Annotated in this window: 61 protein-coding genes (2 of these 61 only partly in view); 32 read left to right on the top strand and 29 right to left on the bottom strand. The window is 58.1% G+C overall.

Features of this window, described 5'->3' with window-relative positions:
• The 4 genes from AC2FIB_RS18015 to AC2FIB_RS18000 form a co-directional block, all read left to right on the top strand.
• Positions 1 to 223: the end of a M20 aminoacylase family protein gene (locus AC2FIB_RS18015; RefSeq protein ID WP_496842543.1), read on the top strand. It extends 941 nt beyond the left edge of the window; the window shows 223 of its 1,164 coding nt (coding positions 942-1,164); the start codon falls outside the window, past its left edge; the stop codon is at positions 221 to 223.
• A 12-nt stretch (positions 224 to 235) separates the two neighbouring features.
• Entirely contained in the window at positions 236 to 1,204 is a 969-nt protein-coding gene (gene speB, locus AC2FIB_RS18010; protein WP_496733542.1) for an agmatinase, read from the top strand.
• Between the two features lie 62 nt (positions 1,205 to 1,266).
• Positions 1,267 to 2,214: an agmatinase gene (speB, locus tag AC2FIB_RS18005; RefSeq protein ID WP_496733540.1), complete on the top strand. Its 948-nt coding sequence runs from the start codon at positions 1,267 to 1,269 to the stop codon at positions 2,212 to 2,214.
• 319 nt (positions 2,215 to 2,533) lie between these two features.
• Complete coding sequence (locus tag AC2FIB_RS18000) at positions 2,534 to 2,932, top strand: DUF1499 domain-containing protein (protein ID WP_496733539.1); 399 nt, start codon at positions 2,534 to 2,536, stop codon at positions 2,930 to 2,932.
• Here AC2FIB_RS18000 and AC2FIB_RS17995 read toward each other — a convergent pair.
• Positions 2,873 to 3,160, bottom strand: a complete 288-nt coding sequence (locus AC2FIB_RS17995; RefSeq protein ID WP_496733537.1) for a hypothetical protein — start codon at positions 3,158 to 3,160, stop codon at positions 2,873 to 2,875. The two genes, AC2FIB_RS18000 and AC2FIB_RS17995, sit on opposite strands and share 60 nt — an antisense overlap.
• Positions 3,161 to 3,223: 63 nt before the next feature.
• Here AC2FIB_RS17995 and prfA point away from each other — a divergent pair, with 63 nt between their 5' ends.
• The 3 genes from prfA to AC2FIB_RS17980 all read left to right on the top strand — a co-directional run bounded on the left by prfA (position 3,224) and on the right by AC2FIB_RS17980 (position 5,955).
• Positions 3,224 to 4,279 carry a peptide chain release factor 1 gene (prfA, locus tag AC2FIB_RS17990; RefSeq protein WP_496733591.1) on the top strand — a complete coding sequence of 352 codons (1,056 nt, stop codon included), beginning with the start codon at positions 3,224 to 3,226 and terminating at the stop codon, positions 4,277 to 4,279.
• Positions 4,276 to 5,121, top strand: a complete 846-nt coding sequence (prmC, locus tag AC2FIB_RS17985) for a peptide chain release factor N(5)-glutamine methyltransferase (RefSeq protein WP_496733535.1) — start codon at positions 4,276 to 4,278, stop codon at positions 5,119 to 5,121. Before prfA ends, prmC begins: the two co-directional genes overlap by 4 nt.
• Positions 5,122 to 5,358: 237 nt before the next feature.
• Positions 5,359 to 5,955: a DUF4167 domain-containing protein gene (locus tag AC2FIB_RS17980; protein ID WP_108858419.1), complete on the top strand. Its 597-nt coding sequence runs from the start codon at positions 5,359 to 5,361 to the stop codon at positions 5,953 to 5,955.
• Between the two features lie 61 nt (positions 5,956 to 6,016).
• On the opposite strand, the gene rsmA is transcribed toward AC2FIB_RS17980, so the two are convergent.
• The 5 genes from rsmA to lptG form a co-directional block, all read right to left on the bottom strand.
• Entirely contained in the window at positions 6,017 to 6,859 is an 843-nt protein-coding gene (gene rsmA, locus AC2FIB_RS17975; protein ID WP_496733533.1) for a 16S rRNA (adenine(1518)-N(6)/adenine(1519)-N(6))-dimethyltransferase RsmA, read from the bottom strand.
• An 84-nt stretch (positions 6,860 to 6,943) separates the two neighbouring features.
• Complete coding sequence (pdxA, locus tag AC2FIB_RS17970; RefSeq protein ID WP_496733531.1) at positions 6,944 to 7,909, bottom strand: 4-hydroxythreonine-4-phosphate dehydrogenase PdxA; 966 nt, start codon at positions 7,907 to 7,909, stop codon at positions 6,944 to 6,946.
• Complete coding sequence (locus AC2FIB_RS17965; protein ID WP_496733529.1) at positions 7,906 to 9,159, bottom strand: peptidylprolyl isomerase; 1,254 nt, start codon at positions 9,157 to 9,159, stop codon at positions 7,906 to 7,908. The genes pdxA and AC2FIB_RS17965 overlap by 4 nt, the downstream gene beginning before the upstream one ends.
• Positions 9,150 to 11,312, bottom strand: a complete 2,163-nt coding sequence (locus tag AC2FIB_RS17960) for an LPS-assembly protein LptD (RefSeq protein ID WP_496733527.1) — start codon at positions 11,310 to 11,312, stop codon at positions 9,150 to 9,152. The genes AC2FIB_RS17965 and AC2FIB_RS17960 overlap by 10 nt, the downstream gene beginning before the upstream one ends.
• Positions 11,312 to 12,412 carry an LPS export ABC transporter permease LptG gene (gene lptG / locus AC2FIB_RS17955; protein ID WP_496842541.1) on the bottom strand — a complete coding sequence of 367 codons (1,101 nt, stop codon included), beginning with the start codon at positions 12,410 to 12,412 and terminating at the stop codon, positions 11,312 to 11,314. Before lptG ends, AC2FIB_RS17960 begins: the two co-directional genes overlap by 1 nt.
• 240 nt (positions 12,413 to 12,652) lie before the next feature.
• On the opposite strand from lptG, the gene AC2FIB_RS17950 reads away from it, so the two are divergent.
• The 3 genes from AC2FIB_RS17950 to AC2FIB_RS17940 all read left to right on the top strand — a co-directional run bounded on the left by AC2FIB_RS17950 (position 12,653) and on the right by AC2FIB_RS17940 (position 15,930).
• A complete protein-coding gene (locus tag AC2FIB_RS17950; protein WP_496723139.1) occupies positions 12,653 to 14,119 on the top strand; it encodes a leucyl aminopeptidase in 1,467 nt (488 codons plus the stop codon).
• 4 nt (positions 14,120 to 14,123) lie between these two features.
• Positions 14,124 to 14,582 carry a DNA polymerase III subunit chi gene (locus AC2FIB_RS17945; protein ID WP_496733524.1) on the top strand — a complete coding sequence of 153 codons (459 nt, stop codon included), beginning with the start codon at positions 14,124 to 14,126 and terminating at the stop codon, positions 14,580 to 14,582.
• A 154-nt stretch (positions 14,583 to 14,736) separates the two neighbouring features.
• Positions 14,737 to 15,930, top strand: coding sequence for an NADH:flavin oxidoreductase/NADH oxidase family protein (locus AC2FIB_RS17940; RefSeq protein WP_496733522.1), 1,194 nt, complete (start codon positions 14,737 to 14,739; stop codon positions 15,928 to 15,930).
• Positions 15,931 to 15,945: 15 nt separating this feature from the next.
• Here AC2FIB_RS17940 and AC2FIB_RS17935 read toward each other — a convergent pair whose 3' ends face one another.
• Positions 15,946 to 16,119 (bottom strand): hypothetical protein, encoded by a 174-nt coding sequence (locus tag AC2FIB_RS17935; RefSeq protein WP_496733520.1) that lies wholly within the window; start codon positions 16,117 to 16,119, stop codon positions 15,946 to 15,948.
• A 100-nt stretch (positions 16,120 to 16,219) separates the two neighbouring features.
• Between AC2FIB_RS17935 and AC2FIB_RS17930 the strand changes: the two genes are divergently transcribed.
• A complete protein-coding gene (locus AC2FIB_RS17930) occupies positions 16,220 to 17,266 on the top strand; it encodes an aldo/keto reductase (protein WP_496842539.1) in 1,047 nt (348 codons plus the stop codon).
• Between the two features lie 70 nt (positions 17,267 to 17,336).
• Here the strand turns inward: AC2FIB_RS17930 and AC2FIB_RS17925 are convergent, their stop codons facing one another.
• Positions 17,337 to 18,323 (bottom strand): GlxA family transcriptional regulator, encoded by a 987-nt coding sequence (locus tag AC2FIB_RS17925; RefSeq protein ID WP_496781265.1) that lies wholly within the window; start codon positions 18,321 to 18,323, stop codon positions 17,337 to 17,339.
• A 133-nt stretch (positions 18,324 to 18,456) separates the two neighbouring features.
• Between AC2FIB_RS17925 and bcoG the strand changes: the two genes are divergently transcribed.
• The 4 genes from bcoG to AC2FIB_RS17905 all read left to right on the top strand — a co-directional run bounded on the left by bcoG (position 18,457) and on the right by AC2FIB_RS17905 (position 22,013).
• Positions 18,457 to 19,374: a 3-dehydrocarnitine:acetyl-CoA trimethylamine transferase BcoG gene (gene bcoG / locus AC2FIB_RS17920; RefSeq protein WP_496842538.1), complete on the top strand. Its 918-nt coding sequence runs from the start codon at positions 18,457 to 18,459 to the stop codon at positions 19,372 to 19,374.
• Positions 19,375 to 19,532: 158 nt separating this feature from the next.
• Positions 19,533 to 19,775, top strand: a complete 243-nt coding sequence (locus AC2FIB_RS17915) for a hypothetical protein (protein WP_496733514.1) — start codon at positions 19,533 to 19,535, stop codon at positions 19,773 to 19,775.
• 13 nt (positions 19,776 to 19,788) lie between these two features.
• Positions 19,789 to 21,255 (top strand): carnitine 3-dehydrogenase, encoded by a 1,467-nt coding sequence (locus AC2FIB_RS17910; RefSeq protein ID WP_496733512.1) that lies wholly within the window; start codon positions 19,789 to 19,791, stop codon positions 21,253 to 21,255.
• Positions 21,252 to 22,013, top strand: coding sequence for an SDR family oxidoreductase (locus tag AC2FIB_RS17905; RefSeq protein WP_496733510.1), 762 nt, complete (start codon positions 21,252 to 21,254; stop codon positions 22,011 to 22,013). The genes AC2FIB_RS17910 and AC2FIB_RS17905 overlap by 4 nt, the downstream gene beginning before the upstream one ends.
• Here AC2FIB_RS17905 and AC2FIB_RS17900 read toward each other — a convergent pair.
• Both AC2FIB_RS17900 and AC2FIB_RS17895 read right to left on the bottom strand, forming a co-directional pair.
• Positions 22,010 to 22,192 carry a hypothetical protein gene (locus tag AC2FIB_RS17900; protein WP_496733509.1) on the bottom strand — a complete coding sequence of 61 codons (183 nt, stop codon included), beginning with the start codon at positions 22,190 to 22,192 and terminating at the stop codon, positions 22,010 to 22,012. The genes AC2FIB_RS17905 and AC2FIB_RS17900 overlap by 4 nt on opposite strands.
• A 94-nt stretch (positions 22,193 to 22,286) precedes the next feature.
• Positions 22,287 to 23,150 (bottom strand): helix-turn-helix domain-containing protein, encoded by an 864-nt coding sequence (locus AC2FIB_RS17895; protein WP_496733507.1) that lies wholly within the window; start codon positions 23,148 to 23,150, stop codon positions 22,287 to 22,289.
• 106 nt (positions 23,151 to 23,256) lie between these two features.
• Here AC2FIB_RS17895 and AC2FIB_RS17890 point away from each other — a divergent pair, with 106 nt between their 5' ends.
• From AC2FIB_RS17890 to AC2FIB_RS17880, 3 genes are read left to right on the top strand one after another with little or no spacing between them, the layout of a single operon-like run.
• Positions 23,257 to 23,460, top strand: a complete 204-nt coding sequence (locus tag AC2FIB_RS17890; protein WP_058278218.1) for a DUF2061 domain-containing protein — start codon at positions 23,257 to 23,259, stop codon at positions 23,458 to 23,460.
• Positions 23,453 to 24,337 carry a fatty acid desaturase gene (locus AC2FIB_RS17885; RefSeq protein WP_496733505.1) on the top strand — a complete coding sequence of 295 codons (885 nt, stop codon included), beginning with the start codon at positions 23,453 to 23,455 and terminating at the stop codon, positions 24,335 to 24,337. The genes AC2FIB_RS17890 and AC2FIB_RS17885 overlap by 8 nt, the downstream gene beginning before the upstream one ends.
• A gap of 21 nt (positions 24,338 to 24,358) precedes the next feature.
• Positions 24,359 to 25,261 (top strand): EamA family transporter, encoded by a 903-nt coding sequence (locus AC2FIB_RS17880; protein ID WP_496733504.1) that lies wholly within the window; start codon positions 24,359 to 24,361, stop codon positions 25,259 to 25,261.
• Here AC2FIB_RS17880 and AC2FIB_RS17875 read toward each other — a convergent pair.
• The 4 genes from AC2FIB_RS17875 to AC2FIB_RS17860 form a co-directional block, all read right to left on the bottom strand.
• A complete protein-coding gene (locus AC2FIB_RS17875) occupies positions 25,258 to 26,673 on the bottom strand; it encodes a DEAD/DEAH box helicase (RefSeq protein ID WP_496733503.1) in 1,416 nt (471 codons plus the stop codon). The two genes, AC2FIB_RS17880 and AC2FIB_RS17875, sit on opposite strands and share 4 nt — an antisense overlap.
• 184 nt (positions 26,674 to 26,857) lie before the next feature.
• On the bottom strand, positions 26,858 to 27,787 hold the full coding sequence (locus tag AC2FIB_RS17870; RefSeq protein WP_496733502.1) for a glycosyltransferase family 2 protein: 930 nt from the start codon (positions 27,785 to 27,787) through the stop codon (positions 26,858 to 26,860).
• Positions 27,784 to 28,221 carry a hypothetical protein gene (locus AC2FIB_RS17865; RefSeq protein ID WP_496733500.1) on the bottom strand — a complete coding sequence of 146 codons (438 nt, stop codon included), beginning with the start codon at positions 28,219 to 28,221 and terminating at the stop codon, positions 27,784 to 27,786. The genes AC2FIB_RS17870 and AC2FIB_RS17865 overlap by 4 nt, the downstream gene beginning before the upstream one ends.
• 21 nt (positions 28,222 to 28,242) lie before the next feature.
• On the bottom strand, positions 28,243 to 29,850 hold the full coding sequence (locus tag AC2FIB_RS17860) for a peptide chain release factor 3 (protein ID WP_496733498.1): 1,608 nt from the start codon (positions 29,848 to 29,850) through the stop codon (positions 28,243 to 28,245).
• A gap of 109 nt (positions 29,851 to 29,959) precedes the next feature.
• Between AC2FIB_RS17860 and AC2FIB_RS17855 the strand changes: the two genes are divergently transcribed.
• From AC2FIB_RS17855 to AC2FIB_RS17820, 8 genes are all read left to right on the top strand, one after another.
• Complete coding sequence (locus AC2FIB_RS17855) at positions 29,960 to 30,322, top strand: SnoaL-like domain-containing protein (RefSeq protein WP_472723900.1); 363 nt, start codon at positions 29,960 to 29,962, stop codon at positions 30,320 to 30,322.
• Between the two features lie 68 nt (positions 30,323 to 30,390).
• Positions 30,391 to 31,170 (top strand): SDR family oxidoreductase, encoded by a 780-nt coding sequence (locus AC2FIB_RS17850; protein ID WP_496733496.1) that lies wholly within the window; start codon positions 30,391 to 30,393, stop codon positions 31,168 to 31,170.
• Positions 31,171 to 31,172: 2 nt separating this feature from the next.
• Positions 31,173 to 32,285 carry a YhaZ family DNA alkylation repair protein gene (locus tag AC2FIB_RS17845; protein ID WP_496733495.1) on the top strand — a complete coding sequence of 371 codons (1,113 nt, stop codon included), beginning with the start codon at positions 31,173 to 31,175 and terminating at the stop codon, positions 32,283 to 32,285.
• Positions 32,286 to 32,390: 105 nt separating this feature from the next.
• Positions 32,391 to 33,437 carry a methyltransferase domain-containing protein gene (locus tag AC2FIB_RS17840; RefSeq protein ID WP_496842537.1) on the top strand — a complete coding sequence of 349 codons (1,047 nt, stop codon included), beginning with the start codon at positions 32,391 to 32,393 and terminating at the stop codon, positions 33,435 to 33,437.
• Positions 33,438 to 33,517: 80 nt separating this feature from the next.
• The gene (locus AC2FIB_RS17835; protein WP_496842535.1) at positions 33,518 to 34,603 is read left to right on the top strand and encodes an ABC transporter ATP-binding protein; all 1,086 of its coding nucleotides are present in this window, start codon (positions 33,518 to 33,520) and stop codon (positions 34,601 to 34,603) included.
• 120 nt (positions 34,604 to 34,723) lie between these two features.
• The gene (surE, locus tag AC2FIB_RS17830) at positions 34,724 to 35,506 is read left to right on the top strand and encodes a 5'/3'-nucleotidase SurE (RefSeq protein ID WP_496733491.1); all 783 of its coding nucleotides are present in this window, start codon (positions 34,724 to 34,726) and stop codon (positions 35,504 to 35,506) included.
• Entirely contained in the window at positions 35,503 to 36,153 is a 651-nt protein-coding gene (locus tag AC2FIB_RS17825; protein ID WP_058271826.1) for a protein-L-isoaspartate(D-aspartate) O-methyltransferase, read from the top strand. The genes surE and AC2FIB_RS17825 overlap by 4 nt, the downstream gene beginning before the upstream one ends.
• A gap of 63 nt (positions 36,154 to 36,216) precedes the next feature.
• Positions 36,217 to 37,386 carry a LysM peptidoglycan-binding domain-containing M23 family metallopeptidase gene (locus AC2FIB_RS17820; RefSeq protein WP_109311749.1) on the top strand — a complete coding sequence of 390 codons (1,170 nt, stop codon included), beginning with the start codon at positions 36,217 to 36,219 and terminating at the stop codon, positions 37,384 to 37,386.
• Between the two features lie 61 nt (positions 37,387 to 37,447).
• Here AC2FIB_RS17820 and AC2FIB_RS17815 read toward each other — a convergent pair whose 3' ends face one another.
• Both AC2FIB_RS17815 and AC2FIB_RS17810 read right to left on the bottom strand, forming a co-directional pair.
• Positions 37,448 to 38,119, bottom strand: a complete 672-nt coding sequence (locus tag AC2FIB_RS17815) for a helix-turn-helix transcriptional regulator (RefSeq protein WP_282118278.1) — start codon at positions 38,117 to 38,119, stop codon at positions 37,448 to 37,450.
• A 15-nt stretch (positions 38,120 to 38,134) separates the two neighbouring features.
• Positions 38,135 to 38,443 carry a hypothetical protein gene (locus AC2FIB_RS17810; RefSeq protein WP_282118279.1) on the bottom strand — a complete coding sequence of 103 codons (309 nt, stop codon included), beginning with the start codon at positions 38,441 to 38,443 and terminating at the stop codon, positions 38,135 to 38,137.
• A gap of 217 nt (positions 38,444 to 38,660) precedes the next feature.
• On the opposite strand from AC2FIB_RS17810, the gene AC2FIB_RS17805 reads away from it, so the two are divergent.
• The 4 genes from AC2FIB_RS17805 (at position 38,661) to AC2FIB_RS17790 (ending at position 41,172) form a co-directional block, all read left to right on the top strand.
• Complete coding sequence (locus AC2FIB_RS17805) at positions 38,661 to 38,876, top strand: twin-arginine translocase TatA/TatE family subunit (RefSeq protein WP_058271822.1); 216 nt, start codon at positions 38,661 to 38,663, stop codon at positions 38,874 to 38,876.
• Between the two features lie 6 nt (positions 38,877 to 38,882).
• On the top strand, positions 38,883 to 39,341 hold the full coding sequence (gene tatB / locus AC2FIB_RS17800; RefSeq protein ID WP_058271821.1) for a Sec-independent protein translocase protein TatB: 459 nt from the start codon (positions 38,883 to 38,885) through the stop codon (positions 39,339 to 39,341).
• Positions 39,338 to 40,213 (top strand): twin-arginine translocase subunit TatC, encoded by an 876-nt coding sequence (gene tatC, locus AC2FIB_RS17795; protein ID WP_058278110.1) that lies wholly within the window; start codon positions 39,338 to 39,340, stop codon positions 40,211 to 40,213. Before tatB ends, tatC begins: the two co-directional genes overlap by 4 nt.
• Before the next feature lie 116 nt (positions 40,214 to 40,329).
• Complete coding sequence (locus AC2FIB_RS17790; RefSeq protein WP_496733487.1) at positions 40,330 to 41,172, top strand: ATP-binding protein; 843 nt, start codon at positions 40,330 to 40,332, stop codon at positions 41,170 to 41,172.
• Positions 41,173 to 41,233: 61 nt separating this feature from the next.
• Here AC2FIB_RS17790 and AC2FIB_RS17785 read toward each other — a convergent pair whose 3' ends face one another.
• From AC2FIB_RS17785 to AC2FIB_RS17770, 4 genes are all read right to left on the bottom strand, one after another.
• Positions 41,234 to 41,878 carry an SDR family NAD(P)-dependent oxidoreductase gene (locus AC2FIB_RS17785; RefSeq protein WP_496733485.1) on the bottom strand — a complete coding sequence of 215 codons (645 nt, stop codon included), beginning with the start codon at positions 41,876 to 41,878 and terminating at the stop codon, positions 41,234 to 41,236.
• Between the two features lie 41 nt (positions 41,879 to 41,919).
• Positions 41,920 to 42,168: a hypothetical protein gene (locus tag AC2FIB_RS17780; protein WP_058271935.1), complete on the bottom strand. Its 249-nt coding sequence runs from the start codon at positions 42,166 to 42,168 to the stop codon at positions 41,920 to 41,922.
• Between the two features lie 268 nt (positions 42,169 to 42,436).
• Positions 42,437 to 43,960 carry an amidophosphoribosyltransferase gene (purF, locus tag AC2FIB_RS17775; RefSeq protein WP_496733484.1) on the bottom strand — a complete coding sequence of 508 codons (1,524 nt, stop codon included), beginning with the start codon at positions 43,958 to 43,960 and terminating at the stop codon, positions 42,437 to 42,439.
• Positions 43,961 to 43,996: 36 nt separating this feature from the next.
• Positions 43,997 to 44,137 carry a hypothetical protein gene (locus AC2FIB_RS17770; RefSeq protein ID WP_160116486.1) on the bottom strand — a complete coding sequence of 47 codons (141 nt, stop codon included), beginning with the start codon at positions 44,135 to 44,137 and terminating at the stop codon, positions 43,997 to 43,999.
• Between the two features lie 628 nt (positions 44,138 to 44,765).
• Between AC2FIB_RS17770 and AC2FIB_RS17765 the strand changes: the two genes are divergently transcribed.
• On the top strand, positions 44,766 to 45,386 hold the full coding sequence (locus AC2FIB_RS17765; RefSeq protein WP_496733482.1) for a cysteine hydrolase family protein: 621 nt from the start codon (positions 44,766 to 44,768) through the stop codon (positions 45,384 to 45,386).
• Positions 45,387 to 45,581: 195 nt separating this feature from the next.
• Here the strand turns inward: AC2FIB_RS17765 and AC2FIB_RS17760 are convergent, their stop codons facing one another.
• The 8 genes from AC2FIB_RS17760 to alr form a co-directional block, all read right to left on the bottom strand.
• Positions 45,582 to 46,181, bottom strand: coding sequence for a CvpA family protein (locus tag AC2FIB_RS17760; protein ID WP_282168183.1), 600 nt, complete (start codon positions 46,179 to 46,181; stop codon positions 45,582 to 45,584).
• A 39-nt stretch (positions 46,182 to 46,220) separates the two neighbouring features.
• On the bottom strand, positions 46,221 to 47,582 hold the full coding sequence (gene radA, locus AC2FIB_RS17755) for a DNA repair protein RadA (RefSeq protein ID WP_058271934.1): 1,362 nt from the start codon (positions 47,580 to 47,582) through the stop codon (positions 46,221 to 46,223).
• 120 nt (positions 47,583 to 47,702) lie between these two features.
• A complete protein-coding gene (locus tag AC2FIB_RS17750; protein ID WP_496733480.1) occupies positions 47,703 to 48,485 on the bottom strand; it encodes a DNA repair protein in 783 nt (260 codons plus the stop codon).
• 147 nt (positions 48,486 to 48,632) lie between these two features.
• Positions 48,633 to 49,082: a paraquat-inducible protein A gene (locus AC2FIB_RS17745; protein ID WP_496842532.1), complete on the bottom strand. Its 450-nt coding sequence runs from the start codon at positions 49,080 to 49,082 to the stop codon at positions 48,633 to 48,635.
• A 4-nt stretch (positions 49,083 to 49,086) separates the two neighbouring features.
• Positions 49,087 to 49,542, bottom strand: coding sequence for a hypothetical protein (locus AC2FIB_RS17740; protein WP_496733478.1), 456 nt, complete (start codon positions 49,540 to 49,542; stop codon positions 49,087 to 49,089).
• Positions 49,539 to 50,285, bottom strand: coding sequence for an ABC transporter ATP-binding protein (locus tag AC2FIB_RS17735; RefSeq protein WP_108858454.1), 747 nt, complete (start codon positions 50,283 to 50,285; stop codon positions 49,539 to 49,541). Before AC2FIB_RS17735 ends, AC2FIB_RS17740 begins: the two co-directional genes overlap by 4 nt.
• Complete coding sequence (locus AC2FIB_RS17730; protein ID WP_496721682.1) at positions 50,282 to 51,064, bottom strand: MlaE family ABC transporter permease; 783 nt, start codon at positions 51,062 to 51,064, stop codon at positions 50,282 to 50,284. Before AC2FIB_RS17730 ends, AC2FIB_RS17735 begins: the two co-directional genes overlap by 4 nt.
• Positions 51,061 to 52,095, bottom strand: a complete 1,035-nt coding sequence (gene alr / locus AC2FIB_RS17725) for an alanine racemase (RefSeq protein WP_496733476.1) — start codon at positions 52,093 to 52,095, stop codon at positions 51,061 to 51,063. Before alr ends, AC2FIB_RS17730 begins: the two co-directional genes overlap by 4 nt.
• A 229-nt stretch (positions 52,096 to 52,324) precedes the next feature.
• On the opposite strand from alr, the gene AC2FIB_RS17720 reads away from it, so the two are divergent.
• Positions 52,325 to 52,867 (top strand): GNAT family N-acetyltransferase, encoded by a 543-nt coding sequence (locus AC2FIB_RS17720; protein ID WP_496733475.1) that lies wholly within the window; start codon positions 52,325 to 52,327, stop codon positions 52,865 to 52,867.
• A 3-nt stretch (positions 52,868 to 52,870) separates the two neighbouring features.
• Here AC2FIB_RS17720 and AC2FIB_RS17715 read toward each other — a convergent pair whose 3' ends face one another.
• Positions 52,871 to 53,677: the 3' portion of a replicative DNA helicase gene (locus AC2FIB_RS17715; protein WP_496842530.1), read on the bottom strand. Its footprint extends 684 nt past the window's final position; only the last 807 of its 1,491 coding nucleotides appear in the window; its start codon lies off the right edge, out of view; the stop codon is at positions 52,871 to 52,873.

Genomic DNA, 53,677 nt, shown 5'->3' with positions numbered 1-53,677 from the left:
CGATGTGTCGGGGGCCGAGCGTGTGGTGGGCAACATGGGCCGCGAGATGGGGGCCGAGGATTTCTCGTACATGCTGCAATCGCGCCCCGGCGCCTATCTGTTTTTGGGGCAGGGCGAGAGCGCCGGGCTGCACCATCCGAAATACAATTTCAACGACGAGATCGCGCCGGTTGGCGCTTCGTTCTTTGCACGGATCGTCGAAAAGGCGCAGCCGCTGGGCTGACGGGGGGAAGACATGGCACTGGAAGACGCAAAGAACCAGGTGGACGAGGCATTCACCAATCCTGATCTTAAGGGGTTGTCCTATGAGAACACGTTTGGCGGCGCGACGTCGTTCCTGCGGCGGCTCTACACCAAGGACCTCAAGGGCGTCGATATTGCCGTCACAGGGGTGCCTTTTGATCAGGCAGTGACGAACCGTCCCGGTACCCGTCTGGGGCCGCGCGCAATCCGAGAGGCCAGTGCGCTTCAATCTCCGGATGCCCCATACGGGTGGCCGTTCGATGCGCTCAGTGAGCTGGCAATCGTGGATTACGGCGACATGGCGTATGACTATGCCAATATTCCCGCCTTTCCGGATACTTTGACCGACCACATCCGCACCATTTTGGCCGCTGATGTGTCTTCGGTCACGTTAGGCGGTGATCACTATATCAGCTTTCCGATCCTCAAGGCTTATGCCGAGAAATACGGGCCGATGTCTCTGCTGCAATTCGATGCACATACGGACACCTGGGCCGATGACGACATGTCCCGCGTGGATCACGGGACGATGTTCTACAAGGCGGTGAAGTCCGGGATCGTGGATCCGAAACGCTCGGTTCAGGTCGGAATTCGCACGACCAACGAGGATACTCTGGGCGTCAACATCATCGACGCGCGCGAGGTGTACGAATCCGGCCCCGCCGTCGTGGCGCAAAAGATCAAAGGTATTTTGGGCGACAGCCCGGTCTACCTAAGCTTTGACATCGATGGTCTGGACCCGGCCTTTGCCCCCGGCACCGGCACGCCCGTTTGGGGTGGTCTGAGTTCCATTCAGGCGCAGATCATCCTGCGCGATATCGCCGGGATCAATATCAAAGGCGGGGACGTGGTCGAGGTCTCACCGCCCTATGACACCTCAGGCGCGACGGCCATTGCCGGTGCTCACGTGGCGACTCAGATCATTTGCCTGCTGGGGTGGAACAAGCTGGTGCAGGATTAACCTTTGGTTAGCCATCTTTCCGGTATCTGATTAACCAAAAGCCGGACGGGAGAAATACGGGCATGACAGACTTTAACCAACCGATCAGCGGCAATGATCTGGCGCGGTTTTCCGGGCCGAACACGTTCATGCGGTTGCCGCAGGCTGACTCGCTGGCCGGGTTGGATGTGGCCGTGCTGGGCATCCCGATGGATATCGGCACCTCTTGGAGGTCAGGTACACGGTTCGGGCCGAAACAGATCCGCAGCGAAAGCGCGATGATCCGGCCCTATAATATGGCGAATTCCGCAGCTCCGTTCGACAGCCTGCAGATTGCAGATATCGGGGATCTGGCGATCAATACGTTCTCGCTGCCCGACAGCCTGAAGATCATCAAGGAAAGCTACGATTCAATTCTCGATCAGGCGGTGATTCCCGTTGCGATGGGCGGCGATCATTCGATCACGCTGCCGATTTTGCGCGCCATTGCCGCCAAGCACGGACCGGTGGCGCTGGTGCATGTGGATGCCCATGCCGACGTGAACGAAGAGATGTTTGGCGAGCGGGAAACGCACGGCACTGTCTTTCGCCGCGCCTATGAAGAAAAGCTGATCGTCCCGGACAAGACCTTTCAGATCGGCATTCGCGGTTCGGGTTACGCGGCCAGCGACTTTACCGAGGCGCAGGACTGGGGCTTTCGCCAATTCCCGGCGTGGGAGCTGTGGCAGCAGAACCTGACCGAGATCGGCTCACAAATCCGCAAAACGATCGGCGACCACCCGGTATATTTCACCTATGACATCGACAGCCTGGACCCAGCATATGCCCCCGGCACCGGAACACCGGAAATCGGTGGGCTGACCACGCCGCAAGCCCTGCAGCTGATCCATGCGCTGGCAGGCGTGAACGTGGTCGGATGCGATCTGGTCGAGGTGTCGCCGCCATACGATCCGTCAGGAAATACGGCGCTCACAGCGGCCAATCTGTTGTTTGAGCTGCTGTGCATCCTGCCAGGCGTGACGTCGCGCTAGGGGCAGGTAATTAGTGTGATCTACCTCTTTGCAATCAGGGTCTATACCAGAGCTGTAGTATTCCGAATTGCTATTTGAGGGGCTACGATCCTGAGAACTTCTATTTTTCGAGAAGTGTATGTAAAGCATGAAAAATACAAACGGGATAGCGACCCATGCAAGTTCCTCAAAAATCCAGATTACGATCTCCATGAAGAATTCCTTTAGCCCTAGCGCGCGTGTTTGTGTTGTAGTTTATTCAACCGTGAGCGTTTGTCACCTTGCCCAACAAAGATGAGGGCTCGACCTGTAGACTGGCGGAATAACTTTGGACAAAAAGATGATGGTTTGGGTAATCGTTGGCCTGCTGGTTCTATTCGGGGTATACATTCGGCTTGCCCCCTCAGACCCGGAGAAATGGCATATTGCGCCGGTCAGCGATCATGACCTTGATCTTGATGGAGGTGTTGTCCGCGTGGTCGAAATGGGGCCGGATGGTCTGCTGCGGCTGGATGCCTTCGCACGCGTTTCAGACCGAACATCAGTTCTGGCCGGGTCTGTTGATGAAGGGATGATCACCTACATCACACGTACGAAAGTGATCGGCTTTCCGGACTACACGACAGTGCAACAGGACGGAGACACGCTTCGCATCTTTGCTCGTCTCAGGTTTGGCCGGTCAGATTTTGGGGTAAATCGCGCTCGTGTTGATGAGTGGCTTGCTCTGTTGCAGCCCTGAGGACAAGCACCCCTCCTGAACCTCGCGCCACATCGGTACGTTCAGAGACATCTGGCATTGCGCCATGAACATGCGCCCGTCGACCTGCAGGCAAATCATTTCGCCCAACTCAACCCGAGTTCCCGATTTGTCGGTGCAATAGCAGTCCTGAACCTTGCCTCCGGGGCCGACCACGTCGGCCAGGGCGGGCGTTACGAGCAGTGTAAAAACAAGTATCAACCGTTTCATGTGCATTAGCCTAGCATAGTGAGGGGCCTTGACCAAAGGGCCGGATTGATAGACACCGCCCGGATGATCCCCGAAGAACGACTTGAACAGATAACCCAGCGATTCCAGTACCTCGAAGCGGCCATGGCAGATGGTGCCTCGGGTGGGGATATTGCGGCCTTGGCCAAAGAATATTCCGACCTCAAACCGGTTGTGGATCAGATCATGGCATGGCGTCAGTTGGTGGCCGATCTGGCCGAGGCCGAGGCAATGCTGGCCGACCCGGACATGAAAGAACTAGCGGAAGAAGAAATTCCCGCGTTGAAGACCCATATTCCCGAAGCCGAGCACGCCTTGCAACTGGCACTGTTGCCGCGTGATGCGGCGGATGCGCGTCCGGCGATGCTGGAGATTCGTCCCGGAACTGGCGGAGATGAGGCCGCATTGTTCGCCGGGGACCTTCTGCGCATGTACCAGCGCTATTCCGAAGCGCGTGGATGGAAGTTTGAGATTATCGAAGAACAGGCTTCGGATCTGGGCGGGATCAAGGAGGTCGTGGCCCATATCAAGGGAGAGAACGTGTTTGCTCGGATGAAGTACGAATCCGGTGTGCACCGGGTACAGCGCGTGCCGGAAACCGAAAGCGGTGGGCGCATTCATACTTCGGCTGCGACGGTCGCGGTTTTGCCCGAGGCCGAGGATGTGGACATCCAGATCGACGCCAATGATATTCGCATCGACACCATGCGCAGCTCGGGCGCTGGGGGGCAGCACGTGAACACAACCGACTCGGCGGTTCGGATTACCCACCTGCCGACGGGGATCGTTGTGACAAGCTCGGAGAAATCGCAGCACCGCAATCGCGAGATTGCGATGCAAGTGCTCAAAACCCGGCTGTATGATCAGGAGCGTCAGCGGATCGACAGTGAGCGGTCGGCTGATCGTGCCAGCCAAGTGGGGTCAGGGGATCGATCTGAACGGATCAGAACTTATAATTTCCCGCAGGGGCGCATGACCGATCACCGCATCAATCTGACGCTATATAAGCTGGATCAGGTGATGCAGGGCGATCTGGACGAAGTGATCGACGCGTTGACTGCCGATGATCAGGCGCGGCTGCTGGCCGATATGGCGCAATGATCGCCGCGCTGACAGCAGCACAGGCGATGGTCGCGGCCACAGCGCGATTGCGGGCGGCTGGCGTGGCTGACCCGGCACGGGATGCGCGTGTTCTGCTGGCCCATGCAGCGCGGATAGAAGCCAGCCGGGTCACTCTGATTGCGCCCGAAGAGCTGTCACCAGAGATTGCAGAGCGTTATGATCAGTTGATCTCGCTGCGTGCGGTGCGTGTTCCGGTGTCGCACCTGTTGGGCGAGCGCGAGTTTTATGGCCGACGGTTCCGCGTCAGTCGCGATGTGCTGGACCCACGGCCGGAAACCGAAGCGCTGATCGAAGCCGCGCTCAGCGAACCGTTCGATCATGTACTGGATCTGGGTGTCGGCTCAGGCTGTATCCTGATCACGTTGCTGGCTGAACGGGCCAGTGCCTCGGGCGTGGGTGCGGATCTGAGCGAGGCCGCCTGTCTGCAGGCCAGCGCAAATGCAGTGCAACATCAGGTACAGGGTCGGGTGGAAATCCTGCAATCTGACTGGTTTCAGAATATTGACGGCCAGTTTGATCTGATCGTTTCGAACCCGCCCTACATTTCACTGCAAGAAATGGCCGACCTTTCACCAGAAGTACGCGTGCATGAACCGCGCATGGCGCTGACGGACGAAGGGGACGGGCTGGGCGCTTATCGCCGCATCGCGGCGGGTGCGCCGGACTTTCTATTGCCCGGCGGTCGTCTGCTGGTGGAAATCGGGCCAACGCAGGGGCAAAGCGTCGCGGCTTTGTTCGAGTCGGCAGGTTTGACAGCCACACGGATCGTTCCCGATCTGGACGGTCGCGATCGCGTCGTTTTTGCCAAAATGCCGCATTAATGTGGCAACCTGAGGCCGAAATACGCCGATTAATGTAAAAAAGCTGCGAAATTTTGACCAACCCCCTTGTCTGCACGCACAGGACGTGTTTACTCAGAACCAGTCGGAGGGCTGACGCTGGTTCAGCGGGCCCCGGACGCCAAGCCCAAAATAGTCGACATCGCGTCACAGCTAAGCTTTTGAGCAGTGCAGGATGCGAGATGATCGACAGCGAATGACAAGGCTGACGTAAAGTAAATGAGATCTTCCAAATCCCGCTCTCGGGTCAAGAATAACCGCAACCGTCCTTCTGGGGGCAATGTCGTAAACCGGGTTTTTGACAGCTCGGGTCCCGAAGGCAAGGTGCGCGGTACGCCCCAGCAGATTATCGACAAATATAATCAGTTGGCGCGCGACGCCCAACTGTCCAATGACCGTGTGGCCGCTGAGAACTTTCAGCAGCACGCAGAACACTATCTGCGCCTGCTGAGTGAAGCACAGCGCGAAATGGAAGCGCGACGCGAAGAGCAAGACCGCCAGAACCGCGAGCGTCAGGCTGAGCGGGACCGTGAACGCGCCGAGCGCCAGGAGCGCGAAGCTGCCGCCCGTCAGTCGGACCCAGCCGAAGCGCCGCAGCCTGATGTGATGGATTTCACACCCGAGGCAGCTACCCCGGAATCCGGTTTGGTTGAGACCCCGGAGAGCAAGGATGCTGCTGCGGCGGCGGCCACCGAAGCACCGGCGAAAAAAGAAAAAGCACCGCGTCGTCCGCGTACGCGCAAGCCAAAGCCCGCGCCAGAGGGGGCAGAGGACGCGCCGACAAGCAACGGTGATGCACCGGAAGCGGCTGAGTAATTTCCGCGATAGAGTTCAAAAAAAAGCCCCGGAGTTCGCTCCGGGGCTTTTTCTTTGGGTATTAGCTTTTTTGAACTTCTCGGGCCAGCGCGCAGAACGCTTCGAGCGGGACTTGTTCGGCGCGCTCTGTTGGTTGAATCCCAGCCGCGATCAGGCGGTCCTCGATATCCGGTGCCACGCCTTTTAGCGATGCGCGCAGCATCTTGCGACGCTGGTTGAAGGCTGCGGCCACGACGCGCGACAAAACCCGGGCATCCGCCGGATAGCGCGGTTCGGGCAGGGCCGTCAGGTGCACAACAGCGCTTGAGACCTTTGGTGGCGGCGTGAAAGCCCCGGGCGGCAGGGACATCGCAATGCGCGCCTCGGCCCGCCATTGGGCAAGGATCGCAAGGCGTCCATAGGCTTTGCCCCCGGGCTGGGCAACGATGCGTTCAGCGACTTCGCGTTGGAACATCAGCGTCAAGCTTTGCCAAAACGGCGGCCATTCGGGCGGGGTCAGCCAGCGCACCAGCAATTCGGTGCCAACGTTATACGGCAGGTTCGCGGCGATGCGGATCGGTGGGGTCAGATGCGCCATCGGGTCGATTTCCAGTGCGTCGCCGTTGATGACCTCAAGACGACCCGGATAAGCAGCAGCGATGTCGTTCAGGGCAGCGATACAGCGGGTGTCTTTTTCGACCGCGACGACCTTGCGCGCACCTTCGGACAACAGACCTCGGGTCAGACCACCGGGGCCGGGGCCGATTTCCAGCACGTCGCATTCCGTAAGATCCCCTGCCTGCCGCGCGATCTTGGCCGTCAGGTTGAGATCCAGCAAAAAGTTCTGCCCCAGCGATTTACGCGCCGAGAGCTGATGTGTCGCGATAACCTCGCGTAGAGGGGGAAGGGTGTCGATTGAACTCATGATCCGATTACCGTGGCGCGTGTCCGTGCGGGAACGCCAGTGATTTTTTGCCTCCGGCGGGGATATTTTCAGCCAGGTGAAGGATCAAGCGCTTTGTGCCATCCGTTGGGCCAGTTTCAGCGCCTCGATCAGGCTGGTGGGGTTTGCTATGCCCTGTCCGGCGATATCCAGTGCGGTGCCGTGATCGGGCGAGGTGCGAATGAAGGGCAGGCCGAGGGTCACGTTCACGCCACGGTCGAAGTCGAGTGTCTTGATCGGGATCAGTGCCTGATCGTGATACATGGCAATTGCAGCGTCATATCGGGCGCGGGCGGCAGCGTGGAACATCGTGTCCGCCGGGTATGGGCCGGTAACCGTGCAGGTATCGCCCGGCAAATCAGATATCAGAGGGGCGATCCAGTCCAGTTCTTCATGCCCCATTTTACCGCCTTCGCCCGCATGCGGGTTGAGACCTGCAATGGCGATGCGGGGATGGGGGATACCAAACTGTCTGCGCAGGCCTTCAGCGGTAATGCCGATGGTTTCGCGCAGCAGGTCGGGGGTGAGCTCGGACGGGACGCGCGACAGCGGAATGTGAATCGTTGCGGGCACCACGCGAAGCTGCTCGCTGGCCAACATCATCACAACGCGCTTGCGACCGGCCAGAGCGGCGAGAAATTCGGTATGGCCAGGATAGGCGAACCCGGCCCCGTCGATCAGGGCCTTTTTGTGGATCGGTGCAGTGCACAGCGCTGACGCGGCACCGGATTGAACCAGGGAAACACCGGTTTCGATTGCGTCGATCACACTGGGCGCATTGGACGGGTCCGGTTGGCCTGCTGCGTTTGGGGCGGGAAAGCTCAATTGCAGAACAGGCAGGGCATTCGCGCAGATATCAATGGCCTGTGCCGGATCGCTGATCCGCTGCGTAGGCGTGCCTGCCGGCAGATGCGCCGCGTCGCCGATATAGAAAAACGGGCAGCTCGCGCGCAGTTTTGACCAGGCTTTGGCGGCGATTTCGGGGCCTATTCCAGCGGGATCGCCACAGCTAAGCGCGATGGGCGCGGTCATTGCTCGATGATCGTCGCGTCGGCGCGGAGCTGTTCAACCAGACTTTCGGCAAAGGCCTGAAGGCGCTGTTGTGTCAGGGCGTTGGCTACATCCACGCGCGTCGTGTCTTCGCCCCGGTCCAATGTGCGCGTACATAGCATCAGGAACTTCAGAGTCTGGCCATTGTTTCCCGTCAGCGTCGTCGAAACTTCGTTCAGGTCCAGCTTGGACAGCTCAAGCGCCACATCGCGGGGGATCTCGGACGGGCTGGCTTCGATACGTTGCAGTACCCCGGCAGGTTGATCCTTGGCGATACCGTAGAGGTCGTCGCAGTTATCAATCTGTTCGCGCAACTCGGCGGCTTTGGCCAGGGTTTCGGCACTGCGACCGCCGGCCATGTTGTAAATCGCATAGTCGATCTTGGAGTAACGCGGCGCGCTGGTACTTACTTCGCGCAATCCGCGCAGCTGGAACAAGGCGATCGCGTTGGGCAATGACAAGGGCTGTGTGATGTCGCCCGTTTTGAGACCTAGAATCACGGGTTGCAGGGCAGGGGGCAAGTCGGTCAGGTTAAGCCATTCCAAACGCCCGCCGTCATCGCGTGTGCCAGCTGCAGAATACTGTGTGGCGGCAGAGGAAAACGCATCGAAACCTTCAAGCAGTGCGATCTCTTCGGCTAGCAATTCGGCTTGGGCTAAGGTCTGCGGTGTGACCGGAATAATGATTTCCGACATCAGGACTTGAAGCCCGCCACTCCCGGCCTGTCCCAAAGCCCGGTTGATCTCGTCTTCGCTCGGCCTGGCCTGCGACAGAAAGCGCGAACTGACGTAGTCGCGCCACGACAGCTGATCAGCGACGAAATCCCGTACGGTTTCGGGGGAAACGCCGGATTCGCCCAGCAATTGCAGGAACTCATCTGTCGAAAGACGGCCACGGGCTGCGAACTCATCAATGCCCACCTGAATGTCTTCAGGTGCGACCTCGATTCCTGCGTCGCGCATGGCCTGCTTGCGCAGTCGTTCGTCGATCAGCGAGTCGCGGACTTCGTCCTCGGTGGCGCCAGGGGCACCCAGAACAGTCAGGAATTGCTGGCGCTGCTGAAGTTCGTACCAAGTGACAATGTCCTGGTTGACCTTGATCGCAGGTGAAAACAGGCTCTGAGCCTGGCTGTGACCAGTGGACAGGGCCAGCAAAGCGGCAGCCAGTGCCGGTGCAACCGGCTTTAACCAACCGGAACGGACTATGCGCGAGAAATGTGAAATCAACTGCATCTTCTCTTGTACTGTTGGCCGCCACCCTCGACGGAGTAACCTGTCAGGGCAACGGTAAACCCGAATTCTGTCGAAGGCTCAATACTTGATGATGAGGTAAATCGCCTGCTGACGGTCATGTTAACTTTTACACACTCATTCTGGTAGGTAACGCCCAGCCCATATCGGATCGGTTCGGATTCGCTGAGGTCATAGCGCGCATAGGCCTGTGTCAGCCAGTTCTGGTCAACAAGGTAGCGGCCATTCATCCAGATCTCGGATATCTCGTCATTCGCATTTTCTGCCGGATCTTTTTCCTGCCACACATAGCTGCCGGTTAGGCCGACATTTGGCTTGTTCCAGCCTGCGCGCACCTCGGCCTTAGCAAAGCTGAAATCACCATTCAACAGGCCGCGACCCGCCAAAGACCAGCCATTGGCGGTTTGCAACTGACCGGCCAACAACACGTCGGAGGCGGTACCCTGTAGGCCCGACGTCAGGTTGAAGTTTGGGTCAGCAGTCGAGCGGAAGACCTGTCCGACAGTGGCAAGCGCGCGCCAGCCATTTGCGGCATAGCGCGCCCAATTGACCCCGAACACCGCCGTCGCGCCATCTTCGCGGCGATCCGGGGCCGGAAAGCGTGACAGGGACAACAGGTTCCCCTGGTCGAATTCCTGAAAGGTGCTTTCGTCATTGGGAACGTCCTGATCTGTCACGTTCGTCCAACCGACTTGCGCGATGGGTTCAAGCACCTGCGTGGCGCCTGACTTTTCCCGACGGGTCATCGGATAACGCAGCGTGAGTGCGGCGCGGGGGGCTGCGCGGGTCACCTGGTCAGGAAACTGGCTGTCATCCCTGATGTTGAAAATATCCACCGATGTCCCGAACCTGGCATCAGCCCTGAGGCCCGATGCGAAAATCCAGCTGCGCATCCAATCCGCATCGAACGTGGCACGCGCGACATCGCGGCCAACGATGTCCTGATCGCTGGTGCGTGTGTGATTGTGGGCCACAAAGCCTAAGCGAACTTCGCCGCCAACAGAGGTTGGGAAGTAGCGTTTCTGAAAATACAGGTCGAAGATCCGCGATGGGATCACTTCCTCATTTTCGCTGTCTCGTAGGGATTTGTAATGGATGAAGCTGGTGCGGAAGGCGGTATCGCGTTTGATCCGCTCAAGCGCGATTTCGCTGCGCAACCGGTCAAAATCAGGCAGGCCATAATCCGCGAGATAAGCGTTATCCGAGGTTGTCTTCACATCAAACAAAAGGCGGAAGTCGTTGTTTAGGAAGAAATAACCGTTGGCAAAGAGATAGCCTCGATCCTCGTTCTCCTGCAGGTCGTCGCGGGTGAAAGCACCGTTCAGCTCAATCCGGCCGCGCTTGAATGCCTGGCGATAGCGATAGCCCAGTGTTCTTGTTTTTCCCGAGATATAGGGGGTCAGCGTCAGGTCCTTGTGGTCGCCAAGCTTAAAGAAATACGGCACCTGCACGCCGGTTCCCAGCTGCGATGTGGTGCGAATCGACGGAACAAGGAAGCCTGTCGCGCGGTCCAGTGTCGGGTCGGGCAGGCGCAGATAGGGGAAGTAGAAAACCGGGAAATCCAGTATCCGGAACTGTGCTCCTTCGAAATACAGTTGGCGTTCCAACTGGTCATGCGTGACTTTGCGGGCGCGGATTTGCCATAGCGGCGGTTTGCCATTGGCGCAGACATGGCAGGACGTGGCGGAGACCTTGCTGAACTGTGTGTAACGCCCCCCCGCGCGCGCAGCCTGGACCGAGGCGATCTGAACCTGCTGATCGAATACCATGCGGGCACCAATCAGCAGACCGTTCATGATTCCGTCATCCAGTTCGGCGGAATCAGCCAGCAACGTGGTTTCGCCGCCTTGATCAATGCGGACCGGGCCTTCCAGCGACAGATTGCCGGTTTCGCGGTCATAGGTGATGCGCGTGGCCGTGACCTTGGTGTCGCCCTGAAAGGCTTCGACATTCCCTTCGGCCACCAAATTACGCTCGGGTGTGATAAAGATCCGGTCGGCCACCAGGAGGGCGGGCTGATCCTCTTGCGTGGTACCCTGTGCAGCGTCGGCAGCGGGTTGAGATTGCGCGAATGCGCCCGCTGGCATGGTTAGTGCGACCGCACCGGACAGCAACAAACTGGCTATAAGCCGCATCAGCCGTCCTCCGCATGCAGCAAAAGGCCGAGGGACAGAAGAATGGCTGCGAAGGGCGGGGCCCAGGCCGCGACTAAGATAGGCAATTGACCGTTTTCCCCCAGAATTTGGGCAAAGTTGCGAATGAAGTAGATACCAAATCCCAGCAGGACGGCGGTCAGAACCGCGATCCCGGTGCCGCCAAATCGCACGTGGCGCATGGTGAAGGCCGCGCCGATCAGAACCATCGACATCAGAAACAAGGGGCGGGCCAGTTGGACCTGCAACCAGACCTCATATTGCTTGGTCGAAAACCCGGCTTCGCGCAGGTCACGGATCAGTTCCGGGAGGTCATAGACCGATACGGAATCCTGGTCGCCGAGTGTGTCCAGAATCCGTTGGCGTGTCAGCGATGTGGGAACCTCAAGCCGCGCGTGTTCTGTGGCGTGGGTTTCTGGATTCACACCGCCTTCCAGCGCCCAGATCTTGGCATTGGTCAGGACCCACGTACCGTTCTCCAGATCGGCTTGGTCGGCCACGACCTGTTGTGTCGGTGTGCCGTCTGGGGCGAAGGTAATGATCGTCACCTGATTAAGGGTGAACCTGTCGCCGTTAGAAGTGTCCTGGGCGTGGATCACGGATTGGCCATTGGCCGATCCCTGCCGCAACCAAAGACCATCTGCACTGATCGAAAGCGTTGAGCCGCCGTTGTTTTTGTAGGATTCGGCAAGCTGTTTGTATTCTTCCGACGTGGCGGCTGCGATGGGATTCAGCATGCCAACCGCCAGTGCGCCGATGATCAGGGCAATCACCACAGGGGCCAACAGGGCGCGGATGCCTGAACGGCCAGTGGCACGGGTGACAACCAGTTCCGAACTGCGGGCCAGACCGATAAACAACGCGATCGTGGACAGGATGACCAGCAGCGGCAGCATTTCGCTGATCGCGGCAGGCGTATTCAGCAACGTCAATTGCAACAGCTGACCAAAGGACAGGTTTGCATCGTCAAAGCGGCGCACCTGTTCGATCAGGTCGATCAGAATCATCAGCGTCAGGAAAATGCTGCCGATGACCAGGAAACTTTGAATGAATCGGCGGGCGAAGTAGCGGTCGAGGATCACGAAGGAACTCCTGCCGAAAAGACGCGCAAACAGCCTTTGGTCGGGTACAGACCAGAATCACCGCTGCACGCAATTGTGCGCGACAGCCTATGCCTGCTCTGTCTTGCCAAAACCTTCTCCCCCGAGCCTGTCGGATTTTTTCCGGGACTGTAGTCCAAATGCGGGCCGGGGAAAACTGCTATCTGGTCAAGCCGCGCGGCGCGGGCTAGGTCTTGGGGAACTGATTTTGAGGAGTTCGCAATGAGCAGTCTTGTACCGATCCGTTTCCAGGACCCCGACATGGATGCGATGGCGCAGGCCGAAGGGCGCGTGGCCATAATCATCCCGTCCGACGGCAAAATGAACCCCGCCGCCCGTCGCGCCAACCGCCTGACCCGCGGGGCTGTGACACGGCTGGTCGAAAGCGAGCGTTTCGAAAAGGTGAAAACCGGTGACGTGATCTCGATGGCGTGGCCATCCGGCATGGCAGCCGAGGCGCTGGACGTTCTGGTCCTGCCGCGCCGTCCGGAACCGGCCGAGGCCCGCAAGGCCGGTGCTGCGCTGGCCAAGCTGGCGGGCAGCAAGGACCTGCTGGTGATGTCGGGCAATCAGGTCAAAGCCGAGGATCTGGCCATGGGCATCGCGCTGCGCAGCTATGATTTTGATGCGCACAAGACCAAGGATTCGGATGAAGCCGGTTCGGTCATCATAACCCACCAGAAGGCAGATGAGATCGAGGCTGCGTTTGCACCGCTCTACGCGGTCGCCGACGGTGTCCGTATGACACGCGATTTGACCAACGAGCCTGCGAATATCCTGACCACCACCGAATTCGCCGACCGTCTGGACGAGATGAACGCACTGGGGCTTGTGGTCGAAGTGCTGGAAGAGGACAAGCTGGCCGAGTTGGGCATGCGCACGTTGCTGAGTGTCGGGCAGGGCTCTGTCAGCCCGTCAAAGGTTGTGGTTATGCAGTGGAACGGCGGCGACAAAGATGACGCGCCGCTGGCTTTGGTGGGTAAGGGTGTGGTGTTCGACACCGGTGGTATCTCGCTGAAACCTGCGGGTGGCATGGAAGACATGACCATGGACATGGGCGGCGCTGGCGTAGTGGCAGGTACAATGCGCGCGCTGGCCAAACGCAACGCCAAGGCCAACGTTGTCGGCTTGGTCGGATTGGTGGAAAACATGCCTTCAGGCAACGCCACCCGTCCCGGCGATGTGGTCAAATCCATGAAGGGCGACACGGTCGAGATCATCAACACCGATGCCGAGGGCCGTTTGGTTCTGTGCGACGTGATGTGGTACGCGCAAGAGCGGTTCAAGCCTGTGGGCATGGTCGATCTGGCCACCCTGACCGGAGCGGTCATCATCGGACTGGGGCATGAGAATGCAGGTGTTTTCTCGAACAATGACACGTTCTGCAATGCCTTCCTGAAAGCCGCAGGTGCCGAGGATGAAGGCGCATGGCGCATGCCATTGGGCGAAGCCTATGACAAACAGCTGAAATCGCGGATCGCCGACATGAAGAACGTCGGTGGTCGCCCGGCGGGCTCGATCACCGCAGCGCAGTTCCTGCAGCGGTTCGTCAAGGAAGACATGCCGTGGATTCACCTGGATATTGCCGGTGTGGCTTCGGTCTCGTCCGAGACATCCTACGCCCCGAAGGGCGCAACCGGCTGGGGCGTACGCGCGCTGAGCCGTTTCGTTCAGGACAACTTCGAGTAAGCCGATGGGGGCCGTCTATTTCTATCACCTGACCCGCCAACCGCTGGAGCATACCTTGCCGGTGTTGCTGGACAAGGCACGGCAGGCCGGGTGGAAGATTGCCGTGCGGGGCAGCGATCCCGCGCGGATGGACTGGCTGGATGAAAAGCTGTGGCAGGGGCCCGAAGAAGGGTTCCTGCCACATGGCCGCGCAGGCGGTCCGCACGATGCCGCGCAGCCGATCCTGCTGACGACCGAGGCGCAGGCTGCCAATGACCCGTCTTGTGTCATGGCGGTAGATGGCGCGGCGGTCGACCCCGATGAGATCAAGAAACTGGAACGCGTATGTATCCTGTTCGACGGCAATGACGCAGAGGCCGTTCAACACGCGCGCGGGCAGTGGAAGGCTTTGACCGGTGCGGGATGTTCCGCCCAATACTGGTCCGAAGAATCCGGGCGCTGGGAAAAGAAAGCTGAGGCTTAGGGCCCGAGCCGCTTTCCGGAAGGCGTGGTGGTGATTGCGCAAAGATGTGCGATCAGAAATGCCTCAATGACCGGATTGAAGCCCAAATTGACGGATGCCGTACACGACAAAAATGACAGCTTTCAATTGTTAAGGCCTAAGTTTGAGGAGCCAAATGTCCAACAAACCTCAGTCTCTCTTGCGCCAACCGCTAATTCTGCCCTGCGGCGTAACTCTTAAAAACCGAATTGCTAAATCGGCGATGTCTGACTCGCTTGGTGACGGCAAAGGCAATCCAAGTGATGATCAAATCAAACTTTATGAGCGTTGGGCAACTGGCGGCCTCGCCCTCTCGATCATCGGCGAAGTGCAGGGCACACCTCATTTCGCAGAGAAGCCCGGCAATTTGGTTTTGAACGATCAATCCGATTTCGCATTTCTAAGAAAACTTGCACAGGCAGGGGCAACCAACGACGCTCATTTGTGGCCGCAACTTGGACATGCAGGTGCGATGGCGGATGCTCCGATCAGCTCGCCGAAAGGTCCGAGTAGACTTGATTTGCCCGGTCTGAAATGCGACGCGCTGTCCTTGGATGAGATCCACGCGCTGCCGGCCGAATTTGCACGCACTGCAAACCTTGCCAAGCAGCTTGGTTTCGGTGGCGTTGAGTTGCATGCGGCCCATGGATTCTTACTCAACCAGTTTCTGTCTCCGCTATTCAACAAACGCGAAGATGCCTATGGCGGTTCTTTGCAAAACCGGATGAGACTGCTGCTGGAAGTGATCAGCGCCGTGCGTAATGCCGTTGGCCCGGATTTCCCTGTGGGCATCAAGTTGAACGCGACAGATCAACTTGAAGGCGGCTTTGCTGAAGATGAATCCCTTGAGGTCATTGCGGCATTAGACAAAACAACAATTGATCTGATTGATGTCAGCGGTGGCACATATTTTCCGGGTGCTGCGTCATCATCAGATCGTGCGGGTTCCGGCGCCTATTTTCTTGATTTTGCTGAACGTGCGCGTGCGAAAACGAACATTCCCCTTATGGTGACGGGCGGTTTCAAGACGCTTGCACAGGCCAAAAGCGCCATTGCGGAAGGCAAAGCCGATCTCGTAGGATTGGCTCGCGCATTGGTCGTTGATCCAGAGTTGCCGTCATTTTGGCTTTCCGATCAACGCGACGAGCCGCAATTCCCACGTTTCAGAAACCCTCCGGAAGGCGGTGTGACTGCATGGTACACGATGCAAGTCACGCGGATCGCCAGGGGTGAGGGTGCGCTTGAACCAGATGATCTAGACGAAGCAATAGCGGCATACGAGGCCAGAGATGAGATTCGACGAGAGATTTGGAATTCTCATTTCGGCTGAACTTCACGAGCAACCTCAAGCCGACATTGGTGCAGCCGCAGTGATTTGCAGCATTGGTTCGTATAGCCACTCAAAACCTTGAAATGAAAGCGCATTTACTGGAATCTGAGTGGATACCCGTATGGTTGCGGCAGAAACGCCATGCGCTGCGTTTGGCTTTATGCCGCTTTTTTGCAGCGAGGTTTGCATAAGCCCAACCCCTTGTTGCACGGGAATTGATCGCCTGCACCCTTGCCCTACCTGATCTCTGCATTAGGGTGCGCGACGTTGCGAGCGGAAGGATTTTGAGATGAAAAAGAACCCATTGGGGCGCACTGGTATTGAAGTGACGGATCTGTGCCTTGGAACCATGACGTTTGGCGCGCAGACCTCTGAGGCCGATGCACATACGCAGATCGATATGGCGCTGGAGGCGGGTATCAATTTCGTTGACGCGGCTGAGATGTACCCGGTGAACCCGGTCTTGAAAGAGACCGTGGGGCGGACCGAAGAGATCCTGGGCAACTGGAACGCGGTGAACCTCGCGCGGCGGGCGAGGTATATTCTGGCGACCAAACATTCCGGTGCAGGTTTCGCCCATGCCCGCGACGGGGCACCGATTTCTGCGCAAACGATCCCCGAAGCGATCGAGGGGTCTCTGCGTCGATTGCAGACAGATTGCATCGATCTGTATCAGTTTCACTGGCCCAATCGCGGCAGTTACATGTTTCGACAGAACTGGGACTATGCGCCGTCTGGTCACAACACCAATGACGTACTGGAGAATATGCAGGAGTGCCTTGTCGCTCTGCAACAGCAAGTCGATAAGGGCAATATCCGCGCGTTCGGCCTGTCGAATGAAAGCGCATGGGGCACCGCGCAATGGCTGCGGCTGGCCGAACAGATGGGCGCGCCACGGGTCGCTTCGGTTCAGAATGAATATTCTCTGCTGTGCCGCCACTTCGACACCGATATGGCCGAGCTAAGCGTGCACGAGGATGTCGGCCTGATGGCGTTTTCTCCGTTGGCGGCAGGGTTTCTGACGGGCAAATATCAGGGCGGAGCGGTGCCTAAGGGCTCGCGCATGGATCTTGTTCCGACCATGGGTGGGCGTAAGTACGAGCGTGTGTTTGGTGCGGTCGATGCCTATCTGAAGATCGCGCAGCGGCATGGCCTGGATCCGGTACATATGGCGCTGGCATGGTGCCAAACGCGCCCGTTCATGATGTCTGCCATTTTCGGAGCGACCACGGTTGCGCAGTTGGCCCATATTCTGGGGGGCACGGAGGTGGTGTTGGCGGATGATGTCCTGGCGGATATCAGTGCCGCGCATCGCGCGCATCCGATGCCGTTCTAAGGGGGCTCTGCATCCGCTGCGCTTTGCGCGACTCCCCCGGGAAATTTTTAGCCAGATGAAGCGGATCCGGTCAGTGATGTGTGGGCTGGATCCGGTCCTGACGGAGGTCTCTGGCCGACAGGCCGTGCGCGGTGCGGAAAGCACGGGCAAAGCTGGATTGTGAGGCAAAGCCTGTGGCGAGTGCCACGTCCATCAATGGCATATCCGTATCGGTTACCAGACGCCGCGCTTCGGCCAGGCGCAGTTGCAGATAGTGATCCTGTGGCGTTGTGTTCAGGCGCAGACGGAACTGTTGTTGCAGAGTACGAGGGCTGGTGCCCAGAGAGTCGGCAATGACGGCCAACGGTAGCGGGTCCTCGAGCGAAGTCTCCATCAACGAGTTCGCCTTTGCTGTCAGAGCCGTATGACGATGCGGCGCGCCTGTACGGCTTTGTGGCTTGGACGGTTCGGGTGCGCCCTCGTATAGGAACAGGCCGGACACGCGGGCGGCAAAACCTGCGCCGTGGCGCGCGGCGATGATGTGTAGCATCATCTCGACTGCGGGGATCGCGCCGCCTGAAGTCAGCCGGTTGCCGGATACAGTAAATCGGTCAGGGCGAACATCAACTTCGGGGAAGCGGTTCGCGAAATTGTCCAGATCCTCCCAGTGCGTTGTGGCGGAGTGGCCGTTCAGCAGGCCGGCTTCGGCCAGTAGCCAAGGGCCGCCGTCGATGCCAGCCATGGTGGCTCCGGTACCGGCAATGCGGCGCAATCCGGCGAGCAGGCTGGGTGTGGCGTGACGGGCCAGTTGAAATCCCGCGATGACAATCATCAGGTCGCAGCCCTGCAACCGAGCCAACGGTGTGCCTGGAACATTTAGGGCGCTGGTCAGCATCGCCGGTTCCGCCGTGGCAGTCACATAGTCCCAGTCAAAGGCCGGGCGGTCCGCCAGACGGTTGGCGGCGCGCATGGGATCAACGGCCGAGGCAAAGCTGAGCGTGTTGCATTCGTCCAGAACCAGCACGGCCGTTTTTAGGGCGCGATGTTCGGGCTGCAATATGTTTTTTGCGGATTTCATCAAGTTCGATTCGCATTCTGGCAAGTTGTTTCCATAAAGCTGCGCCAGAGTCGGGGATGAACGCAAATCGGAATCCGGGGAGAAGCCTGAGGATAACTTAGGTCAAAACCGGGTATAAGTTGGGGAAAACACCATGCCACTGGAAATGAACCGCGAAGTCTTCATCACCTGCGCTGTCACCGGCTCGGGCGGAACACAGGATCGCAGCCCGCATGTGCCGCGTTCGCCAAAGCAAATCGCCGAAAGTGCGATCGCCGCGGCCAAGGCAGGCGCGGCCATCGTGCATTGCCACGTGCGCGATCCGGAAACCGGTGCACCCAGCCGTCGTCTGGACCTGTACCGCGAGGTGACTGATCGCATTCGTGAAGCCGAGGTCGACGTTGTGCTGAACCTCACCGCCGGGATGGGCGGCGACATGATTTTTGGCCCGACTGAATCTCCGCTGCCGCTGAACGAAGATGGCACGGACATGATCGGCGCGGCGGCTCGGGTCGAACATGTGGCTGAATGCCTGCCTGAAATCTGTACTCTGGATTGCGGCACCATGAATTTTGCCGAGGCCGACTATGTCATGACCAACACGCCCGGTATGCTGCAGGCGATGGGCCGGATGATGACGCATCTGGGCGTGAAGCCCGAGATCGAAGCCTTTGACACCGGTCACTTGTGGTACGCAAAGCAGCTGGTGAAGGACGGCGTTCTGGACAGCCCGGCACTGGTTCAACTGTGCATGGGCGTGCCGTGGGGTGCACCCGATGACCTGAATACCTTGATGGCTATGGTGAACAACGTGCCTGATGACTGGACATTCAGCGCATTCGCGCTTGGGCGGAACCAGATGGCATATGCGTCGGCTTCGGTGCTGGCGGGCGGCAATGTGCGCGTTGGCCTTGAGGACAACCTGTTTCTCGACAAAGGCGTTCTGGCCGAAAACTGGCAGCTGGTTGAGCGGGCGAACACCATCGTTTCGAACATGGGCGCGCGGGTGATCGGCGCGCAGGAAGTGCGTGAGAAGCTGGGGTTGGTGAAGCGGGCACCGGTGGCAAAATAATGTTCTGCGAGAGTCGGCGTGACAACGTTCCCGTTCAAGGACAACGGTTTGGCATGATCATACTATTTTGCCTATCGTTTTTCGTCGCGTCGATGCTTGCGTTGACTTCTTTCCTGCAAGCCGAGTCTCCTTGGTGGACTGGGCCTCTAGGTGTCATGATGTTGCTTGCTCTTGGTTTCGTGGTGTTCGTTTTGATGCCGCAACCAAACGAAGGCAAATCTTTGTCACCTTTGGGCTTTCTCGGATTGGGTTTTCTGATTTGCTCAGCCATCATCGGGGCCGGCAGCGCCGTATCACTGGTGATGCGCAGGTTCTGGTCACCTGGTCAGGTCGCAGGAAGGGTTTTTCTGGGCGGTTGGTTGCTGACGTTCCTTTGGTTTGCGACCACAGCCATTACCTGAATGGATATATGATATGGCAAAAACAGCAGCTATCATTGGCGGTGGCGTAATTGGCGGCGGTTGGGCCGCTAGATTTCTACTGAACGGCTGGAACGTCCGGGTGTTCGACCCGGACCCGGAGGCCGAGCGCAAGATTGGCGAGGTGCTCGATAACGCGCGCCGGTCTCTGCCGGGGTTGAGTGATGCGCTTTTGCCGTCTGAGGGGGCGCTTACCTTCCACGACGATCTGACTGACGCCGTGCAAGGCGCCACCTGGATTCAGGAAAGCGTACCTGAACGGCTGGATCTGAAGCTGAAGGTTTACAAAAGCTTGCAGGATGCCTGCGATCCGGAGGCGATCATCGGGTCGTCAACCAGCGGGTTCAAACCGTCCGAGTTGCAGGAAGGCGCGTTGCGCCCTGAACAAATCGTGGTGACACACCCGTTTAATCCGGTTTACCTGCTGCCGCTGATCGAATTGGTACCGACCGACAAGAACCGGCCTGAAATGGTCGACCGAGCGAAGGATCTGTTGAAATCGGTGGGTTTCTTCCCTCTGCATGTCAAAAAAGAGATCGATGCGCATATTGCTGACCGGTTCCTCGAAGCCGTCTGGCGCGAGGCGCTGTGGTTGGTCAAGGACGGTATCGCCACGACTGAAGAGATCGACGAAGCAATTCGCATGGGTTTTGGCATTCGCTGGGCACAGATGGGTCTATTCGAAACTTATCGCGTGGCCGGTGGCGAGGCGGGGATGCGGCATTTCATGGCGCAGTTCGGCCCGGCGTTGAAATGGCCCTGGACCAAGTTGATGGATGTGCCCGAGTTCACTGATGAGCTGGTCGACATGATCGCGGATCAGTCTGACGCACAATCGGGCATGTACTCGATCCGAGAATTGGAGCGTATTCGCGACAATAACCTCGTTGGCATGATGCGGGCGCTCAAGGCGCAGAACTATGGGGCCGGTGCTGTTCTGAACCAGCATGACGCGGCGCTGAAACCGGGCGCACTTCCGACGTTGGATCAGGCCGATCTGAGCCAGCCAATTCTGACCTTGTCGCGCGCAGTGCCGTTGGACTGGACCGACTATAACGGTCACATGAACGAGGCGCGGTACCTTGAGGCCTTCGCCGCGGCGACCGACCGGTTCATGGAGATCATGGGGTGTGATGCCGATTACATCGCTTCGGGCGGCAGTTACTTTACGGCCGAAAACCACATCCGCTATATCGACGAAGTCCACGCGGGCGCAAAGATCGAAGTGCGTACACAGATGCTGTTGGGGCAGGGCAAGAAACTGCACGTGTTCCATTCAATGTTCGAAGGCGACAAGCTGTTGGCCACCGGAGAAAGCTTCCTGCTGCATGTCAGTCTGGAAACCCGTCGCCCGAGCGCACCTTCGGCAGAGATCGAAGACGCTATGGCCCGGATTGCAGAAGCTCAGGCTGGATTGCCTTATCCTGAAGGTGCGGGTGCTGCGATCCGCAAACCGGCATGAGTGGGCGCGTTCTGATCACGGCAGGCGCCTCGGGCGTTGGTCGCGCTATGGCCGAAGCCTTTGACGCAGCTGGTGCGCAGGTTTGGGTGGCTGATGTTGACCCGAATGCCCTGTCTGATTGTCCTGCCCATTGGCGGCGGTCCGAGGCGAACGTCGCGGAGGAAAATGCCGTGGCCACCTTGTTCAACGACATCGAGGCGGAATGGGGTGGTTTGGATACCCTGTGTGCAAATGCCGGAATCGCGGGACCAACCGCTTCGGTTGAAGATGTTGAATTGGCCGATTGGCGCGTGTGCCTTGCAGTAAATCTGGAGGGTGCCTTTCTGTGCTCCAAACACGCCGCTCCAATCCTGAAACGTCAGGGCAGTGGCGCGGTGGTCATTACGTCTTCGACTGCGGGACAATATGGATACCCAAATCGCGCGCCTTATGCTGCTGCGAAGTGGGGGATGATCGGTCTGGCCAAGACCCTGGCGATGGAGCTTGGCGCGCATGGCGTGCGGTGCAATGTCATCTGCCCTGGCTCAGTAGAAGGCCCACGGATGGAAGGCGTGCTGCAGCGAGAGGCCGACGCCAAGGGCATGACGCGGGACCAGGTCTATGACGGTTACGCCTCGGGCACTTCAATGGGTCGCTTTGTCGAAGGTCACGACATCGCCAATATGGCCGTGTTCCTTGCGTCGGATGCGGCGCGGTTGGTGTCGGGGCAGGTGATTGCGGTCGATGGGCACACCGTCAACCCCGACCCGAAAATCTAACCCTGATTGGGTCCGCGAATCTGGTGGATGCTCTGACGAACCGCCTGCCAGTCACGGGCTTGCTGCATGTTCCCGGCGTCTTTGCATTCGCGCATCTTCTGCGCAGCTTCCGCCTCGGCCTGATCTCCGTGGGCGGAATAAAGCGCCCGTGCGTATTGAGCAGTTTTTAATGCGTCCATTCCTATGGTCCTCCGTCTGTGATCGGATCGCTCGAAAGTTCGCGCCAAGTGACGATATCACACCTTAGTCGCTTACGCATCTATGAGGCCGTTATCAGGCGGAAATCGTTGATCGTAGCTGCCTGAGATGATCGGGGAAGTCCCGCGCCGTCACATCCGCTTCTCGCACCAACGTATCGAAATGACGGGAAAAAACTTCGATCCTGTCGCGGTCCCGAAAGGCCATATAGTGACTGCCCGCGTAGAACACACACAGCAGCGGGCCAAAAATCGTGACCGGCGCAGAATAGAGGCGTTTGGCATCAAACAGATAGATGCGCATTCGAGGATAAAGCTGGTCGCTCAGCTCTAACAGGTGGTCGATCTGTTCCATCCTGATTTTCGGGCACAGGCCTTCGTAGTATCCGGTCGCGCGGGCAAAGCTGTCGATCTCATACAGTGGCATGGCGATCTCATAATCTGATTGTGCGCTGCGCATCCACGTCAGCCGGTCTTCTGACGCGCCGATGGCCTGATCCGCCGTTCGCCCCAGATGCGGGGCGTATTCCCACTCTAGCACGGCGCGGGTTTTCAGCATGTCGGGCAGGGTGGCAGGTACATAGCGAACCTTGTAGCCAGCCGCCTCTTTGTGCCATTTGAAAATACGTTCATCGACCAGCGCGCGTGGCGCCTTGGTCATACTCAGAGAAAGCGCCAGAAGCTCTGCAGCGCTTTCTGGCCGATCTGATAGGCTCAGCAGCCAGTCAGCCGAAACACCAAGCGCTGTGGCGCAGCTGCCAACGACATGCGCGTTCGGCAGGCGCGCACCTTCGCCGGTCAAAAGTTGGGATACGGTCGATCGGTCGACACCGATATCCCGGGCCAGCGCGCTTTGGCTGATGTCACGTTCTTCCATCGCGCGGGCAAGGCGTTGGCGAAACTGTGCAGCGCGGTCTCGTTTGTCTAATTTATCCGTCATATGTTGATTTATATCATGGATGATGAATTTTGTTAATCATATTCAGAATTTTCAACTCGGCCACGATCCGTAATTCTTAAAACATAACAATAATATGGGTGACGGAATGGAAACGCGACGAAGATCGGTCGTGAAGGCTGTGGTGTGGAATGCGATGGGCCTGGTCATGATGACGCTGGTGGGTCTGATCGCAACAGGTTCTGCCGCAGTTGGTGGGACGTTGGCGATTGTGAACACGGGCATCGGCCTGACGATGTACGTGATCTATGAGCGTGTCTGGGCAGGCATCACATGGGGCCGAAATGTCTGAGCGGCCAGGTCCAGAGTGGGGCACCTTTGCCCTGATCATTGCGTGTTATGCAGCGTGGCTGGCGGTGATATTCACACTTCCCATCTGGCTGGCTATCCCGGCCATGGGCTTGGTCGCAGCGTTGCATTCATCACTGACGCACGAGGCGCTGCACGGGCATCCGTTCCGCACGCGTTGGCTGAACGAGGCGCTGATGGCCCTGCCTCTGACCTTGTTCATTCCGTACAACCGGTTCCGCGATCTGCATCTGGCGCATCACAGGGATTCGACGCTGACCGACCCCTATGACGACCCTGAGTCGAACTATCTGGACCCGAAGGTTTGGAATACGCTCAAAAGCTGGCAAAAGCGGCTCCTGAGGGCGAACAACACACTGCTCGGGCGCATTGTGTTGGGCCCGACGATTGGTCAGTATATCTTCTTTCGGGATGAGTTGCGCGGCGCCAAACGCGGAGACAGAGCCGTACTGTTGGCATGGGGACTGCACCTGATTGGAGTGGTCGCTGTTTTGTGGGTAGCTGCGCAGTCTCCGATGCCGCTTTGGGCTTTTGTTCTGTCTGCCTACATTGGTTTGGGCTTGGTCAAGATCCGGACGTTTCTTGAACACCGGGCGCACGAATGCTCCAGTGCCCGAACGGTCATTGTCGAAGATCGTGGGTTGTTGGCTTTTTTGTTTCTGAACAACAATCTGCACGTCGTTCATCACATGAATCCCGGTGCTCCGTGGTACCGATTGCCTGCGCTTTATCGTGCCGGAAAAGACGGCTATCTGGCCAGCAACCACGCTTATGTCTATCGGTCTTACGGGCAGATTTTCCGGTCCTATTTCTGGCGTACCAAGGACCCGGTTGAGCATCCGCTCTGGCCAAAGGGTTGATTTGACGACACAAGGGAATTCATGAGTTTGTGGATTCCTATCACCATCGCCGCCGCGGCATTTCAAACCGTGCGGTTCATGCTGCAAAAGTCGCTGAGCACTGTGAAACTTTCGGCAGCCGGCGCGACTTTTGCGCGGTTTGCCTATTCCATGCCGTTGGCAGTCCTTGCGCTGATCGTGGCGATGCAATTGACCGGATTCAGCCTGCCGGCCCTGACCGGGCGTTTCTGGTTGTTTGCAGTGATCGGCGGGACAACGCAGATACTGGCGACCATCTGCGTTGTGGCCCTGTTCAAACAACGCAATTTTGCCGTCGGTATTACATTCAAGAAGACCGAAGTTATCCAAACCGCCATCGTCGGATTTCTGGTCCTGGGCGATCATGTATCCTCGGGCGCGTTGTTTGCGATTGTTCTGGGACTGGTGGCTGTCTTGCTGTTGTCGAAAAGCCCTGGTGGAGAAGGGGCTTGGTGGGCACACCTCACCAACCGTGCATCGCGCCTTGGGCTGGGTTCGGGCGTGCTGTTTGCTTTCTCATCCGTCAGCTATCGCGGTGCCTCGTTGGAGCTGGGGGATTTGGACGCCTGGTTCCGGGCGCTGGTTACTTTGGCAGTGGTGGTTTCGTTCCAATTCCTCAGCATGGGGCTGTGGCTGCTGTGGCGCGACCGTGCCGAGCTGCGCGCAGTTTGGGACACACGCCGAACGGGCGTTTTTGTCGGGCTCACCAGTCTATGTGGATCGTTCTGCTGGTTCTTCGCCTTCACGCTGCAAAACGCGGCCTATGTCAAAGCTCTGGGGCAGGTCGAACTGATCTTCAGCCTGTTCGCCTCGCTCTTGTTTTTCCGCGAAAGAATCACCCGGCGCGAGATCGCCGGGATGACGTTGCTTGGTGCCTCGATACTGGCACTGGTGCTTACGATTTAGCCTGCACGGCGTTCGTCAAAGCTGAGGGCGATGAAGCTGGGCAGGTGATCGCCCATGCCGACAACAGCAGGGCCCCTGTCGTCTCTGCGGCCGCGGCCTTTGGACTCTTTGTCCTTACGGGGCTCTCTATCCTTGCGCGGTTCTCTATCCTTACGAGGCTCTCTTTCCGTACGGGGCTCGCTTTTGCGCCGATCGGACTTTTTGGTGTCCGCCGCTTTTGGCTGATTCTCGGTTTTTGGGGAATCGGCTTTGGAATCATCCGCCTCAATCGGGTTGTTCAGACGGGGAATTTCTTTCTGAATCAACTTCTCCACCGCCGCCAGCGCCTTTTCATCGCGGGAAGAGCAGATCGTGATAGCCTTGCCCTCACGCCCTGCGCGACCGGTGCGGCCAATGCGGTGGACGTAATCCTCGGGGTGGCCGGGGACGTCGAAATTGATCACATGGCTGACGGATGGCACATCCAATCCGCGCGCGGCCACGTCCGAGGCCACGAGTAGGCGCAAAGACCCGTCCCGGAAACCATCGAGTGTTTTCGTGCGCTGGGATTGATCCAGATCGCCGTGGATCGCGGCGGCGTCATAGCCGTATTTCTTGAGAGACTTGGCGCAGATATCCACATCGGTCTTGCGGTTGCAGAAGATGATGGCGTTGGTGCACTTCTCGCCTTCAGCGTCGATCAGCGCCCGCAGGACATTGCGTTTCTGGCTGGCCTCACGATCCCGACGACCGCCTTTGAACATGACAACGCCCTGTTCAATAGTTTCCGAAGCAGTGGCCTGACGCGCAACCTCGACCCGCGTGGGTGCGGACAGAAAGGTGTCGGTGATCCGCTCAATCTCGGGCGCCATAGTGGCCGAAAAGAACAAGGTCTGGCGCGTGAACGGCGTCAGCGAGAAGATGCGTTCGATATCGGGGATGAACCCCATGTCCAGCATCCGGTCAGCTTCGTCGACAACCATGATCTGAACACCGGTCAAAAGAAGCTTGCCGCGCTCGAAATGGTCCAGCAGGCGACCCGGCGTGGCGATCAGGACGTCAACGCCCCGGTCGATCAACGCGTCCTGCTCTTTGAAGCTGACGCCGCCGATCAGCAGCGCTTTGGTCAGTTTCAGGTGTTTGGCGTAGGTGTCGAAATTCTCGGCCACTTGCGCGGCCAGTTCCCGGGTCGGGCACAGCACCAGCGAGCGCGGCATCCGTGCACGGGCGCGCCCACGGGCCAGCAAGGTGATCATCGGCAGCGTAAAGCTGGCCGTCTTGCCGGTACCGGTCTGAGCAATGCCCAGAACATCACGACCTTCAAGGGCAGCGGGTATCGCGCCTTCCTGAATTGGCGTGGGCGTTTCGTATCCGGCTTCCTCAATGGCTTTGAGGACCTTCGGGTTCAGGTTCAGTTCGTTGAATTTTGTCATGTATGTCCGGTTCATGCGGACACTAGACCTAGCCCGCGCGTCAAAGGAATGCCGGGCCCGGATGGCCATACGCTGTCACGCGCATTTCGGCTTTGCGCGGACATAACAAAATCATGGGGCAGGGTCAAATGAAGAGCCCTTAACCTGACGTCGCTAACGCCCACTGCTGGTTTTCCGCAACAATTCAGCAGCTTCCGGGAAAGTGTTTCGCAACCTTAGCGTCCAGATCCAGCGGTCTGTGCCGGATCACCCCATATTCTTCGAGACGTGCGCGTACGCCGGGGTCGGCACCGCTAATTTCGTCATAGAACGCGCGCAAACCGTCCTGGCCCTGTTCTGTCTCGATCCAGTTGAACAACTCATTCTTGTTCAGACCGCCCAGTTCGCGCGGAACGTTCGGGGACATGCCGGGTTGATAGGACCCACGCGCCATCCGGAACTGATAGTGCGCGGCCCAGTGGTCCCAGTCAGGGGCGTGGCGATGACACAGCTCTAACCCCGGAAGTTCGAATTTGCAGGGCAGAAGTTTTTTGTTTTGAAACAGGTTGTGGATGCGAAAGTTCAGCTTTTCCATGCCTGTGCGGACGAACAGCTTACCCTGAACGTGGCTGAGGAACCCGCCGAGTACAAAGCTGCCATAGTTGGGATAGATGGACTGTACCATAGCTGAGCGGTCCGGGCCGCTGGGAATATGCGCCTTGAACAGATCCTCGCCGCCTGCCATTGCCTCCGTTGGCCGGACGCGGACGGCAGGGATTTCGGCGGGGACGGATTGCAACTGCTCCCGGATAGGTTTTGAAGACCAAAGGAACTCATCCACGTCGATATGGGCCAGCCAGTCCAGATCGGTGTTGCGATAGGCGAATGTGGCATGAAGTGTCTGACGAACCTGATGGCGGTCAGGGCGGTCGCGTTTGCGTTTCTCCCAAAAGGCATCGTCGCAGATTCGCGCCCTTATCTTCGGGTGTTTCCTGAGGGTTCGGTGCGCCTCATGATTGGGTTCGTCCAAATAGATGTACAGATAATCCGCACCCTGATCGAGGTGATGGGCCGCGAATTTCAGTATGTCCTGGGTCGACCCACGGACCATGGACACGATTCCCCAGGTCGTCATTGGCGCGCTTCCCTACGCGCAGTAAGAGTCCTGCGCATCTTTGCCAGGCGCCGGAACACTGTGCCGGGATCGCGATTCAAAGCCGTGAAGAGATGATCCGAATGCTCGGCCCACAACCGGCAAAACAGGGTGGGGGCGTGGTTCGGCCAGGATTGCTTCCGCAGGTTCGAGATAAGCTGCGCGTTCAGAAACGCCAGTTCAGTTTTTCCAACGAATTCCTGCGCGATGTGTCGGCGTTTGCGCGTCCAGAATGTATCCTCTTGGCCGGGTTGCGGCCGGGTCGCGCTTTCAGGAACAATCTGACGCGTAAAATGGGTCAGATCGACATCTTCTGCCGGTAGTACCTCGTCCGAGAAGTCGAAAGGCGCTCGTCGCCTTTCGAACCTGTCTTGCAGGGCGGGCAGGCCACCCGAATACGTTAGATCATCATCCATTCGTACTTTCGACCCGTGCCATCACGCCATCATCTCTTTCGTGGCCGTCAGGCTCAGCTCGGGATAGTCGCGGACGACCCGGTCGATGTCCCACTGCAGGCGCGTCAGATAAACGATATCGCCGTCATGATCATGGGCTATGTGCTGCTTGTTGGCTTCGACGAACTTCTCGACTTCGGCCTTGCCGCCGCTGACCCAGCGGGCCGAGGTGAATTGCGACGCCTCAAAGCGCACGGGCAGGCCGTATTCCATCTCAATCCGGCTGGCGAGCACTTCGAACTGCAACGCGCCAACGACGCCCACAATGAAGCCCGACCCGATCGAAGGTTTGAACACCTTCGCGGCACCTTCTTCGGCAAATTGCATCAGAGCCTTTTCCAGATGCTTGGCCTTCATTGGATCGCCGGGGCGCACGGTTTGCAGCAGTTCCGGCGCGAAAGAGGGGATGCCGGTCACCCGGATCGCTTCGCCTTCGGTCAGCGTGTCGCCGATGCGAAGCTGGCCGTGGTTGGGAATGCCGATGATATCACCGGCCCAGGCCTCTTCGGCCAATTCGCGGTCGGACGCCAGAAACAGCACAGGGTTCGAAATCGCCATCGGCTTTTTCGAACGCACATGAGTCAGCTTCATACCGCGCTTGAAATGGCCCGATGCCATGCGGACAAAGGCGACGCGGTCGCGGTGCTTGGGGTCCATATTGGCCTGAACCTTGAAGACAAAACCGGCGACTTTCTTTTCGTCGGGAGCAATCTGACGCGGTTCGGCAGACTGGATCTGCGGCTGGGGGCCGTAGGCGCCAATGCCTTCCATCAGTTCCTTCACGCCGAACGAGTTGATCGCCGAGCCGAACCAGATCGGGGTCATATGCCCCTCAAGCACCGCCTGCGGGTCCATGGCGGGCAGCAGCTCGCGCGCCATCTCGACCTCTTCCAAGAACTTTTCCAACAGGTGCTCGGGCACGTGTTCGGCCAGTTTCGGGTCGTCCAACCCGTTGATTTCGATGCTTTCGGCCACCTTGTTGCGGTCGGCGCGATCCATCAGTTCCAGCCGGTCGCGCAGCATGTCATAGCAGCCGATGAAATCCCGACCCACACCAATTGGCCATGCTGCAGGGGTGACGTCGATGGCCAGCATTTCCTGGATTTCGTCGATGATCTCGAACGTATCGCGGCTTTCGCGGTCCATCTTGTTACAGAAGGTCAGGATCGGAAGGTCACGCAGGCGGCAGACCTCGAACAATTTCTGCGTCTGGCTTTCCACACCTTTCGCGCCGTCGATTACCATCACGGCGGCGTCCACAGCGGTCAGCGTGCGATAGGTGTCTTCCGAGAAATCGCTGTGGCCGGGCGTATCCACCAGATTGAACCGGAAGTTGTCGTAGTCAAACGACATTGCCGAGGCGGAAACCGAGATACCGCGATCCTTCTCCATCTGCATAAAGTCCGAACGGGTGCGCCGGGCTTCACCCTTGGCGCGCACCTGACCTGCCATTTGAATGGCGCCCCCGTACAACAGGAACTTTTCAGTCAGCGTCGTCTTGCCCGCATCCGGGTGCGAGATGATGGCGAATGTCCGGCGCCGAGCAATCTCGGGCGGCAAAACGGGTTGGTTGGTGGCGGTATCAAGCATGAACGCGCGTATATGCGGGGAATTCTGCCGAGGCAAGACAAAGGGGGTGTTCAGAATCGCCTGATAATGGCAAAAAGAACATATAGTGAACAAATGATGGAGAGGTGTGATGAATTTAAAAGAAATCGCAAACGAACTGGTCGCTGGCTGCCGCGAGGGCCGGGCCAAAGCGAATTTGGATAAGCTCTATGCAGAGGATGCCGTTTCTGTCGAAGCAGCAGATGCCATGGGTATGGGGCGCGAAGCCAATGGGCGCGACACCATACGGGGCAAGCATGAATGGTGGGAAGGCGCGCATGACGTGACCGGCGCCTCGGTCAGCGATCCCTTTATGCATGGTGACGACCGCTTCGCCGTAATTTTCGAGGTGCAGGGCACAGTGAAGGAAAGCGGTGACAGCTTTGATATGCGTGAGGTCGCTATTTACCACGTGGCGGATGGTAAGATCGTGCGCGAAGAGTTCTTTTACTAACGTGTTTTGGTTTCTGGTCTTCCCTGAAAGGCTGGTGCTAGATGTGCGGCAAAGACAGGGAGGATCAGATGGATCTGGGAATTAGAGGAAAGCGCGCGCTGGTTTGTGCCAGCAGCAAAGGTCTGGGTCTGGGCTGTGCCGAGGCGCTTGCAGCGGCCGGCGTTGATCTGGTGATGAACGCGCGCGGGTCTGAGGCTTTGGAAGCCGAGGCCACGCGCCTGCGATCTGAACATGGGGTGGACGTGCAAACTGTCGCCTGCGATGTGACCTCGGTTGACGGGCAAGAACAGGTGATAAAAGTCGCGCAGGGTGTTGATATTCTTGTGACAAATGCCGGAGGCCCGCCCCCGGGTTTGTGGTCGGACTGGGATCGCGATGATTTCATCAAAGCGCTGGACTCCAACATGCTGACGCCAATTGCGTTCATGAAGGCTTTGTTGCCTGGGATGATGGACAAAGGCTGGGGCCGGGTGGTGAATATCACCTCGCAATCTGTGCGCGCACCGATCCCTGCGCTGGGTCTGTCGAATGCAGCCCGCACCGGATTGACAGGCTATGTTGCCGGAACTGCGCGTCAGGTCGCACCAAAAGGTGTGACGATCAACAACTTGCTGCCGGGCATTCATGCAACTGACCGGGCGGACTCATTGGATGGTGGTGTCGCCGCGCAAAAAGGAATTTCGATGGACGAGGCGCGCGCTGAACGCGCGGCAACTATCCCGGCGCGCCGGTATGGAACGCGTGAAGAGTTTGGCGCAGCCTGTGCCTTCCTGTGTTCGCAGAATGCCGGTTTCATTGTCGGGCAAAACATACTGCTGGACGGTGGTGCCACCAACCTGACGATGTGATCATGGCACAAAACTTCTCGCTTAAAGATCAACTGTTTAATGTCGAAAAGACCCGCTATTTGGCGGGGCTTTTCGCGGGCGCGGACCCGTCCTTTGATGCCGAGGCGTTTGAGGCACAGGTCATGTCACGCCTGCTGGATCTGGAGCTGAAAGAGAGGATGGCCTGGATCGCCGAATGTCTGCAACAGGCGGTGCCGGGCGACCTGCCTCAGATCGCACCTACGCTGCTGCGCGCCTTGCCGCCGCCTTTGGATCCCGGCAAAACGGATGATGATTTTGGTGATTTCATCTTTGCACCGCTGGGTGACTGGGTTGTTGCCGTGGGGATGGATCATCCGGAGCAGTCATTGGATGTGCTTGAGGAATTGACTCAGAGGTTTTCAATGGAATGGGCCATACGTCCGTTCCTCAACACCCATCAGGAACAGGTGCTGGCGCGGATGCAGGAGTGGTGCGCGCATGACAGCTATCACGTGCGCCGGCTGGTCAGCGAAGGCACAAGACCGCGTTTGCCCTGGGGGCAGGCGGTGGGGCTGGACCTGACCGATCCGCTGCCTCTATTGGATCGGCTGCATGCCGATGGGACGCGATATGTCACCCGTTCAGTGGCCAACCACCTGAACGACATCACCAAGAAAGACCCGGATCTGGTTTTGGACCGGTTGCAGGACTGGACTAGGAACGGAGAGCAGGATCAGGCCGAGATGGACTGGATGACCTCGCACACCTTGCGCGGGCTTGTGAAAGCAGGCCATCCGCGCGCCATGAAAATGCTGGGCTTCGACCCGGATGCGAAGGTTTCGGCCGATGTCACCATCAAGGGTGATGCCCGGATCGGCGGTGCGCTGGAATTCGATGTACTGCTGAGTGGTAACAGCGACCAACCTGTTTTGGTGGATTACATTGTTCATTTTCAAAGGCCTGGTGGTAAAACCTCTGCTAAAGTGCACAAGCTGAAACAGTCCGCTTTGGTAGATGGTGCTCTTACCCTGACCAAAAAGCACAAGCTTAAAGGTGATGCGACCACGTTCAAACTGATCCCCGGTGCGCACCGGCTTGAGATTCAGGTGAACGGCAAGCTGCGCGCGGGCGTTTATTTCGAACTGCTGGCATAACCCCTACACTCCCTCACGCTTTCGTCAGATTCTAAAGGCCCGGATTGCGCCAAGCCCCGCGCTGCATTAGCTGCTATGCAGCCATCAGACAGAAGGATAACCGCGATGAAGCATGAGTCAGTGCAGAATTACTATGGCGAAGTCTTGCAGGGCAGCTCGGACTTGCAGACAAACGCGTGTTGTACGCCTGATGACATGCCGGATCATGTCAAAAAGATACTGTCGAAAATTCATGATGAAGTTCTGACGCGCTACTATGGCTGCGGTCTGATCGCTCCGCACGACCTTGAGGGGATGAGCATTTTGGATCTCGGCTGTGGTGCGGGACGTGATGTTTATGCCTTGTCTGCAATGGTAGGCGAAAAGGGGCGCGTTGTCGGTGTGGACATGACGCCGGAGCAACTGGACATCGCGCGCGCGCATCAGGACTATCACGCGCAGGCCTTTGGGCATTCTGCCAGCAATGTAGAATTCCACCACGGCTATATCGAAAAGCTGGATGAGCTTGATCTGGAACCCGGTTCTTTTGACATCATCGTCTCGAACTGCGTGATCAATTTGGCCACCGATAAAGAAGCTGTTTTACGCGGTGCGCACCGGCTGCTGAAAGACGGGGGCGAGATGTATTTCTCGGACGTCTACGCCGACCGCCGAGTGCCTAAAGAAATGGCCGAGGATGAGGTTTTGTACGGCGAATGCCTGTCCGGCGCGTTGTATTGGAACGATTTTCTGTCGATGTCGCGCAAGGCGGGCTTTGGCGATCCGCGTCGGGTCACACACCGTCCGCTGACCATCGAAAACGCGGTGCTGGAAGAGCGCGTCGCGCCTCTCAAATTCTTGTCCGCCACCTACCGTCTGTTCAAGCTGCCCGAGTTGGAACCAGACTGCGAGGATTACGGTCAGGCCGTGATCTACAAGGGCACCATCCCGAACGCCCCGCATCTGTTCGAACTGGATGATCACCACGCGATCGAGGCAGGCAAGGTCTTTCCTGTCTGCGGGAACACTTGGATGATGTTGAAAGACACCCGTTTTGCCCGGCATTTCGACTTCATTGGCGATTTCTCGACCCATTACGGGATATTCGAAGGCTGCGGTGGTGAAAGCCCGTTTGAAGCAACGGGCGAGGCCCCATCCGGCGGCTGTTGCTGATCTCTTGCACCTGAGGAGCGGGGTTGTTATCCCCGCCTAAGCCCGATGGAATTGATCGGGAAAGGCAACGGGGCCCATCGGTGACAGAAAACGCTACTCCTCCTCGACTGGAAATCCGAAATCTGATCGCCCGGTATGAGGGGCGGGTCGTTGTGGATGACGTCTCGCTGACGGTGCGGGCGGGGCAGGTGACCTGTCTGCTTGGCCCGTCAGGTTGCGGCAAGTCGACAACCCTGCGCATGATCGCCGGGGTCGAGATGCAGGAATCCGGCGAGATCTATGTCGATGGCAAGCTGATCTGTGACACGGTGTTTCGTGTACCGCCCGAGCGGCGCGAAATAGGGCTGATGTTTCAGGACTTTGCCCTGTTTCCGCATCTCAGCGTTGCCGACAATGTGGCCTTTGGCCTGAAGGGGCATAGGGACGAAAAACGCGCCCGCGTCGAAGCGCTGCTGCACAAAGTCGACCTGATGCGTTTCGTCGATGACTACCCGCATCATCTGTCAGGTGGCGAGCAGCAACGTGTGGCACTGGCCCGCGCATTGGCCCCGCGTCCGCGGATCATGCTGATGGATGAACCTTTCTCGGGCCTCGACAACCGGTTGCGGGACGGCATTCGCGATGAAACGCTTGCGATCCTCAAGGAAGAGGACGCCGCAGTTGTTCTAGTCACGCATGAGCCGGAAGAAGCGATGCGCATGGCGGATGAAATCGCCCTGATGCGGCGGGGTAAAGTCGTGCAACAAGGCGCGCCCTACAACGTCTTTACCCGCCCGGCGGACAAGGCGGCGGTGGCGTTTTTTAGTGATATCAATGTTTTGCAATCCAAAGTGAATGGAGCCTTGGCCGAAACGCCATTCGGGCAATTTCTGGCACCCGGCGTTCCAGACAATACAGATGTCGAAATCGTATTCCGCCCGCAGCACGTGAGGCTGGACTTTGACCGAAACGGCAAGGGGCCGCTGCCGACACCGACCGACGGCGTTGCCGCGCGGGGCGTGGTCGAGCGGGCACGGTTTTTGGGCAACGAAAGCCTTGTTGAATTTCGGATGGACCATGATGGCTCGATCCTGAGGGCGACGGTGCCCAATGTCTTTGTTCCCAGCCCGGGACGGGTCATGTGGCTGACCATCCGCCGTGACAGGTGTTTCGTTTTCCCGGTTTAGGCTGGAAAGCCACAGTTTAGCGCCAAGTGGTGCGCGAAAGCATCAGATTGGACGCGTGCTTTGCTTGCCGCGACGCGGGGGCGGGTCTATCAAGGGCAAAACGCCGGGTGGATGGGGCTTATGCGTATACTTCTGACCAATGATGACGGGATCAATGCCCCGGGGCTGATCGCACTTGAGGCGATTGCCGCCGATCTGGCAGGCCCGGATGGCGAGGTTTGGGTCGTGGCACCTGCGTTCGAACAATCGGGTGTCGGCCACTGCATCAGCTATACCCACCCGATGATGGTCGCTAAGCTCGGCGAACGCCGCTATGCCGCCGAAGGCTCACCCGCTGACTGTGTGTTGGCCGGGCTGCACGACGTCATGAAAGACACGCCGCCCGATCTGGTGTTGTCCGGTGTGAACCGCGGCAACAACTCGGCCGAGAACACGCTGTATTCCGGCACGGTGGGTGGGGCGATGGAAGCTGCCCTGCAGGGTATTCCTGCGATTGCCTTGTCGCAGTATTTCGGACCGCGCAACCTGGGTCTGGATGATCCTTTTGAGGCTGCAACGTGTTACGGGGCCGACCTCGTGCGGCGAATTCTGAAAGCAACGCCTGAAGGGCAGGGCGATTACCGCCTGTTTTACAACGTGAATTTCCCACCTGTGCCGGCGGATGAGGTTCTGGGGACGCGCATCGCGCCGCAGGGTTTTCGCCGGGATACCAATTTCTCGGTTGAACCGCACAGCTCGCCCTCGGGTCGGCGGTTCCTGTGGATCAAGGGCGGTTATCAGCACAACCCGACCGCACCCGGCACGGATGCGGCAGTTAACCTTGGGGGCTACATCTCGGTCACACCGATGCGTGCGGACCTGACGGCCCATGATGTTCTGGAACAACTGAAGTCGATCGAATGAGCGGACTTGATCCAGAAACAACCATGCAATTCCTCTTCGCCCTGCGGTCGCGCGGAGTAACGGATGCGCGCGTTCTGGCTGCGATGGAACAGGTCGATCGGGGCCGTTTCGTCAAGGGTCTGTTCGCCGAGCGCGCTTATGAGGATACACCGCTGCCGATCGCCTGTGGCCAGACGATCAGCCAGCCTTCGGTAGTGGGGCTGATGACGCAGGCGCTGGATGTGCGCCCTCGTGACACAGTGCTGGAAGTTGGTACAGGCTCGGGCTATCAGGCCGCGGTTCTGTCCAAGCTGGCGCGCCGGGTCTATACGGTCGAACGTCATAAACGTCTGGTGCGCGAAACCGGCGAGCTGTTTCGAGAATTGGGAATGACCAATGTGACGGCGATGCTGTCGGATGGGTCGTTCGGTTTGTCGGAACAAGCCCCGTTTGATCGTATCATTGTGACCGCCGCCGCCGAGGACCCGCCCGGGCCGCTCTTGGCGCAGCTCAAAATCGGCGGTATCATGGTTTTGCCGGTGGGACAGTCGGATGCGGTTCAGACCCTGATCCGGGTCAGACGCACTGAGACCGGCCTGGACTATGATGAATTGTTGCCCGTTCGGTTCGTGCCCCTGCTAGAAGGGCTTGGCAAAGACGGAGCGTAAAGAAATATTTCGCGATAAGCGCTGGAACCCCGGACAACAGGGGCAGGCGGTGAGGACAGTAAAATGAGAGCAGTTTCCAAATCAGCAGTCGCAGCAGGTGTTGCGTCTTTGGCGTTCCTCGCGGGATGCGAAGGCCCCATAGATTATGACCTGCGTGGCAATGTCGGCGGGTTCTCCACGGCCGATGCGGCGCAGGCAGCCACTGCCAACCGGCCGGCACCGGATGCGCGTGGCGTGATCACCTATCCCAATTATCAAGTGGCCGTTGCGCGCCGGGGCGACACGGTTGGCGATGTCGCCGCCCGGGTCGGATTACCGGCAGCGGAAGTCGCGCGTTTTAACGGATTGCAAGCTGCGGACCAGCTGCGTGATGGCGAGGTGGTCGCCTTGCCCCGTACCGTCAGCGCGGCCAGCTCTGTCGATATCGCGACAATTGCAGGCACTGCGATTGACGCAGCTCCGGCGGATGGGTCGGTGCGCACATCGACGCTGGAACCGGCACAACCAACCGCCGCGCCTGCTCCGGCCCCTGCGCCGGCGGGACCCGAACCCATTCGCCACAAGGTCAAGCGCGGCGAAACCGCGTATACGATCGCGCGCCTGTATAACGTGCCGGTAGATGCCTTGGCCGAGTGGAACGGGCTGGGGTCGGACTTTACCGTGCGTGAAGGACAGTTTCTGCTGATTCCTATCAAGAACCAGCCTGCGCCCCGTCAGGAGGCGGCCGCCGTGACAACAGTCCCTGCGACTACGATCACCCAACCTGGGCAGGGATCGCCGACACCGACGCCACCCAGCGCGACGCAACCTCTGCCGGATGAAGTCATCAAGCCCGCCGAGCCCGCGCCAGACGTGACCGCCGAAGCACCCACAACGCAAAGCAATTCTGCGCTTGGCCTGCCGGTCACAGGAACGATCATCCGCACCTATAAAAAGGGCTCGAACGAAGGCATCGACATTGCGGCCTCGCCGGGTAGCCCGGTTAACGCTGCCGCTGCGGGTACTGTTGCCGCAATCACGGCGGACGCGGATCAAGTGCCGATCATTGTGGTAAAGCACAACAGCGACCTGCTGACCGTCTACGCGAATGTCGAAAACATCACTGTGAAAAAGGGTGCTCGCGTCAAGCGCGGCCAAAAGATCGCCTCCTTGCGCGGCGGCGACAATGCCTACGTCCATTTCGAGGTGCGTAAAGGGTTCGAATCTGTCGATCCGGAACCCTATCTGCGGTGAGGGTTATGGCCCCGAGCGGGATGTGCCTTCTGCCAGAGTATTCGAGAGAAGACGAGACCTGTCAGGCGTGCGGGTCATAATCGCTAAGGCTCTTGCCGGGCTCGTCTGCGAAGACCTCGGGCAGGGGCAAGATTGTTTCGATCAGGTCTATGCGAAAAACACGGAACCCCTGACGTAACTCGCACCATGCCGTCAGGGTCCAGACGCGCCCCCAGTATTCCATGTGCAGCGGGCGTATGACCCGATCAGTCAGAACGCCGTCGATCCGACGGTAAGACAGACGGAGTTTCTGGCGGGATTTGATGGCGGCGCGGATCGGGGCCATATGCGCCAGCCCACGCGCCGCATCGGCAAAGGGATAGACTGCAAATTTCCAACTGTCAGCCTCGGCCACGACCTGCGTGGGCAACACGGCGTCGATCTTGTCGGCCAGCGACGTGGCTGCGGCCTTGAGGTCGGGGTCTGCGGCTTCGGCTACGATGGCCATACCGAGGTTCAACGCCTCAAGCTCGGCAGGGGTCAGATTCAGCGGGGGCAGGGTGATCTGCTCACGCACCATGTAGCCCACACCGCGTTCGCCCTCGACGGGGATGCCCGAGGCAACCAGCGTATCCATGTCGCGATAGATGGTGCGAACCGACACCTCAAGCCGGTCCGCGATGTCCTGCGCACGGTGAAGTTTACCGTCGCGCAGGATCTGGATGATATCGAACAGCCGGTCAGAGCGGCGCATGGGATGTCCTGTGTGTCATGACGCTCCGATGGTCCAATGGATTGCATCGTGGCGCATGGTGACCGTGTCCGGCGCGATTGCGGCCATCACCGCAGGAGCGAAATCCTGCTTTGGAAAGGCTGCGGCGGCGGATTGAGCGCAATCCATGTTGGCCCAGATGACTGTGTCGGTCCAAAGCCCATCATCCCCTGCGCTGAGGCGTCGAAAGACAAAGCCGTCCGCGTTCCGAACAAAGGATTCAGTGCCTTTCATGATGTTCACGAAATCCTCCTTTGTTACATCGGCCGCGAGTTTGAAGGTTACGGTTTCTGCGATTTGTGTCACGTCATGCTCCTGTTTTGATGAGACAGGGCCGTTGTACGTGTTTACAACTGACATAAACCTGTCAGTTGAGAAATGCGAGTCCTCAAAAATCGCGTGATCCGTTCATTTTGGGGCACAGAACCGGGCCGACACGCTTTTGCGATGGACCGCCCGCGCGTAAACACGGTGCCAGATCACATTCCCGGCGCGCTTGCGCTGACTTCAAAGGAGAAGAGACATGCTTAACAATATCGGACTTCCCGGTCTTCTGCTGATTGCCGTTGTGGTGCTGGTGCTGTTTGGCCGCGGCAAAATCAGCTCGCTTATGGGCGAAGTGGGCAAAGGCATCACCTCGTTCAAGAAGGGCGTCAAAGAAGGTGCGGACGAGCTGGAGCAGGACGCGTCCGAGGTGGCAAAAGACGTCACGCCCGAGACAGACAAAGACAAGGTCTAAGCGCAGATGTTTGATCTGGGCTGGACCGAGCTTCTGGTCATCGGCGTTGTTGCCCTGATCGTTGTGGGGCCAAAGGATCTGCCGGTGTTGTTCCGCAATGTCGGCCGCTGGGTTGGCAAGGCCCGTGGCATGGCGCGCGAGTTCAGCAGCGCCATGAACGAGGCGGCGGATCAGGCGGGCGTGAACGAGATCAAGAAGGGTCTGAATGCGGCCACCAATCCTGTGAACACCGCCATGGACGGTGTCAAAGAAGCCGCACAGGAAATGGCCAAGAGCATGGACCCGACCAAGTTCGACCCCGACAGCGAGACAGGCAAGCTGGCTGCAGAACGTGCCGAGCAGGCCAAGAAGATTCAGGCCTCGACCGCACGTGCCGCGGCCGAGCGTAAGGCCAAAGAAGCTGCGGATGCGCTAGCCAAGGCTGAAGAGGCCGAAGCCGCGCTGAATACTGAAAGCAAGACATGAGCAATACCGACGAGATCGAAGACAGCTCGGCCCCATTGATCGAGCATCTGGCAGAACTGCGCACGCGGTTGATTCACTGCGTCGTGGCGTTCCTGATCGGGATGATAATCTGTTTCACGGTCGCTACGCCGCTGTTTAACTTCCTGACGAATCCCTTGTGTCAGGTACTTGCTGATCGCGGACAGGATTGTGGGCTGATCTTCATCTCACCGCAGGAAGGTTTCTTCGTCGCCATCAAGGTCTCGCTGCTGGGCGGCTTCATACTGGCATTCCCCTATATCGGGATGCAGATGTGGCGGTTCGTGGCACCAGGCCTGTACCGGACAGAAAAGAATGCGTTCCTGCCGTTCATGCTGGCGTCGCCGTTCATGTTCCTGCTGGGGGCAAGCTTTGCGTTTTACGTGGTCACGCCACTAGCTTACGACTTTTTCCTGGGTTTCCAGCAGTTCGGAGCGGAAGGCGAGGCAGTGGTTGACGGCACGGTCACAGCGCCGCTGAGCGTGGTCTTCCAGGGCTCGGCACAGGAATACCTGAACCTGACGATCAAGTTCATCGTGGCCTTTGGGCTGTGTTTCCAGCTGCCGGTTCTATTGACCCTGATGGGCAAAGCCGGGTTGGTAACTGCCGAAGGTCTGGGGGGCGTGCGTAAATACGCTGTGGTTGCCATTCTGGTTCTGGCCGCGCTGGTGACACCGCCTGACGTGATCACGCAGGTCATCCTGTTCGTGGTCGTCTATGGGCTGTACGAGGTTTCGATCTTCCTGGTCGCACGTGTTGAGAAGAAGCGCGAGGAACAACTGCGCGCCGATGGATACTATGACGACGAAGAAGAAGCGGATGAAGAGATCATTCAGGAAGAAGAAGGCAAGTAATCCTGATGATCGGTAACAATCAGGCGCGCCCGTTGGGGCGCGCCTTTTTTGTACGCGGCTCTTGTTGCGCCCGGCGGAACATGGTTTGAAACCCGCAAAACCGACCGGAGGCGCCCATGAACGACCAAGCCCTGAACCGTATCGCTGACGCCTTGGAACGCATGGCACCGGCCCCATTGGCCGCGCCCGACTTCGAAGCTGCCCCGGCTTTTGTCTGGCAAGTCGAGCCGGACCGGCTGGAGCCGGTCAAACAGGTCAACCGTGTCGATCTGGACCTGTTAGTGGGCATTAATCGTTCACGTGATACGCTGCTGGACAACACGCGCCGCTTTGCGGCCGGATACAAGGCCAACAACGCGCTGTTGTGGGGTGCACGGGGCATGGGTAAATCCAGCCTCGTCAAAGCCGTCCACGGTACGTTGCAGGCGGAATTTCCTGACCTCAAACTGGTCGAACTTCAGCGTGAAGACATGGGCTCGGTCGCGCGTCTTCTTAACCACCTACGGGCAGCGCCACACCGGTTCATCCTGTTCTGCGATGACCTGTCGTTCAGCCACGATGACCAGCATTACAAGTCGCTCAAGGCGGTGCTGGACGGAGGCATCGAGGGCCGTCCCGAAAACGTTGTTTTCTACGCGACGTCGAACCGCCGTCACCTGATGCCGCGGGACATGATCGAAAACGAACGCTCCAGCGCGATCAATCCGTCAGAGGCAGTCGAGGAAAAAGTCTCGCTCTCCGACCGGTTCGGCCTGTGGCTGGGCTTCCACCCCTGCGATCAAGATGAATATCTTGCGATGATCGATCGGTATTGCTCGGCTCATGGTGTATCCGTAGACGCCGATATCCTGCGCGCCGAGGCCATCGAATGGCAAGCCACCCGGGGCGGACGTTCGGGTCGCGTGGCGTGGCAGTTCTTTGTAGATCTGGCGGGTCGCAACGGCGTACATATCGCGTAGTCCGCCCGCTTCATCTGGCCAAAACATTTCCTCGCCGGAGGCATGGCCCAAGGGGCCATTCCTACAACAATGCCAAAATTCTGGCCGCCTCATCCGTAGGACTAGTCAACACATCGCGGTCTTCGCCGGGGTGGAACCGAGCGCGCACAGCCGTGGGCATTGGCGCGGGTTCCACGATGGACACGCGCGGACCTGTACGTTCTGTCTCTACCGCCCAGCTGCGGGCAAGCGCCAGTTGCGCGGCTTTGGTTGCGCCATAGATGCCATAGAACTTCTCACCCGCCTTGGGATCGTCAAAAAACACCGCATGGCCGCTGTCGCCCAACAGGGGCGCGATATACGGGATCAGAACCGACGTGGCTGTTGCGTTGATGTTGACCGCCTTCGTCCATTCCTTGGGGTCCACGAAATGCACAGGCGTCAGGGCCGAGGTGTGGACTGCAGTGTGCATCCACAGATCAACTTTGCCCCATCGGTCATGGATTCCCCGGCACAGGGTCGCCATGGCATTCGGGTCCGCGATGTCCATCGGCGCAAGCGTGGCCGCGCCACCTTTGGCCTTGATCCGGTCATCCAGCTCTTCCAACCCACCAGTGGTGCGGGCGACGGCGACGATGTGATACTCGGGTGCCAGAGCTTCGGCCAGGGCAGCACCCAATCCGCGCGAAGCCCCGGTGATGAGGGCAATTTTAGTCTGATCGGTCATAAGGGCGGTTTGAACCCATGCGTGCAGGGCGTCAAGGCAGATTAACTTCCGGGGATGACGATCCGCTTGGTCTGGCCGCTTTGTCGCAGCATGACGCCTTCGTCATCAATGGCAATCACAGTGCCCGACGACACCCGGCTGCCGGGCTTGACCTCTTTGACCCGGCCTGACGACAGGCGCACCAACGCACGCATGTCAGCTTTTGGACCAAAGACGCCCAGCACAGAGACTGAGTTCTTCTTTAGCGCGCCCGTCTGTGTGGCCGCGTTTTTGACGTTGGCGTTTGACATAATTTTCGGCCTGGCCACGTTGGCCTGACCCCTTGTTTTTTGAGTGGTTCGGCAAATGCGCTATCAAACGAAAGACAGGAACTAAAGAGGCGGGGATTGCGCGATAGCGCGGCTGAATAGCTGCGTCGCCGAAGTTCCTGCAATTGCAGTTTCTTCATCGAAAAGTTGTGCGCGAAAACCAACCGATCAGGCGTGGCCCATACGTGAAAAGGCCCGCATCGCAATTGCGAAACGGGCCATCACTGCAATCTGATTCGGGGGCGTATTCTTAGCCGGACGCCAATTTGGCCGCATTCCAGGACCCGCCGGGCACCTGCATGTCCTGCTTTTTCTTGCTGACCCGGCTGCTGTTTTCGAGGCTGTCCAGATAGTCTTCGCTGACGCTGCCGGTGATGTAGTTTCCGTCAAAGCACGAGCAATCGAAGGATTCGATATCCGGGTTACCTTCCTTGGCGGACCAAATCAGGTCATCGAGATCCTGATAGAACAGGGCGTCTGCGCCCAGCTCCTGCCGGATATCCTCAATGTTCTTACCGTTTGCGATCAACTCATGTTTGGTGGGCATGTCGATGCCGTAGACGTTGGGGAATTTCACCGGTGGCGAGGCGCTGGCGATGAAAACCTTCTTGGCCCCGGCTTCGCGGCACATCTGAACGATTTTTTTGATCGTGTTGCCGCGCACGATGGAATCGTCGATCAGCAATACGTTATGGCCTTTGAACTCCAACGGAACGGCGTTCAGCTTGCGGCGTACGGATTTCTGACGCTCTTCCTGACCGGGCATGATGAATGTGCGGCCTACATAGCGGTTCTTGACCAGACCCTCACGGTAAGGAATGCCCGTGGCTTTCGCGACCTCAAGCGCCACTGGGCGTGCGCTATCGGGTACCGGGATGATGCGGTCGATCTCTAGGCCTGCAGCCTCAATCTGGCGCGCCAGCGTCTGACCCATACGCATCTGGGTTTTGTAGACCGAAACACCATCCAACAGCGAATCCGGACGGGCCAGGTAGACATACTCAAAGATACAAGGGGTCAGCTGACCATCGACTGCCTGGAACGTGTGCATGTTGCCGTCAAGGTCGATCAGGATGGCCTCACCCGGTTTCACATCACGCAGCTTTTCAAAACCATTAATGCCGAATGCCACGTCTTCGGAGGCAAAAGCATAATCGTCGCCGTCCCCATCTACATCGCGCTTGGCGACCGACAGGGGGCGAATGCCGTAGGGATCGCGGAACGCCAGCATGCCAACGCCGGCCACCAGACAGATCACTGAATAGGCACCCTGAACGCGTTCCATCGTCATCTTCACACCGGCAAAGATGTTGCGGATCGGTTCGGCGTTGCCATTGACCTTGATCGCGTCGGCCACTTTGTCCGCCAGAACATTCAGCATAATCTCGGAATCCGACGTGGTGCGCAGGTGGCGGCTGTATTTGGCGGTAACTTTCTCGCGCTGCTCGGCGGTGTTGGTGATGTTGCCGTTATGGACCAGATAGATGCCATAGGGCGCGTTGACGAAAAACGGCTGCGCCTCAGCCGCGCTGAGCGATCCGGCCGTAGGATAGCGCACATGCCCCATACCGACCTGTCCCAGCAGGGTCTCGGCGTCACTGGCGTTAAAGACGTCCTTGACCAACCCGTTGGCTTTCTTCTCACGGAAGAACTCACCGGTATAGGTCACGATCCCCGAGGCATCCTGACCCCGGTGCTGCAACATCAGCAGCCCGTCATAGATTTCCGCAAAGACATCATGTGTCCTGCTTGCGATCCCTAAAATGCCACACATATACGGGCTCCAATTTCCATGACGTGTTTATGTTGATTAGGTGTGCGGGTCGGGCCGTCTGGACAGCGGTATCTGTACGCATTGTCGCCCGGCCGATTGGCGGCGCAAACACGCCAGCGTCGCAAGGGCAAGCGCGTAAGAAAACAGATACAGCAAGATCGGCAGCTCCGATTCCATGTCAGTTCGCCACTCACATAATGCCTAAGCGCGCCTGTGTCATCAAAGGATCACATTCGCGATTTGACGCATGCGGATTTTGTCAAAAACAACATGAAAAGGTGACAGGGACCGCAGGCATGTGGTGTCATGGTCGACATAGTGAGTTTTCGGCAATGATAAAGGTTCGATCGGATACCCGCCATGTGGCAGCACAAACAAGGAAACAAAAAAGAAGAACCGGTAAAGCGCCGGTGTCACCGATGCAGGGGTATGGGGCGGGCACCTTGCCAGATCTGTAACGGATCGGGTGAAGTCATCAAAAGTCGCGACATTCACGGAAAGCCGATTTTTAATCGCTGCGACGGTTGTTTCGGTTTGAAGACGATCAGATGCACGGTTTGTGCAGGCGAAGGGTTTGTGTGACCGTAGGTGGAACAACTCAGCTTCCCGACCTAAGGACCGTTGTGCGGGACAAAGCCGACAATGCCGGTTTGGATACGAACCTCTGCTATTCATCCCAATACAAATAAGCCCACACCCTTGACCAAGCGCCCTACCACATTTAGGCAAAATTAATCTGCCCGCCGGGACGACCCGGCCAGGAACGGCGCTTAGTCAGGACGACCTGATAAAACTGAGGTCGAAGATGACAACCAAACACAAAAATGCAAAGAAACTAATCGAGGGTCGACCCGCCCTAATCGTGATCGACATTCAGAAGAGCACGTTCATTGATAACAGCGCAATCCGCTCAATCGACAATATGCCGGGTTATAAGGAACGAATGCTCGCTGCGCGCGATTTGGTTGATGCCGCACATCAAAGCAATGTGCCCGTCATTTTCATTCAGGAAGTTCATCGTGCCGACCAGATCGACTTCGGCCGGGAGCTGGATGGCGATGAGGACATACACTGTCTCGAAGGTGATCCACGGACAGAGGTTGCCAAAGAAGAGATGGGATATCGCACTGGTGACTATTTAGTACCGAAGCGGCGTTATTCTGCGTTTTTTGGAACCGATTTCGAAATTCTGCTACGCGGCCTGAAGGTAGATACTTTGATACTATGCGGAGGCCTGACCGATGTTTGTGTGCACTACACGTTCGTTGATGGCCACCAATCAGACTACTTCTGCCGTGTTGTGGAGGACTGCGTCGGCGGGTCATCCTTCAAAGCCCATGAAGCTGCGCTCAGCGCAATGGAGTATTTGCAAACCGGCGCGGTTCAGAACCGTGAAACGGTGATCAACGCGATCTCTTTGCTCTGATACGCAAACGGCTCCTTCACGTCTGTTTCGCATTGCCTAATGCCCAAACCAGCAATTCGAAATGTGTCGAATGCTGGCAGGATTGGGCTCACCGCAGATGTTCTTCGCGGTGCGTCTTCGTCCCGCAACACCTAAAAAAAGCCCGGCTGATGCCGGGCTTTATTATTCTGACGTCTGATTTATTTTGACGTCTGTTTATTCGGTAGTCGAGGGGGCTGTCAGATCCTCGGCGGGTGCGGAACCTTCCGCGCAGCTGGCGACCAGTTCTTCATATTGGCGGGTGACCCAGCCAAGAGCCGCTTCGGGGTTCTGTTCTTCGATCTTGTCGCTGAACTGCTCGAACACCTTGGCCGAACGGCTTTCGTCAACGATCGTATAGGACTGACCCGTCATGACCGTGTCATAGACAAAGAACGCGATGGCAACCAACAGGATGCCGCGGGCGATGCCGAAGAAGAAACCGAGTGCCTGATCCAGACCGCCCAAAGCAGATCGCTGGACGATCGACGAAAACAGGGGCGTAAAGATGCTGACAATAATAAGTGCAACTGCGAATACCGCAGCAAAGCCCGTGATGACGGACAATTCGCAGCTGTCGCGCAGGAAATCCCCAACAACCGGAATCTCTTTGACCAGTGGCACGGCTTGGGGCGCGAAAATAAAGGCCAGCACTGCGGCTGCGACCCAGCCTGCGATGGCCAGAACCTCACGTAAGAAGCCGCGCGAATAGGCAAGAATGCCTGAAACGACGACGATCAGGGCAACGACCCCGTCAATTATTGTAAAACCTTCCATGGCCCTCGCCTGTTTTTTTCTGCCCCTCAGGGGGCGACTTTAACCTGCTCCGAAGGTTTCGCCAACAAACCCAACCAAATCAGAGGGTCGGGTGAGTGTCAGACCTGCCACAGTACCGGTTTTGCCGCCCGCCGGAGCGATTGCCGATGTGAAACCAAGTTTTTGGGCTTCTTTCAACCTGTTTTCGGTCTGTGGGGCCGGTCTAAGTGCGCCAGATAACGAGATTTCTCCAAAAACAACGGTATCTGCGGGCAGGGCTGTGTCTTCTCGGGCACTCAGCAGGGCTGCTGCAACGGCCAGATCTGCGGCGGGTTCACCGATTTTCAATCCGCCTGCGACATTGAGGTACACATCGAGACCTGCAAAAGGGATGCCGCAGCGTGCTTCGAGCACGGCGAGGATCATTGCCAACCTTCCACTGTCCCAACCGACAACGGTCCGGCGTGGTTGTGAATGTGGAGACGGGGCCACAAGCGCTTGTAATTCAACCAAAACGGGGCGTGTGCCTTCGATCCCGGCAAATACGGCTGACCCAGGGCTTGGTTTGCCGCGCTCGGACAGAAACAAGGCCGAAGGGTTTGTGACCTGTGCAAGTCCTTTGCCCGTCATCTCGAACACGCCGATCTCATCCGCAGGACCAAAGCGGTTCTTGACCGCCCGCAGGATGCGGAACTGATGGCCGCGCTCACCTTCGAAATAGAGCACCGTGTCGACCATGTGTTCGACAACGCGGGGACCTGCAATTTGGCCTTCTTTGGTGACGTGGCCGACCATGATGATTGAAACACCGTGTCGTTTCGCAAACGTGGTCAATTCATGTGCTGCGGCCCGTACTTGTGACACCGAGCCCGGCGCGCTGTCCACATTGTCGGCCCACATTGTCTGAATCGAGTCGATGATGGCCAGACCGGGTTTCTCAGCCTCAAGCGTCGTCAGAATGTTCCGCAGGTTGGTTTCGGCGGCCAGTTGAACCGGTGCGTCCTCTAAACCCAGACGGCGCGCGCGCATGCGCACCTGAGCGCTGGCTTCTTCGCCAGATACGTAGATGGTCTTGACGCCCGCACGCGCAAACCGCGCTGCGGCCTGTAACAGCAGCGTCGATTTGCCAATACCTGGATCGCCCCCAACCAGCAGGGCCGAGGCCGGGACAAGACCGCCACCCAAAACGCGGTCCAGCTCTTCTACACCGCACAAGGTGCGCGGCGGCGGTGTTTCCTCGGTCGACAGGTCCGTGAGTGTAATGGACTGGCCACGTTTGCCGCCGAGGGATTTCTTTGCAGGGCCAGCCGAAAGAGGCACGTCTTGCGTGATTGTGTTCCATTCACCGCAGCCGTCGCACCGCCCGGACCACCGGGAATGCGTTGCGCCACAGGCCGAGCAGGAGAAAGTTGTCTTTGCCATTCGGCCTTGGTGCCCGAGCGCGGGCGGTTCTTCAAGCCCTTGCAGGGCTTTCATCTCTACCGGTGGCGCGCCGCGTCCTCAGGCCCGATGGGCCATCGTTCCCGGCGGGCGCTGTCGCGCCTATTCGGCGGCGCGGGGCGGCGACATTGCTATGACGCTCGATTTCTTGGGATCGCGGTCGTCCACGGGCGATTGAAGCTGTGCCGACAATTCGGGCAGCAGTTCAAACAGTTCGTCCCGCAAACGTGCCAGCTGCGATTTAGCAATGGATTCTTCCATCTCGATATCGTGGGTCCATTGGCGCAGCTCGTGCTGGATGACCTGCGCTTCTTCGATCCGCTTCTGGAACGTTTCAATCTCTTCCTGACGTTGCTGCAGGAACGTGCGGGCACGGCTGACGCGGGCATCGCCATAGGTTTCCGCCAGCTCTTGGCTGATATGGCTCATCTGTGCGGCCAGCTCCAGGATTTCGGGTTCGAGTGATTGCAGGTCGGGGTGGTGGCGCAGGAAGGCCATCCTTTCCTTAACTGCGTCGAATTCTGAGGACAGCAGAAACGTTTCGCCGCGATCCGCTGAATGGGCCAATTGGTAAGCCTGAGCCACGTCATACATGTTCAATGAGAACTTACGATGTGACGTTTCAAGCGCCATCATCCGGGCATTAGCGGGCAGATAGAACGCCAGCATGAGAATCAGCACGGTCAGGCCGATCTGGATATACATGCCCGCGTCCATGGCCGGATCGTTGCCGAAACCGGCCTGCATGGACAGCCAGGGCAGAACCCCCAAGGCGGACAAAAGACAGGCACCGATCAGGAACAATGCCGCAGTGCAAATGAGGAAAAAAGTCAGTCGTAAAAAGGCATTCTGAAATTGCAATGTAATGTTGTGGAGGGCAGTCATCTTAGACGAACTCCTTTTGAAACCGGAACACACCAGCCCAAAGCGGGGAACATCTAACACACACAGAATGATCCGCTCAGGACCGAAACTACAAAAATTTTCTGCTCGAAATATAAAGATGATACTCAGATAAGCGTTTTCAATCAATTACGTCTGAGGATTTCGTGAACCACGTGTCATTTCGGTAATGTGTCCCAATGCGAGCGAGGCCAGAATGCACGCCGTAAACAGGTAAAGACCCCACGCGGTCTCAACGGTGGCGTAAGAGATTCCCTTGGCCAGCGTGATGTAAAGCGCGATGAGGAAAATGTCGGCCATGGCCAGTTTCCCGAGGATGTTGAGTGCGGGTTGGACGCGTGGGTCCAGCATGTCCCATTGGATCAGGGCGGTACCGATTGATTTGATATAGGGCGCAAACAGGGCGAAGATGGTGACGATCAGTGCCAGAAAGACGTCTGATTTCCACAGCGACTGCAGGCCGGTGATGACGCTGATCTCGCTGAGGCCGAAGATCGGCAGGAACCCCGCGCGCATCAGCGGCGCGAACCACGCGATGGGGTAGAGGATCAGGAGCGAGAGGGTAGCGAGGCGTAGCATGGCTTCATATTTTTTGGGTAACAACGAATAGTAGTCCAATCAGAAAACTCGCGAAATCGAGTTTCCATGGTCGGCCTGTCCAGTCGTGCAAGAATTGCTTACGTAAAAACAGCCCTAATCCGAAAAAGGAAAAACCTAGTGCAAAATTTAGCGCTGGGATCTGAGCATTCCTTACCCAGACCAAACCAAAGTACGCCATCGCAATAAGAAAAACCGTGAGCAGCGACAATAGGACGGGGTTCTTAGTTTTGACCACTTTGTCTGGAGCCTCTCCAGCGCCCCAACCGAATTGCTGGTGGTGAATGTGCGCTTGGGCTTGGGCGTATTTGACTTTTGAAGCGAGAGACTTTCCAAATGCAGGAAAGGCGCCTGATGTTGAAACCCCCAAACCAGTTAAATAGGCGAGGCCTAAAAGCCTTACAATGTTCGAAACCTCAAGAATGCTCGAGCTACTTATCACCGCACCGCCTCAATCGGCCCTTCCGCACTCCCGCTGATAAACTGCTCGACATAAGGATCGCCCGAGGCATCCATCTGGCTAACCGGGCCGGTCCATTGGATGACGCCTCCGTGCAGCATGGCCACGTTGTCGGCAATCGCGCGGACCGAGCTCATGTCGTGAGTGATGGTCATCGCGGTAGCGCCCATCTCGGTCACGATCTCGCGGATCAGATCGTTGATGACGCCGGACATGATCGGATCCAGGCCGGTGGTGGGTTCGTCGAAAAAGATGATCTCGGGCTCGGCGGCGATGGCACGGGCAAGGCCCACGCGCTTCTGCATTCCGCCGGACAGTTCCGACGGAAAGCGGTCGGCGACATCGGATTTAAGGCCCACTCGGCGCAGTTTCTCGATAGCGATCTCACGCGCGTATTCAGCAGGTCGCTTCAACGGGCCACGCAGCAGACGGAAGGAAACGTTTTGCCAGACGGGCAGGGAATCGAACAGTGCCGCGCCCTGAAACAGCATACCGAAGCGGGCCAGAAATTTATCACGATCGCCCTTGGCCGCGTCTTTGCCGTTCACGTAGATCATGCCGCTGTCGGGTTTGATCAGGCCCAGAATGCACTTCAGCGCCACGGACTTGCCGGTGCCTGAACCACCGATGATGACCATCGAGGTGCCCTTGGGGATCTCAAGGCTCATGCTCTGCAGAACCTGATTGTCGCCAAAGGCTTTTGCTACGTTCTCCATCCTGATCATACCGAGAAGAACACCCCTGTGAGAATGAAGTTGGCGGCCAGGATCATGATCGCGGCGGATTCGACCGATGACTTGGTCGCTCGGCCAACGCCTTGCGCACCCCGGCCCGAGTTCATGCCGTAATAACAGCCCATGATGGCTGCGATCAGGCCGAAGGCTGCGCCTTTGACCAGCGATGACACGATGTCTTTGGTTTCAAGGAAATTGACCGTGTTTTGCAGGTACGTTGCCGCATTGAAGCCCAGATTCTGGGTCGCAACCACATAGCCGCCTGCGATGCCGATGATATCTCCGATCCCGACCAGCAACGGCACGGTGATGAGTGCGGCCAGAACCCGCGGCGCGGTTAGGTATTTCATCGGGTGGGTCGACAGGGTGACCAGCGCGTCAATCTGCTCGGTCACTTTCATCGTAGCGATTTCTGCTGCAATGGATGAGGTTACGCGCGCGGCGATCATCAGGCCAACCAGCACCGGCCCAAGCTCGCGTACCATGCCGATGGCGACGATCTGGGGTACCACGGCCTCGGCGTTGAAACGCGCGCCGCCCGCATAGATTTGCAAGGCCAGCGCACCACCAGTGAAGATTGCGGTCAGGCCAACAACCGGCAGTGACAGCCAGCCTACATTCATCAGGGCAACGGCAAATTCGCGCGGATAGTAGGGTGGCCGAAAGATGTGTGAGATCGCGTCCAGCGCGAAAATTCCCACCTTGCCAAAGTTGGCAAGCATGGACAGGACAGCACGGCCCAGCCCACCCAGCGCGGCCAAGGGATTCATTCCACATATCCCCGGGAATAACGCGCGCCCAGTGACGTCAGGATTTCATATCCGATGGTGCTTGCGGCTTCGGCCAGGTCGTCGACTGTTTGGTGTCCGTTCAGGATGCGTAGGCGTTCAGGATCTTCGGACAGATCGGTGACGTCGACCGTAATCAGGTCCATCGAAATGCGTCCGACAACCGGGCAGGGCTGGTTGCCAAAAAACACGTCGATCCCACCACCGATGGCGCGGTGCAAACCATCAGCGTAACCGGCGGCAACGGTTGCAATGCGAGAGGGACGACGCGCAATCCAGCTGTTGCCGTATCCGACCGTTTCACCGACGTCGACGGGGCGGACTTGGATAACAGGCAGTTCGATCGCGACAACGGGTTTCGCGTCGGCAAAGGGCATGCCCCCGTACAGGCCGATGCCGGGGCGGCAGAAGTCAAAGTGGAACTCGGACCCCAACATCGTACCACCCGTAGCAGCCAGAGAACGGGGGGCAGTCACGCCATCTGTCATCTCGCGGAAGGATTTCAACTGCTGTTGGTTCATCGGGTTATTAGGCTCATCCGCGCAGGCCAGATGCGACATAACTACCACCGGATTGTTGGCCTCCATCTCGAGCCGCAGTTCAGCCCAGTCTGCGGGCTCAAGCCCAAGGCGGTTCATGCCACTATCCAATTGAACTCCAAAAGGGCGATCTGGCATTGCCTGCTGGAGCCTCTTATACTGTTCCGGCGAATTGATCAAAGGGATCAGATTATCTGCAAAATGTAGCCCATTGTCCCCTTCCATGAAACCAGAGAACACAAAAATCTGCGGCTCGGGGCCTACCGCCAAGCGCACAGCGGCGCCCTCCTCGGCGGCGGCGACAAAAAATTTGCGAACCCCTTCTTCAGCCAGGGTCGCAGACACCGGACCGGCTCCAAGCCCATAAGCGTCAGCTTTGACAACTGCTCCGGTTTCGACTCTTGTTTTGGCATCCAGTGCCCGCCAATTGCTGGCAAGCGCATGAAGATTGATCGTTAAATGTGCGGTACTCATGGAGTGTTCATGACATTGGATTGCGGCAGGTCAAGGGGGTAAAATGCAATTTTTAAGGAGATTTTGCGAGTGCTGGGCGGCTTCTGGCAGCTATCGCAGGGGTAATGGCGGATTTCCTGACTATTAGGAGTATTACAGTTGCCTCGGTATTGTATCCGCCACGTATTCAACGAACGTTGAATAAGTACATCGTTTACTCTGAGCCAGACGATGAAGTGAGAGGAATTCCATGCTGAAAATCACCTGGGACTACAATGCGTATGGGATCGAACTGCCTGAACTGTTTCGCGACGTATTCACGGCATCTGAGGGGGAAGAGGAGGGAGCCGTGATCGGAGCGCTGGTCAGCGATCTGTTGGAGACGACGCGCAGAGATGACCTGCACGCTGCCATCGCCCATGATGGCCCCCAAGTGCTGGGTTGCATCCTGTTTTCTCGGCTGCGCTTTGACCAAGATCCGCGACAAGTGTTCCTGATGTCGCCGGTTGCCGTGCGTACGGATCGCCAGAAAGCGGGGATAGGGCAGCGACTGATCGCGTTTGGGTTGGACGAGCTGCGCCGTGACAAAGTGGATTTTGTGGTGACTTACGGCGATCCGAACTACTACGGCAAAACCGGGTTTTTTCCGATTTCAGAAAAAGTCGCCCAAGCTCCTCTGCCGTTAAGCCATCCGCACGGGTGGTTGGGGCAATCGTTGACAGGGGCTGAGATGGCGCCGTTCAAGGGGCCATCTCAATGTGTCAGTGCATTCAACAAACCCGAGCTGTGGTGAGGGTTAATAACCCTCAATCTGTCCGTCCTGTTGCCACGGTTTGACCAGATTTCCAAAACGGGTGAACTGCGCCTCGAACGAGAGGTCGACCGTGCCGATGGGACCGTGGCGCTGCTTGCCGACAATGACTTCGGCCTTGCCGTGCAGACGTTCCATGGCCTGCTTCCACTCTTCCATCTTTTCCAGTTCGTGATCGCCGGGCTTTTCGCGTTCCTTGTAGTATTCCTCGCGGTACACGAACATCACCACGTCGGCGTCCTGTTCGATCGAGCCTGATTCCCGCAGGTCGGACAGTTGCGGGCGCTTGTCGTCGCGGTTTTCAACCTGACGCGAAAGCTGGGACAGGGCGATTACCGGAATTTGCAATTCCTTGGCGATGGCTTTCATGCCCATCGAAATCTCGGCAATTTCGTTGACGCGGTTTTCGGCCATACCCCGGCACAGCTGCAGGTAGTCGATAACGAGCAGGTCCAAACCATGTGTCCGCTTCAAACGGCGTGCCCGAGCCGCCAACTGCGAGATCGGCAGGGCAGGCGTGTCATCGATGAAAAGCGGGCAGGCTTCCAGTTCCTTGGCCGCGTCGACAAAGCGGCGGAACTCGGACTCGGTCATGTCACCCTGGCGGATTTTATGGGATGAGATTTCGGAGGCTTCAGCCAGAACCCGGCCGGCCAGCTGTTCCGCACTCATTTCCAATGAGAAAAAGCCAACGACACCGCCGTCAATCGCGCCCTCTGAGCCGTCTGGTTTCAGCCCACGTTTGTACGCCTTGGCCACATTGAATGCCACGTTGGTCGCCAAAGAGGTTTT

It is taken from the genome of Ruegeria sp. YTSA072, from assembly GCF_059610285.1.
This window is presented reverse-complemented; position numbering and strand designations above follow the sequence as displayed.

Excerpts from the sequence above, each read along its gene's own strand:
- speB (WP_496733542.1), top strand. The coding sequence starts at position 236 with ATGGCACTGGAAGACGCAAAGAACCAGGTGGACGAGGCATTCACCAAT.
- speB (WP_496733540.1), top strand. The coding sequence starts at position 1,267 with ATGACAGACTTTAACCAACCGATCAGCGGCAATGATCTGGCGCGGTTT.
- AC2FIB_RS18000 (WP_496733539.1), top strand. The coding sequence starts at position 2,534 with ATGATGGTTTGGGTAATCGTTGGCCTGCTGGTTCTATTCGGGGTATAC.
- AC2FIB_RS17995 (WP_496733537.1), bottom strand. The coding sequence starts at position 3,160 with ATGAAACGGTTGATACTTGTTTTTACACTGCTCGTAACGCCCGCCCTG.
- prfA (WP_496733591.1), top strand. The coding sequence starts at position 3,224 with ATGATCCCCGAAGAACGACTTGAACAGATAACCCAGCGATTCCAGTAC.
- prmC (WP_496733535.1), top strand. The coding sequence starts at position 4,276 with ATGATCGCCGCGCTGACAGCAGCACAGGCGATGGTCGCGGCCACAGCG.
- AC2FIB_RS17980 (WP_108858419.1), top strand. The coding sequence starts at position 5,359 with ATGAGATCTTCCAAATCCCGCTCTCGGGTCAAGAATAACCGCAACCGT.
- rsmA (WP_496733533.1), bottom strand. The coding sequence starts at position 6,859 with ATGAGTTCAATCGACACCCTTCCCCCTCTACGCGAGGTTATCGCGACA.
- pdxA (WP_496733531.1), bottom strand. The coding sequence starts at position 7,909 with ATGACCGCGCCCATCGCGCTTAGCTGTGGCGATCCCGCTGGAATAGGC.
- AC2FIB_RS17965 (WP_496733529.1), bottom strand. The coding sequence starts at position 9,159 with ATGCAGTTGATTTCACATTTCTCGCGCATAGTCCGTTCCGGTTGGTTA.
- AC2FIB_RS17960 (WP_496733527.1), bottom strand. The coding sequence starts at position 11,312 with ATGCGGCTTATAGCCAGTTTGTTGCTGTCCGGTGCGGTCGCACTAACC.
- AC2FIB_RS17950 (WP_496723139.1), top strand. The coding sequence starts at position 12,653 with ATGAGCAGTCTTGTACCGATCCGTTTCCAGGACCCCGACATGGATGCG.
- AC2FIB_RS17945 (WP_496733524.1), top strand. The coding sequence starts at position 14,124 with ATGGGGGCCGTCTATTTCTATCACCTGACCCGCCAACCGCTGGAGCAT.
- AC2FIB_RS17940 (WP_496733522.1), top strand. The coding sequence starts at position 14,737 with ATGTCCAACAAACCTCAGTCTCTCTTGCGCCAACCGCTAATTCTGCCC.
- AC2FIB_RS17935 (WP_496733520.1), bottom strand. The coding sequence starts at position 16,119 with ATGCAAACCTCGCTGCAAAAAAGCGGCATAAAGCCAAACGCAGCGCAT.
- AC2FIB_RS17930 (WP_496842539.1), top strand. The coding sequence starts at position 16,220 with ATGAAAAAGAACCCATTGGGGCGCACTGGTATTGAAGTGACGGATCTG.
- AC2FIB_RS17925 (WP_496781265.1), bottom strand. The coding sequence starts at position 18,323 with ATGAAATCCGCAAAAAACATATTGCAGCCCGAACATCGCGCCCTAAAA.
- bcoG (WP_496842538.1), top strand. The coding sequence starts at position 18,457 with ATGCCACTGGAAATGAACCGCGAAGTCTTCATCACCTGCGCTGTCACC.
- AC2FIB_RS17915 (WP_496733514.1), top strand. The coding sequence starts at position 19,533 with ATGTTGCTTGCTCTTGGTTTCGTGGTGTTCGTTTTGATGCCGCAACCA.
- AC2FIB_RS17910 (WP_496733512.1), top strand. The coding sequence starts at position 19,789 with ATGGCAAAAACAGCAGCTATCATTGGCGGTGGCGTAATTGGCGGCGGT.
- AC2FIB_RS17905 (WP_496733510.1), top strand. The coding sequence starts at position 21,252 with ATGAGTGGGCGCGTTCTGATCACGGCAGGCGCCTCGGGCGTTGGTCGC.
- AC2FIB_RS17900 (WP_496733509.1), bottom strand. The coding sequence starts at position 22,192 with ATGGACGCATTAAAAACTGCTCAATACGCACGGGCGCTTTATTCCGCC.
- AC2FIB_RS17895 (WP_496733507.1), bottom strand. The coding sequence starts at position 23,150 with ATGACGGATAAATTAGACAAACGAGACCGCGCTGCACAGTTTCGCCAA.
- AC2FIB_RS17890 (WP_058278218.1), top strand. The coding sequence starts at position 23,257 with ATGGAAACGCGACGAAGATCGGTCGTGAAGGCTGTGGTGTGGAATGCG.
- AC2FIB_RS17885 (WP_496733505.1), top strand. The coding sequence starts at position 23,453 with ATGTCTGAGCGGCCAGGTCCAGAGTGGGGCACCTTTGCCCTGATCATT.
- AC2FIB_RS17880 (WP_496733504.1), top strand. The coding sequence starts at position 24,359 with ATGAGTTTGTGGATTCCTATCACCATCGCCGCCGCGGCATTTCAAACC.
- AC2FIB_RS17875 (WP_496733503.1), bottom strand. The coding sequence starts at position 26,673 with ATGACAAAATTCAACGAACTGAACCTGAACCCGAAGGTCCTCAAAGCC.
- AC2FIB_RS17870 (WP_496733502.1), bottom strand. The coding sequence starts at position 27,787 with ATGACGACCTGGGGAATCGTGTCCATGGTCCGTGGGTCGACCCAGGAC.
- AC2FIB_RS17865 (WP_496733500.1), bottom strand. The coding sequence starts at position 28,221 with ATGGATGATGATCTAACGTATTCGGGTGGCCTGCCCGCCCTGCAAGAC.
- AC2FIB_RS17860 (WP_496733498.1), bottom strand. The coding sequence starts at position 29,850 with ATGCTTGATACCGCCACCAACCAACCCGTTTTGCCGCCCGAGATTGCT.
- AC2FIB_RS17855 (WP_472723900.1), top strand. The coding sequence starts at position 29,960 with ATGAATTTAAAAGAAATCGCAAACGAACTGGTCGCTGGCTGCCGCGAG.
- AC2FIB_RS17850 (WP_496733496.1), top strand. The coding sequence starts at position 30,391 with ATGGATCTGGGAATTAGAGGAAAGCGCGCGCTGGTTTGTGCCAGCAGC.
- AC2FIB_RS17845 (WP_496733495.1), top strand. The coding sequence starts at position 31,173 with ATGGCACAAAACTTCTCGCTTAAAGATCAACTGTTTAATGTCGAAAAG.
- AC2FIB_RS17840 (WP_496842537.1), top strand. The coding sequence starts at position 32,391 with ATGAAGCATGAGTCAGTGCAGAATTACTATGGCGAAGTCTTGCAGGGC.
- surE (WP_496733491.1), top strand. The coding sequence starts at position 34,724 with ATGCGTATACTTCTGACCAATGATGACGGGATCAATGCCCCGGGGCTG.
- AC2FIB_RS17825 (WP_058271826.1), top strand. The coding sequence starts at position 35,503 with ATGAGCGGACTTGATCCAGAAACAACCATGCAATTCCTCTTCGCCCTG.
- AC2FIB_RS17820 (WP_109311749.1), top strand. The coding sequence starts at position 36,217 with ATGAGAGCAGTTTCCAAATCAGCAGTCGCAGCAGGTGTTGCGTCTTTG.
- AC2FIB_RS17815 (WP_282118278.1), bottom strand. The coding sequence starts at position 38,119 with ATGCGCCGCTCTGACCGGCTGTTCGATATCATCCAGATCCTGCGCGAC.
- AC2FIB_RS17805 (WP_058271822.1), top strand. The coding sequence starts at position 38,661 with ATGCTTAACAATATCGGACTTCCCGGTCTTCTGCTGATTGCCGTTGTG.
- tatB (WP_058271821.1), top strand. The coding sequence starts at position 38,883 with ATGTTTGATCTGGGCTGGACCGAGCTTCTGGTCATCGGCGTTGTTGCC.
- tatC (WP_058278110.1), top strand. The coding sequence starts at position 39,338 with ATGAGCAATACCGACGAGATCGAAGACAGCTCGGCCCCATTGATCGAG.
- AC2FIB_RS17790 (WP_496733487.1), top strand. The coding sequence starts at position 40,330 with ATGAACGACCAAGCCCTGAACCGTATCGCTGACGCCTTGGAACGCATG.
- AC2FIB_RS17785 (WP_496733485.1), bottom strand. The coding sequence starts at position 41,878 with ATGACCGATCAGACTAAAATTGCCCTCATCACCGGGGCTTCGCGCGGA.
- AC2FIB_RS17780 (WP_058271935.1), bottom strand. The coding sequence starts at position 42,168 with ATGTCAAACGCCAACGTCAAAAACGCGGCCACACAGACGGGCGCGCTA.
- purF (WP_496733484.1), bottom strand. The coding sequence starts at position 43,960 with ATGTGTGGCATTTTAGGGATCGCAAGCAGGACACATGATGTCTTTGCG.
- AC2FIB_RS17770 (WP_160116486.1), bottom strand. The coding sequence starts at position 44,137 with ATGGAATCGGAGCTGCCGATCTTGCTGTATCTGTTTTCTTACGCGCTT.
- AC2FIB_RS17765 (WP_496733482.1), top strand. The coding sequence starts at position 44,766 with ATGACAACCAAACACAAAAATGCAAAGAAACTAATCGAGGGTCGACCC.
- AC2FIB_RS17760 (WP_282168183.1), bottom strand. The coding sequence starts at position 46,181 with ATGGAAGGTTTTACAATAATTGACGGGGTCGTTGCCCTGATCGTCGTC.
- radA (WP_058271934.1), bottom strand. The coding sequence starts at position 47,582 with ATGGCAAAGACAACTTTCTCCTGCTCGGCCTGTGGCGCAACGCATTCC.
- AC2FIB_RS17750 (WP_496733480.1), bottom strand. The coding sequence starts at position 48,485 with ATGACTGCCCTCCACAACATTACATTGCAATTTCAGAATGCCTTTTTA.
- AC2FIB_RS17745 (WP_496842532.1), bottom strand. The coding sequence starts at position 49,082 with ATGCTACGCCTCGCTACCCTCTCGCTCCTGATCCTCTACCCCATCGCG.
- AC2FIB_RS17735 (WP_108858454.1), bottom strand. The coding sequence starts at position 50,285 with ATGATCAGGATGGAGAACGTAGCAAAAGCCTTTGGCGACAATCAGGTT.
- AC2FIB_RS17730 (WP_496721682.1), bottom strand. The coding sequence starts at position 51,064 with ATGAATCCCTTGGCCGCGCTGGGTGGGCTGGGCCGTGCTGTCCTGTCC.
- alr (WP_496733476.1), bottom strand. The coding sequence starts at position 52,095 with ATGAGTACCGCACATTTAACGATCAATCTTCATGCGCTTGCCAGCAAT.
- AC2FIB_RS17720 (WP_496733475.1), top strand. The coding sequence starts at position 52,325 with ATGCTGAAAATCACCTGGGACTACAATGCGTATGGGATCGAACTGCCT.